The sequence below is a fragment of the Promicromonospora sp. NPDC050249 genome (genome assembly GCF_040656015.1).
In the GTDB taxonomy this organism is placed as follows: Bacteria; Actinomycetota; Actinomycetes; order Actinomycetales; family Cellulomonadaceae; genus Promicromonospora.
This window is the reverse complement of the sequence record NZ_JBFAKY010000034.1, coordinates 1-55873: the sequence shown is the minus strand read 5'-3', so window position 1 is coordinate 55873 and position 55873 is coordinate 1. Positions and strand designations below refer to the sequence as shown.

The following is a 55873-nucleotide window of genomic DNA, read 5'->3' as shown; positions in this document are numbered from 1 at the left end:
GAGAGTAGGACGCCGCCGGACAACCATTCCCAGGAGGGGGTGGAGCCAGCACGAGCCCGTCAGGGTGAGTGCGGGCTCCACCCCCTTCCTGCATTCCCGGAACAAACTGCGTACTCAAACTGCCGGCAGGGGCACAACGCCGGCCAGCAACGTCGCTGTCGGAGCTCTTGCCGGCCACTCGGCGGGCAAGATTGCCGGGGATACATCGACCGCGGCTATCGTGGCCATGTGAACGCAGACATCACCCGCACCGGCGCGGATTCCACCAGCAACCAGGCCGCCAGCACGAGTGAGTCGGCGTGGCGCAGGGGCCACTTCGTCTCGCTGCTGCGTTTCGCTGAGGCGTCGGTTCGTGACGACGGGGCAGCCTGTTGGCTCGATGATCGCGGGCGGCCCGACAGCTCACACCCTGTGGAGACGTGGATCACGTCGCGCATGGCGCACATCTTCGCGGTGGGGCACCTGCTCGGGGTCAGCGGTGCGGACGAGTATGCCGCGCGGGCGATCAGTGGTCTCCAGGACGTTCTGAGCGACGGGGAGTTCGGCGGATGGCTCGCAGCCCGGGGTGAGGGTGACGACGTTGTCGGCACGAAGCAGGCGTATGCGCACGCCTTCGTGGTGCTCGCCGCGTCGTCCGGCAAGATCGCGGGCATAGCGGGAGCGTCCGAGCTGCTGACCAAGGCCCTCGCCGTGCTGGACGCGCGGTTCTGGGAGCCCGAGCAGGAGCTGCACCTCGACGAGCGGTCGCGCGACTGGTCCGAGACCTCGGACTACCGTGGTGTGAACGCGAACATGCACGCCGTCGAGGCGCTGCTGGCAGCGCATGCCGCGACCGGAGACGGTTTGTGGCTGGACCGCGCGGCGGCCATCGGCGATCGTGTGGTGAGCTGGGCAGAGACGAACGACTGGCGGATCCCCGAGCACTTCGACGCAGCGTGGAACCCGCTCCTCGAGTACAACGCGGACCGGCCGCACGACCCGTTCAAGCCGTATGGAGCCACACCCGGTCACGGACTCGAGTGGTCGCGGTTGCTGCTGCAGATCGATGCCGAGTCGGACACGTCCGGTCGACGGACGGAAGCCGCCGTCGCGCTGTTCGAGCGAGCGGTTGCCGACGGCTGGGACCCCGCGGGGGGCGGCTTCGTCTACACGACCGACTGGACCGGCACGCCGGTAGAGGCGCGGCGCTTCCACTGGGTAGCGGCCGAGGCAGTGGCGACCGCGCAGGTGCTGGGGCGGGTCACCGGCGAGGCACGTTATGCCGAGCTCGAGGCCGGATGGTGGGCCTGGATCCGGGAGAACCTCGTCGACGCCGAGCACGGCTCCTGGCACCACGAGCTCGACACGGAGAACCGGCCGTCGGGCCGCACGTGGATCGGCAAGCCTGACGTCTATCACGCCGCGCAGGCCGTGATCCTGCCGGAGCTGCCGCTGACCGGCTCGTTCGCGGCCTCCGCACAGCGGGCGGGTCAGATCCTGGCCTGACCGCCTCGCCCGCGGCCGGGCGCGGATCATCCGGCCGGGTACAGGTCTACCTCGGTCGCCTTGACCGTGAACCAGACCGAGTCTCCCGGCGCGAGCGCGAGGTCGGCCGCCGCCTGAGGTGTGATGTCCGCGCTGAGGTTCCCGGCCCGGACCCGCACCAGATCACCGTGCGGTTCGACGGTGGTGACGGTGGCCGGCCAGGAGTTGCGGGGGGAGCCGGTCGCGCGGGCAGGGAAGACCGAGACGGCTGTCGGGCGGAACGCCGCGATCATCGGCGACCCGGCCGTGGGCAGCGCTCGGTCGGCGCCCCCGCCGTCGTCGTGGGGCAGGCCGTGCACCACGACGCCGGACGCCGCGCGGATCCCGCCGTCCTCGTCCGACCAGGTGCCCGCCACGATGTTCAGGCCCGCGATCCTGGCGGCGAACGCACTCCGCGGCCGGGAGAGCACCTCGCGGGTCGGACCATCCTCGACGACGCGGCCGCCGTCGAGCACGACCACCCGGTCGGCGAGCAGGAGCGCGTCCAGGACGTCGTGCGTGGCGATGACGACGGTCTGCTCGCTGAGGACCTCGCGGAGCAGGTGTCGCAGCGCGGGCGTGACGTCGACGTCGAGGGCGGCCATGGGCTCGTCGAGCAGGAGGAGCCGAGGTTCGGTCGCAAGCGCCCGGGCCACCGCGACCCGCTGGGCCTGTCCGCCGGAGATGGTGGACGGGCGCCGCTCACCCAGATCGGCCAGGCCGATCCGGTCCAGCCAGCGGTCGGCCTCCGCGCCGGCCGACAGCCGGGAAGCACCGCGGGCCCGGGGTCCGAAGGCGATGTTCTGCCGTACCGAGAGGTGCGGGAACAGCAGGGGATCCTGTGCCAGCAGGGCCACCTGCCGTGCGTGCGGGGGCACCCAGGCGCGGGTGCGGCCGGCCTCGACGTGGGTGAGCGTGCGGGCGTCAAGCGTGACCCGGCCGTCGTGCGGGCGCAGCAGCCCGGCGGCGACCGCCAGGAGAGTGGACTTGCCGGCGCCGTTGGGGCCGAGCAGGGCGACGGTCTCGCCGTCGGCGACCTCGAGGTCGAGCTGGACGTCACGGTCCGGGAGATGTGCGGAGAGGACAAGGCTCACAGGGCGCTCCGGCTGCGGCGGGTGAAGCCGATGACGAGCACGGCGACCGCCACGAGGACGAGGGACAGTGCGACCGCCGCGTCCGGGTCGGTCTCCCGCTGCAGGTAGATCTCCAGCGGCAGCGTCCGTGTGACGCCCTGCAGGCTGCCGGCGAACGTGATGGTCGCCCCGAACTCGCCCAGGCAACGGGCGAAGGAGAGCACCGTGCCGGACAGCAGGCCGGGCCATACCAGCGGCAGGGTCACCCGGAACAGCACGGTGGTGGGCCGGGCGCCCAGGGTCGCGGCGACGACGTCGTACCGGGTGCCCGCCGTACGCAGGGCGCCCTCCAGGCTGATCACGAGGAACGGCAGAGCCACGAAGGTCTGCGCCAGCACGACGGCCGTGGTGGAGAACGCGATCTGGATACCCGCCACCTCGAGGGACTCGCCGAGCAGTCCACGACGCCCGAAGGTGTACAGGAGCGCGATCCCGCCCACCACCGGCGGCAGGACGAGCGGCACCAGCACCAGCGAACGCAGCAGGTTGATCCCGAGGAAGCGCGCGCGGGCCAGCACCAGGGCCAGCGGTATCCCCACCACCAGGCACAGCAGCGTGCTCACGGCAGCGGTCCGCAGACTCAGGAGCAGCGCGGCCACTGACGACTCGCTGCTGATCAGGGTCCAGAAGTTCGGCCAGTCCACGCGGGCCGCCAGCGCCGCGAGGGGGAGCACCACCAGGAGCGCGCCCACCGCCGCGACCCCGGCGACCCACCGGGGGATCATGGCGCCGCGAAGCCGGCGTCGGACAGCACCTGTTGTCCGTCCGGGCTCAGCACGGCCTCGACGAACTCCTGGGCGAGCTCCGGCTGCGCGCTGCCCTGGAGAGCCGAGACGGGATACACGTTGACGACGTCGCTCGACCCGGGGAACTCGATGCCCTCGACCTGGTCGCCGGCGGCGCGCACGTCCGTGACGTAGACGAGGCCGGCGTCGGCCTCGCCGGTGATCACCTTGTTCAGGACGTCGGTGACGCTCTGCTCCTCGCTGACGGGGGAGAACGAGACGCCGCCCGCCTGCTCGACCCGCTCGGTCGCCGCGCCGCACGGCACCTCCGGCGCGCAGACGACCAGGTTCAGGTCCTCCGCGGCCAGGTCGGCGAGCGATGCGACCCCTGCCGGGTTGCCCGGCGGGACCGCGATCATCAGGGTGTTCGTCGCGAAGTCAGCAGGTGTCCCCGCCAGCAGGCCGGCCGCGGCGAGCTTGTCCATGTTCGCGGTGTCCGCCGACGCGAACACGTCCGCCGGGGCTCCCTGCTGGAGCTGGGCGACCAGGTCCGACGAGCCGGCGAAGGACAGCTCGACGGAGACCCCGTCGTGCGCCGCCTCGAAGTCCGCGGCGATCTGCTCGAACGCGCTGGTCAACGACGCTGCGGCGTAGACGGTGAGCGTCCGGTCGGACGGCGCGTCCCCGTCGTCGGGCCTGGATGGCCCGCTGCAGGCTGCCAGAGTGACCCCCGCCAGGATCCCTACGGCCAGCGCGCCCACCGTCAGCCGGCGCTGGTGTGTGTACCCGTTCATGCGGAACCTGGCCGATCCTCGGTCTCGATCACGACGTTCGTCGACTTGATGACGGCTACCGCCACCGATCCCGGCTCCAGGCCGAGGTCGCGCACGGCCTCGCTGCTCATCAGGGAGACGACGCGGAACGGCCCGCACTGCAGCTCGACCTGCGCCATGACCGTGTCGGCCTGGATGGCGGTGACCAGGCCGACGAAGCGGTTGCGGGCGGAGCTGCGCAAACCCGGCGGCAGGCCGGGTGGCGAGGCATGCTCACGCGCCACCATCGCTACCTCGTAGCCGTCGACGACCTTGCGCCCGGAGTCGTCCGTGCGGACGCCGAGCAGCCCTCGGTCGATCCAGCGGCGCACGGTGTCGTCACTGACGCCGAGGTACGCGGCGGCCTCTCGAATCCTCATGTGCGGCACGCTGTCGACGCTATCACCGAGCATGCGGGCCCATTCCAACCATTTCTCCTGGTCTGCGGAAGCGCTGCCGGTCGGCACACCATGGCGGGAGTACGGGAGAGAATGGGGGCATGAGGATCTCCGCACGAGCCGACTATGCCGTCCGGGCGGCCGCCGAGCTGGCGGCGGCCGACCACGACGGGCCCGTCCGCGCCGAGGCCCTGGCCCGTGCGCAGGACATTCCCCACCGCTTCCTGGAGGGCATCCTGAGCGACCTGCGTCGCGACGGACTCGTCACGAGCCACCGAGGGGCGGGCGGTGGGTACCGGCTGGCGCGTTCGGCCGACTCGATCACCGTCGCCGACGTGGTGCGGGCCGTGGACGGTCCGCTGGTCTTCGTCCGCGGCACCCGGCCGTCCGACCTGGAGTTCCAGGGTCCGGCCGCTCCGCTGCTCCACGTGTGGGTGGCGCTCCGCGCCAACGTCCGTGCCGTGCTGGAGGCGGTATCGCTCGCCGACCTGGTGGACGGCACGCTGCCGGACGACATCCGCGCCCTCACGCAGGGCGAGTCGGCCTGGGCCAACTCCTGAGGCAACTCCTGAGCCCGGTAGACGCCTGGATCCTGGCCGAATCCTGACGGATCGCAGACCTTTCACCCGGCCTGTCATGCGCACTTATCCGATGCGTGAGATGCTCGTTGTTTCCGACCGGGTTGGGTGGTTACTCTAGCGCGGGCCGCACTGGTGCTGCCTTCGCCGTATTTCCCCGGACCTGGAAGGTCACGACCATGAGAACCCTGATCCTGCTGGCGCTCGTCGGCCTCGGCGCGCAGCTGGTGGACGGCAGTCTGGGCATGGCCTACGGCGTGACCTCCACGACCCTGCTGCTCGCGATCGGCACCAACCCCGCCGCGGCGTCGGCCACCGTGCACCTCGCCGAGATCGGCACCACGCTCGCGTCCGGCGCCTCGCACTGGCGCTTCGGCAACGTGGACTGGAAGGTCGTCGCCCGCATCGGTATCCCGGGCGCCATCGGCGCGTTCGCCGGTGCCACGTTCCTGTCGTCGCTCTCCACCGAGATCGCCAAGCCGGTGATGTCGCTGCTCCTGCTGGGGCTGGGCATCTACGTGCTGCTCCGCTTCACGCTGCAGGGCCTGCCGGCGCGCTCCGACAAGCCGCTGCGCCGTCGCTTCCTCACCCCGCTCGGCCTGGTGGCCGGCTTCATGGACGCCACCGGTGGTGGTGGCTGGGGCCCCGTGGGCACCCCCGCGATCCTGGCGAGCGGCCGCATGGAACCCCGCAAGGTGATCGGCTCGATCGACACCAGCGAGTTCTTCGTGGCCATCGCGGCGAGCATCGGCTTCTTCGTCGGTCTCAGCGGCGAGGGCATCGACTTCACCTGGGTGCTGGCCCTGCTCATCGGTGGCCTGATCGCCGCGCCGATCGCCGCCTGGCTGGTGCGCCTCGTGCCGCCGCGCGTCCTCGGTTCGCTCGTGGGCGGCGTCATCATCCTCACCAACGCGCGCACGCTGCTCAACAGCGACTGGATCGCCGCGGGCCCCGTCCTGATGAACACCGTGTACGTGGTGATCTGGGTGACCTGGGCCGCCGCCGTCTTCTGGGCGGTGCGCGCTTACCGCCGCGACAAGGCCGCCGAGGCAGCCGAGACCGCCAAGCCCCACGAGCCGGAGGCCGATAGCGTGTCGGTATGACGTCCGACCGGGTAGCGGTGATCACCGTCTCCGACCGTTGTGCACGCGGCGAGGCGGAGGACCGGTCCGGCCCGACGGCGGTGTCGCTCCTGGAGCAGGCAGGGCTCACCGACGTGCACCAGCACCTGGTGCCCGACGGCGTCGAGTCGGTCCGGGACGCGCTGCGCGCCGTGCTCGACGACGGGGCCCGGCTCGTCATCACCACCGGCGGCACCGGGATCGCCCCGCGGGACCTCACGCCCGAGGGCACGCGCGAGGTGCTCGACCACGAGATCCCCGGGATCGCGGAGGCCGTCCGCCAGCAGGGCATCGCGGCGGGCGTGCCCACCGCCGCGCTGTCCAGAGGCCTGGCCGGGATCGCCGGCACCGCCGACGGGGACCGCGCGCTGGTGGTCAACCTGCCCGGCTCGTCCGGCGGGGTGCGCGACGGGCTCCAGGTGGTGCTCACGCTCTGGCCGCACGTCCGCTCGCAGCTGGTCGGCGGCGACCACTGACCCGAGCGGCGTCAGCCGCCCGCGCGGATCAGCCGCCCGCGAAGGGGGGCAGGACGTCCACCGCCGCGCCGTCCGGGATCTGGGCCTCGTCGGACGTCGTGCGGGCACCCGCCACCAGCAGGGCGCACTTCGGCAGGACCTCCGCCAGGCGCGGGTGCGCTGCCGTGAGGGCAGCGCGGAAGGCGGCCACCGACGTCGGTCCGTCGAGCTGTTCGGTAGTGACCCCGGCGGCCTCCCGGGCGCCGGCGAAATAGCGGACGGTGATCATTCCGGACGCACCCAGTCGCCCGACTTGCCGCCCGTCTTGCGCTCGAGGCGCACGTCCGCGAGCGAGACGGACTTGTCCAGGCCCTTGACCATGTCGACGACGGCGAGGCCCGCGACCGCGACAGCGGTGAGCGCCTCCATCTCCACCCCCGTGCGGTCGGCCGTGCGGACGATCGCCGTGATGATGACCCCGTCGTCGGTCACCTCGAGGTCCACCGCGGCGCCGTGCACGCCGATCACGTGCGCGAGCGGCAGCAGCTCCGGCGTCCTCTTCGCGGCCGCTATCCCGGCGATCCGGGCCACGGCCAGCACGTCCCCCTTGGGGACGGCGCCGTCGCGCAGCGCCCGCACGACGTCGGGACCGCAGCGGACGGTGCCCGTCGCGGTGGCGGAGCGGATCGTCGGCTGCTTGGCGGTGACATCGACCATGCGGGCCTGGCCGCGGTCGTCAAGGTGCGTGAAGCTCACGGGACCAGGGTGTCACGTCGCGCGGGTCGCGGGACCGGCCCGGGTGCTCGGCTGCGAGTGAAGTGGCCCCGGTGCACCGTGGAACGGTGCGGTCGAGACCAGGCTGGCGGAGCACCCGGTGAGAGGACGACCCCATGCGCAGCGACAGCTGGAACCCCTGCCCAGGTGAGGCCCCGTGATGAGGGCGGTCGTCACCGGCGGCGCCGGATTCGTCGGCAGCAGGCTGTGCGAGGCCCTCCTCGGCTCCGGGGCAGAGGTCGTCTGCTTCGACAACCTCCTGACGGGCGCACCCGGCAACCTCGGCGGCCTCCGTGGGCACCCGGCGTTCCAGTTCGAGCAGTGCGACGTCGCCGAAGGATTCGGCTCCCGCCCGGTCCGGGCAGCCCTGCGTCCCGGCGTCGACCTGGTCCTGCACCTCGCCTCGCCGGCGTCGCCCGTCGACTACCTCGAGCACCCCATCGAGACGCTCGACGCCGGCTCGCGCGGCACCCGCGCCGCCCTCGACCTGGCGGGCGAGCACGGCGCGCGCTTCGTGCTCGCCTCCACGTCGGAGGTGTACGGCGATCCACAGGTTCATCCCCAGACCGAGGAGTACTGGGGGAACGTGAGCAGCGTCGGACCGAGGAGCGTCTACGACGAGTCCAAGCGCTTCGGCGAGGCGCTCACGGCGGGGTACCGGCGCGCGCTCGGGACCGACACGGGGATCGTCCGGATCTTCAACACCTACGGACCCCGCATGCGCGCGCACGACGGGCGGGTGGTGCCCACCTTCGTCCGGCAGGCGCTCGCGGGCGAACCGCTCACGGTCGCGGGCGACGGCAGCCAGACGCGGTCGCTCTGCTACGTCGACGACCTGGTGGCCGGGCTCCTGGCGTTCGCGCGCAGCGGGCACCCCGGCCCGATGAACCTCGGCAACCCGCACGAGCTCACCGTCCGCCAGATCGCGGAGGACGTGATCACAGCGACCGGCTCCCGCTCGCCGGTCGAGTACGTCGAACGGCCGGTGGACGACCCGGGGATGCGCTGCCCCGACATCACCCTCGCGCGTACGGAGCTGGGCTGGGAACCGCAGGTCGACTGGATGGAAGGTCTGGCCCGGACGGTGTCATGGTTCCGTTCGCGGTCTCAGGGAGCGGCCTGAGCATCGACTCGCAGGCGGCGACCACCTCGTCGACCGCGATCCGGGCGAGTGCCGGGTCGAGCCGTCCCGCGTTCGGGTCGCGCCGTGGCGCTCCCCGCTCGTCGTGCCAGATGACGACGTGGCGGTGCAGGTCGAGCGTGGGCCCCCACAGCGCCGGCGGCGTCGGTCCGAACAGCGTGACGGACGGCGTGCCGTACGCGGTGGCGAGGTGCGCCGTGCCGGTGTCCCCGCTGACGACCAGCCGGGCGGTGGACACCAGCCCCGCCAGCGCGGGCAGGCCGAGCCGGCCCGAGGTGTCGCGCACCGCTGCGCCCGCATCGGCATCGAGCCGCACCCGGGCGCAGAGGTCCTGCTCTGCCTCGGAGCCGGTGAGGATCACGGAGTGGCCCCGCGCGGCGAGCGCTGCGACGACCCGTGCCCAGCGGGCGGCGGGCCAGCGGCGGGCCTCCGCGGCGGCGCCGGGGTGGACGACCACCTCGGCCCGGCCGCCGGGCGGGTCCGCCGGGCCGAGGCGTAGGTCCTCCGGCCCGCAGGGCCCGCCCACGCTCCGCACGAGCCGGCACCAGCGGAGCACCTCGTGCTCGTCGTCGTCCCAGTCGGGTCCGAGGTGGTCGGCGGCGGGGCTGTCGAACGCGATGAGGGCGTCCGGCCGCGTCGCCTGCAGCACGCGGTGGCTCCGCGGCCCGCTGCCGTGCAGGTTCACCGCGAGGCATCCTGGCGCGTCCTGGGCGCCGCCCGGGCCGGCCCAGGGCCACGGGAGGCGGGCCAGCTCCCGGGTGGGCAGGACGGCGTCGACGATCCTGTGGTCGGCGAGCAGCTGGCCGAGCGGCCGGGGTGCGGCGAGCACGATCCGGTGTCCCGGCCATGCTCGCCGCACCCCGCGGAGCGCTGCCACGCCGGTCAGCGTGTCGCCGAGCCCGAGCGCCCGCAGCACGAGGACGGTCACGCCGGGCTCCTGGTGAGCCCGACTGCCCGTCGGGTCACGGCCACGAGGCCTCTCCTGACGCCATGACCAGCATCTCCCTGATCTCGCTACCCTGCGGCTGGGTCAGCGCCGTCACGACGGCGGCGGCCGTGGCGGCAGGATCGTTGAGGTCCGCGTCCGGGCCCGGCTTGTACTGCTCGGCGCGGCCGTCGAAGAACGGCGTCCGCATCCCGCCGGGAATCAGGCACGTCACGCCGACCCGGCCCGCGTACTCGGCGGCGAGAGCCTGGGTGAACCCGCGGATCCCCCACTTCGACGCGCAGTACGCGGTCGCGTCGCCCGCGCCGCGCAGCGCGAGCGTCGAGGCCACTGTGACCACGGTGCCGCGCCGTTCCTCCAGGTAGGGGAGCACCGCCCGGACCACCGAGACGGTGCCGAACAGGTTGACGCGGACGACACGCTCCCAGTCCTCCGGATCGATGTCGAGGAGCGGGCCGCACGCGTCGATCCCGGCGGCGGTCACCACCGCGTCGGGTGGGCCCACCTGCTCCACCAGCGAGTCGACGGCGGCCTGTGCGGCGCCCGGGTCGCCGAGGTCGGCGGCGGCGAACGGCACGTCGGCGGCCGGCTCCGCCACGTCGAGCACGGCCGGTGTGCCGCCGGCGGCGGTCAGGACGTCGACGAGGGCCGCGCCGAGGCCGGACGAGCCACCGGTGACGAAGACCGTGCCGACGGACCTGGGCGTGAGCGGCGAGGCTGGGGCGGCGCCGGCGGACGGTGTCGCAGCGGCAGGGGTGGTGGTTCCGGTCATGATGACCTCCTCATGGTCGGTGGGATCGAGGCGGGCAGGGGTTCGACCGCCCGGACCTGGCTGACGAGCGCGGTCGTCGAGCGGCCAGGGAGGTACGGCAGGGTCACCACACGTCCCCCGTAGGAGCGGACGACGGCGGCCTCGGGCAGCTCGGACCACGTGTAGTCGCCGCCCTTGGCCCAGATGTCCGGACGGAGCGCGGCGACGGCGGCCGACGGCTCGTCGTCGTCCAGCACGACGGCCGCGTCGACGCTCGCGAGACCCTCCAGGACGCGGAGCCGGTCGGCCAGGGGCACCACCGGTCGTTCGGGTCCTTTGAGGCGGCGCACCGAACGGTCGGAGTTGACCAGCACCACCAGGTGCTCGCCCAGCTGACGCGCGGTGTCGAGCATGCTCACGTGGCCGGCGTGCAGCAGGTCGAAGCAACCGCTGGTCGCGACCAGCACACCGCCCGCCGCGCGCAGCCGGGCGCCCAGCTCCTCCAGCGACTCGGGGCCGCTCCGCTCGGCGGGCTGCCGGGCGGCCTCGCGGGCGCGCCGGAAACCGTCCGCGCCCCCTGACGCGACCCAGGCGCTCGCCGCGACCACACCCTCCCGGACGGCGGTGGTGGCCTCGTCCCCGCGGGCCATCCGGTCCGCCACCGTCGCGGCGAAGCGGTCACCGGCCCCACAGGGGTCCGGTCCGTGCGCCGGCCGGGTCGGCAGGTGCCGGATGACGCCCGGGCCGTCGCCGTCGGGCGGCCGGGTGGCGACGAAGGCGCCCCGGTCCCCGGCGGTGACACTGACCGCCCGCGCGTCCCAGGCCCGGCGCAGCACGTCCGCCACCGCCGGGAGCTCGGTGTCCTCGTCGGCGGGCGGCAGCGGGAGCTGCCGTGCCGCACGTTCGGCCTCCGCCGCGTTCGGCGTCACGAGCGCCGTGCCGGGCACGGGCTCGCCGCCGCGCGGGTGCGGGTCCCAGACGAGCGGCACGCGTGCGGCCGACTCGGCGAGCACCTCCCGCAGGAGCGGCTCAAGGGTCACGCCGCCGCCGTAGTCGGCGACGAGCACCGCGTCACAGCCCCCGATGGCGCTCCGCACCCGTTCGGCGGTCGCCTCGTTCACGCCGAGCGGCGTGCCCGGTCCGCCGTCGTCGACGCGGACCAGGCCCTGTCCCGAGCCGCGGACGCGCGTCTTGCGGCGGGTCGGTCCCTCGTGCCGGAGCGGAACGACCGTGACGTCGGCGAGCTGGCGGCGCAGCTCCTGGCCGTCCGCGTCGTCCGCGAGGGGTGCGACGAGCACGACATCGGCCCGCTGGGCGCACAGCAGGGCGGCGAGCCCCGCGCCACCCGGGCTCTGGCGGACCTCCGCCACATCGACGACCGGTACCGGAGCATCGGGCGCCAGCCGGGTGACCGAGCCGTCGACGTCCCGGTCGAGCAGGACGTCTCCGACGACGGCGACCCGCGGCCGGGCGGCCTCCCCGCCGGACGAGGAGCCGGACGAGGAGCCGGGCGGCCTGCGCGAGAGATCGCCGACGACGGCGCCGTCCCAGGTCATGCGCGTGCTCCGGCCGTACTCGACCGGGCTCTCTGCGGCGCCGGTCGGGGGGCCCGCACGCTGTTGCCGGCGATGTGGGCGTCGAGCACCGCGCACAGGGTGTGCGCGACGACGAGGTGGATCTCCTGCACCGCCGACGTGGACGCCGACGGGACGGTGAGTGCGTCGTCGCACAGTGCTGCGAGCGGGTTGGGCGCCTGGCCGGTGAGCGCCCAGGTGGTGAGCCCGAGCTCCCGGGCCCGCCGCGCCGCGACGAGCACGTTGGCGCTCGCCCCGGAGGTCGACAGGCACAGCAGGACATCGCCCGGCCTGCCGTGCGCCGCGACCTGCCTGGCGAACATCTCGTCCTGGCCGTAGTCGTTGACTATCGCGCTGAGGCTGGAGGTCTCGGCGTGCAGGGCGATCGCGGCGAGCGGTATCCGCTCGCCCTCGAACCGGCCGACGAGCTCGGCGGTCAGGTGCTGGGCCTCGGCGGCGCTGCCGCCGTTGCCCGCCACGAGGAGGCGATGGCCCGAGACCAGCCGCTCGGCGAGGTCCTTGCCCCATGCCTCGATCCGGTCGAAGCTGGCGCTGAGGTGGTCGAGGCCGACCGTCAGGTCGGCGCGATGCTGCCGGAGCCAGCTCCGGCCGCTGGAGGAGGGCTGGAGGGCGCTCGGTCGGACGGGCTCGGAACTCATCGGGTACCTCCTGCGGAAACCAGCGGAGCGTCCGTCGGAGGCCACTGCGGTAGGGGCAGGCGGGCGGACGAGGAACTGACGACCTCGGCATAGGCCTCGGCCGTCTGCCGGGCCACTGAGGCCCAGCCGTACCGGCGCTCGGCGCGGACCCGGGCGCCGGCGCCGAGCCGGAGCCGGAACCGGCGGTCCGAGAGGCGCAGCAGCGCGTCGGCCACTGCGGCGGGATCACGCGGCGGGACGAGGAGGCCCGTGCGCTCGTGCACCACCGTGTCGAGCATGCCGCCGACCGCGGAGGCGATCACGGGCAGCCCGCACGCGGCGGCCTCCAGCGGCACTATGCCGAAGGGCTCGTACCAGGGCGTGCAGGCCACGATGTCGACGTCACGGAGCAGCTTCGGGACGTCCTCGTGCGACACCGCGCCGAGGAACCGCACCCGGTCACCGACGCCCAGCTGCTCGGCCCGGGCCCGCAGGCGGCGTACCTCGGGGTCGCGGTCGAGCTCGCCGAGAAGCGGTCCGCCGGCGACCAGGAGCTCCATCGGGGGAGCCTGGTCGCCGAGCCGGGCGAGCGCCTCGGCGACGGTCGCGACCCCCTTGCGCTCCACGAGCCGGCCCAGGGACAGCACACGCAGGGGCCGGTCCTCGTCCTCCTGGTGCGTCCGGGCGGTGCCCGGCGTGAACACGCCCAGGTCGACGCCGCACGGCACCACGCGGACCCGGTCGTCCGCCGCGCCCAGCTGCCCCAGCTCACGCACCTCGTCCTGACAGGTGGCGATCACCAGGTCCACGTCCGCGCACAGGGTCCGCTCCAGCGGGATGCGCGCGGTGGGACTGGTGTCCGCGGCGCCCTGGTACCGGCGCTTGACCGAGCCCAGCGCATGGAAGGTCTGGACCACCGGTACGACGGGCCGGTCGTCGTCCGCCCGGCGGGTCGCGCGCAGCGCGGCCAGGCCCGACATCCAGAAGTGCGCGTGCAGCACGTCCGGTCGCACCTCGGGGTCGGTGAAGCGGGCCGCGAGGTCGTCGCCGAACTGGTCCATCCAGCGCAGCAGGTCGTCCTTCGGCAGCCGTTCGGGCGGGCCGGCGGAGATGTGCACGACGTCGACGCCGTCGGTGAGGGGAACCCGTTCCGGGAGCGCCGGGTCGTCGCGCCGCGTGTAGACGTCGACGGTGTGCCCGTCCGCGGCGAGGCGCTGCGCCAGCGCCGCGACGTGGACGTTCTGCCCACCGGCATCGGCCTCTCCGAGCACGGCGAGCGGGCTGGCGTGCTCCGAGATCATGCCGATCTTCATGGCGACACCTCCTGTGTCAGCAGGCTGGTCCAGCGGTCGAGGAACAGGTCGAGCGGATAGTGGGCGAGCACGTGCTCCCGGGCGGCCTTGCCGTACGCGGCGGCCTCCTCCGGGTCGGCGAGCCAGCGCCGGGCGACTGCCGCGAGCTCGTCCGGGTCCGCGCTGAGCACGCCGGCCTCGGGCGGGACCGCCGCGTACGCCGCGGTGACTGGCAGGGCGAGCACGGGCAGGCCGAGGGCCATGGCCTCCAGCAGGGCGAGCCCGAGGCTCGTCCACCGGTACGGGTGCAGGTAGGCGCGTGCCCCTGCGAGCCGGTCGTGCAGCTCCGCCTGCGGCAGGTCGTACAGGCGGTCGGCGGCTCCAGCGGCCGTCGGGCCGAGGGGTGAGAGGTGCTCCGCCAGGAGCGACGTGCCCATCCCGTACACCTCGGCAGGGACCTGGCGGGCGACCTCCAGCAGCACGTCCGTGCCCGCGGCCCGCCACCGGCGCACCGGCTCGTTCACGACCGCCGCGACGGTCTCGCGCTCACCGGTGTACCGGTGGCCCGGGTCGGGGATGCCGTGCTCGATCACGGCGGTGCGTGCCGGGCCGGTGTCCCACATGAGGGCGTTGAACCGGGTCACGTGCACTATCGGGACGAGCCCGCCGGCCGCGACGTCGACGTCGGCCAGGGGGTGCCGCGTGGCGGCGGCGGGCCCACCGGGGGCGTCGTGCTCCAGGTACACGGTGGGCACGTCCCGCCCGGCCCGGCGTCCGGTCCACTCCCGCAGGAGGCGGGCCTCGTGCGGCCGCTGGAGCACCACGGCGTCCACGCCGTCCTCGTCGAAGGCCCGGCGCAGCGCGGCGGGGTCCAGCTCGCGTACCGAGGCCGGCCAGTCCCACGTCCGCGCGCGTCCGCGTCCGTCGGCGGGCCGGCCGGGCAGCACCGGCACCAGGTACTCGTGCTCGCCCTGGACGAAGGCGGTGGTCCACGACCCGTGCACGTGCCACAGCAGGATCCTCATGAGGGCCACCCCTCCGCGCGGCTCCCGCCGGCGGCCGCCCGCGCGCGGGGCGGCGGGTACGTGAGGCGCGCGACGGCGTCGGACACCTGCTCCGGCGTGACCGACGTGAGGCACAGATGGCCCGCCACGGGGCACGCGCGGGCCCGCGTGCCGCGGCACGCGGCACCCTGGTCCCCGAGGAGCAGCCGGGGGACCCCGTACGGCGCCCACCGGTCGGCGGGGACCACCGGTGCGAACAGGCTGACCACCGGCGTACCGACGGCTGCCGCCAGGTGCGCCGGGCCGGTGTTCCCGACGACCGCGCACGCCGCCGACTCCAGGACGGCGGCGAGCTCGGCCAGGCTGGTCCGCCCGCCCAGGTCGGTCGCGTGGTCGCCGGCCACGTACGCGGTGAGGTCCCGCTCCGCCTCGGCGCCCGTCACGAGCACCTCCCAGCCGTCGTGCGCGAGGCGTTCGGCGATGGCCCGGGCGTCCTCCGGCAGCGGCGCCCGGGCGGGTACCGACGCTCCAGGGTGCAGGACCACCGACCGCGGTTGCCAGGCGCCCCCGGCACCGAGAGCGCGCTCGGCCGGAGGCGGCACGGCGGGGAGCGGACGGCGGACGGCGAGCAGCCCGTCGTCCTCCACCGGCAGCACGGCTCCGGCCTGTTCCGCGAGGTCGAGGGCCGCCTCCACCTCGTGCAGCCCCGGCGGGCGCTTGTGCCGTACGTCGAGCAGAGAGCCCGGGTAGTCCTCGCTCACCGCGACGATCCGGGGTACGCCGGCGAGGCGGGCCAGCAGGGCCATCGGGAGCGGCGACTGGTGGAACGACGTGAAGATCACCGCGAGCTGGTAGCGGCGCGCGACGAGACCGGCCACGAGATCGAGCACCGCCTCGGCCGAGACCGGGGGCGGCTCCGCGCCGGACCACGGTGCGTCGAACCGCAATATCTCGGTGACGCCGGGCAGCAGCTCGGCGGCCTGCCGCCCGGAGCTGGAGACCAGGAGGTCCACCTGGTCGTAGGTAGCGGCCAGCGCGCGCACGGCGGGGCCGGTCAGGAGCACGTCCCCGTCGCTGTCGAGCCGGATCGCGAGCACCCGGACAGGGCGTTCCACGGAGGTCATAACAACATCACCACCTCGTCGAGAGTCGCGGCAACGACGGGAGCAGCGGACAGCTCCTCGCGCCTGGTCACCTCGGTCGGCACGAGGACGCCGCGTGCACCGGCAGCCACGGCGGCGCCCACGTCCGAGCCGATGTCCCCGACCACCACGCACTCCGCCGGGAGTACACCGACCGCCGCGGCCCCGCGGAGCACGAGGCCCGGCTCGGGCTTGCGGCACGTGCAGTCCTCCTCCGGCCGGTGCGGGCAGCGCTGCCACGTGTCGAACGGGCCCAGCAGCCGGCGGACCCGCTCGTCCACTGCATCCACCTGCGCGCTCGTGAGCAGCCCCCGCCCGATCGCCGACTGGTTGGACACCACGCCGACCCGCATGCCGCCGGCCCGTAGCCCGTCCAGCACGCGCCGCGCGCCGGGCATCGGTTCGACGGCGTCGGGGTCACCGTTGTAGGGCACGTCGCGGACGAGCGTGCCGTCCCTGTCGAACAGCACCGCACGGACGGGCGGTGGCCAGGCCGGCACGCGCCCGTCGAGCCCGCGCCGCCACCGCCACGCCCCGCGCACGCGGTGTGCGACGGCGGCGAACGGGATCAGCGCACTCGTCAGGACCATGCGGCGCAGCTCCTGGCCGAAGCCGTCGTCGCCGGGCCGCGGCCCGGGCCGGAGCCGCTGCGCGGCGAACCTCGCGGTGAGCGCCGCCCAGGCCGAACCGGCGAGGGCCGCGGTGGTCCGCGCCGCGCGCGGGTCGCGGGTGCCGGGGAGGGCGGCGGCCACGCAGCCGCCGAGCAGCGTCAGCCCCGCCGCCACCGTCGCCGCGTGCCACGGCAGGCGCCCTTGCCCGGCCCCGGTACGCCGGCGCCAGTCGCGGCCGTGCAGCGTGCGCAGCAGTGCGTCGTCGGCGTTGCCGGCCTGGGCCCGCACGCTCGTCAGGCCCTCGGCGGGCCGGACGGGGTGCTCGACGAACCGGACGCCCCGGACGAGGTCCCAGCCTGCCTCGCGGACCCGCAGGGCGAGGTCGGCGTCCTCGCGGTATGCGCGCGGGAAGCGCTCGTCGAAGCCGCTCACCGCCTCCAGGGCGGCCCGGCGGTAGGCCATGTCGGCGGTCGCCCAGGCAGCCGTCTCCAACCCGGCGGTGTTGCGTTCGAGGTCGGTCGGGGGCCGGTGGCCCGGGAGCGGCACCACTATCCGGCCCTGCACGCCCGCGACGTCGGGAGCGGCGGTCGCGAGATCCTGCTCCAGGGTCGCCGCCCAGCGCTCCGGGACCACCACGTCGTCGTCCAGGAAGGCGACCCACTCCGTGCGGCCGCTGCGCCAGCCCGTGTTGCGGGCGGCGGCCGGGCCGCGACCGCCGGTGCGGAGCACGCGCACGCCGGAGACCGGGTCGGGCCCGAGGTCGAGGGGCGGGTTCGCGCCCTCGGCCGGGAACGGCCGGTCGTCGACGACCACCACGTCGAGCGGCGGTGGCCCGCCGGCGCAGGCGACGCGCACCGAATCGAGCAGCGCGGCCAGCTGCGGGCGGCCGATCGTCGGGACGACTATCGAGTACGAAGGTGTCACGCGGCACCCCCGGACGGCCGGCCGCCGGTGAACAGGTCAGCGCGCCGGACGAGGTGGGGGCCGAGCACCAGGACGTCGACGGGCGCGGAGCCGAAGAGCTCCAGCGCGTCCCGTGGGCTGTCCACCATCGGGCGGCCGGCGGTGTTGAGGCTGGTGTTCACCACCACGGGCAGCCCGGTCCGCGCCCGGAACGCGCGGAGCATCGACTGGAGGCGCGGCTGCGAGTCGTCCACCGTCTGGATCCGGGCGGTGCCGTCCACGTGGACGGTCGCCGGGATGCGGTCGCGCCAGGCGGGGGCGACGTCGTGGACGAACAGCATGTAGGGGCTGGGGATCGGGCCGCCGGAGAAGATGTCTGCGGCGTCCTCCAGGAGCACCATCGGTGCGACCGGCCGGAACTGCTCGCGTCCCTTGACGATGTTGAGCCGTTCGGTGTTGGCCCGCGTACCCGGGTGCGCCAGCAGCGAGCGCTGGCCGAGGGCACGCGGCCCGAACTCGGAGCGGCCGTCGAACCAGGCCACCATCCCGTCGTCGGCGAGCACGCCGGCGACCTGCTCCGGCAGGTCCGCGGGGGTCGTGAACGGCACGCGCGCCGTGCGCAGCGCGTCGGCCAGCTCGTCGTCGGACCAGCCGCGGCCGAGTGCCACCGACGTCATGGGCACCATCGGGACGCCGGCCTCCGCCGTCAGCTGCAGGGCCGCGCCGAGGGCCGTGCCCGAGTCACCTGCCGCGGGCTGGACCCACACGTGCTCGAAGGGGGTCTCGCGCCACAGCCGCGAGTTGGCCACGCAGTTCAGGGCGGTGCCGCCCGCCAGCGTCAGCGCGGTGTCGCCGGTCCGCTCCTGCAGGGCCGTGGCGAGCTCGACGAGCAGCTCCTCCAGCCGCGCCTGGACCGACGCCGCGAGGTCCGCCTGGTCGGGCGGCAGGCCGCCCGCGCCGCTGGGTTCCTGGATGGTGCCCGGCGTGGCCGGCGCCGCCCATCGTGACCAGTCGGGAGCCTCGGCCACGAACCCGCCGTCGGGCGTGGTCCGGAGCAGCTCCCGCAGCTCGGGCAGGAACCGCGGCCGGCCGTACGACGCGAGCGCCATCACCTTGTACTCGTCGCTGGACCGCAGGAAGCCGAGGTGCTCGGTGAGGGACTCGTAGACGAGGCCGAGGGAGTGCGGCAGCTCCTGGCTCGCGAGCACCTCGAGCTGTCCGTCGGCGTACCGGCCCGCGAGGTAGGAGGAGCGTTCGCCGCGACCGTCCAGCGACATGACGCTGCAGGTGCGGAACGGGGATGCGAGGGCCCCCGAAGCGGCGTGCGACACCTCGTGCGGCACGAAGCGCACGGCGGCGGGGTTGAGCCCGGGCAGCGCGGTGGCGATGAACTGCGGCGCTCGTTCGGCGTACCGCTGCCGCAGCCAGTCCCACGGGTCGGGCAGGCCCATCTCGTTGGACGGTTTGGCGAGGGCAGGGTCGAACGAGTAGGCGACGGCATCCAGGTCCTCCGGCCGCAGGCCACCGACGTCGAGGCACCACCGCATCGCCTGCTCCGGCAGCTCCCAGGCCGCGAACGGGACAGGTCGCTTGCCGTGCTTGCGTCGGCTGAACCGTTCCTCCTCGGCTGCTGCGAGGACGTGACCGTCGACGACGAGCGCCGCCGACGGGTCATGGAAGAGGGCGTTGACACCGAGGACTCGCACAGTGACCTCCACGGATGGTCGTCACCGGGCTTCTTCCGGTTCTCCTACGTTCGAGGCGCCTAGAAGCACTCGCATCTTGAACCGCTTCTCGACGGAACCGGGGTCCCGCAGCCGCCCGCATCCGCGCAGGTCGGCGGTTTCTGCGCGGTTCAGCGCCGCGACAGGTCCTCGGTGGCGGGACCTTCGATCAGCGTGCCGTCGGGCTCGAACCGCGAGCCGTGCGCGGGGCAGTCCCAGGACTGCTCCTGCTCGTTCCAGCGCACGACGGCGCCCGCGTGCGGGCAGACCCGGGACACGCACGGGGCACCCGGCCGCTGTCCGGTGGGACGGGTCGCGGCGCGGGCCCAGCCCGTGGTCTGCACGGCGAAGGTGGCGGCGGTGCTCGCTCTCGGCGTGGGCCTACGGGCCCACGGCTCGAAGGTCCGTCCCCACTCGACGGGGTCGCCGAGGATGCGGCCGGCGAGCGCCAGCCCGGCCGCCGCACCGTTGGTGAGCCCCCACTTGGCGTAGCCGGTGGCCACGAGCACGCGGTCGTCCCCTGGCACCACCGGCCCGACCAGCGGCAGGCCGGTGTCGCTGGTGTAGTCCTGGGCCGCCCACGTGTGCCGTGGCTGGTCCACGGGGAGGTGGACCCGGGTCCACTCCTCCAGCGCGGCCAGCCGCCGGGCCGGGTCCCGCTCCCTGCCGACGGTGTAGCCCTCGCCGCCCACCATGAGCAGCCCGCCGGCCGTGCGGAGCGATCGCACGGGTGACCCGGCGGTGATCGACATGGTTTCCCCGAACCCGGGCGGCAGCGCGGCCGGGTCGGTGATCTCCCAGGTGGTGAGCAGGCTGCGCCCCGCCTCCAGCCGGAGGAACAGCCCGCCCAGCCGCCCGGGCGGTGTGCCGGTGGCCAGCACCACCCGGTCGGCGAGGATGGCGCCGCGGCTGGTGCGCAGCGCGACACCGGACCTGCGCCGGCGCACCTGGTGGACCCGGACGCCGTCGTGCACCGGCACGCCGCGGGCGCGCAGGCGGGCGCGCAGTGCCGAGAGCATCCGTAGCGGGTCCACCTGTGCCTGGCCCGGCAGGCGTACCGCGCCGTAGGACCGCGCGGGGTACGGCGGGTCCTCCTCCCACTGTGCGGTGAGTCCCTGGCGGGCGCAGGTCGCGAGTACCGCGTCGACGTCGGCCACCTGGTCGGGGGTCGCCGCCACCGTCAGGTCGTCCCGGTTCTCGACGGGGACGCCGAGGTCCTCGAGGGTGCGGCGCAGCCACCCCAAACCGGCGAAGTTGGCCGTGAGGTAGTCGCGCACCACCTCGTCGCCGTGCCGGGCGATCCGGGCGAGCCGGGTGCCCTGCAGCACCGAGAGCTTGCCCGTCGAGCGGGCGGTGGTGGTCGCTCGTGCGCCGCGGGCATCGAGCACCACGACGGAGGCGCCGCCGTCGGCGAGCAGCTGGGCGGTGACGACACCGGTGAGGCCGGCGCCGACCACCACGACATCGGTGCGGAGCGGGCCGGGGGCCATGACCCCCGGTGAACCGCTGCCGGTGGCTTCCAGGTCCGTCGTCGCGTCGTAGGGGGTCTCGCTCACGATGCACCTCCGCTGGTCGATCCGTGCTGCTCGATCAGTGCTGGTCGTCCCTGTGCCGACCCTCGGGCCGGCCCGTACCAGGCTGGCACGAGGGCCTGGCACTCGCAGTGCCTCGCTTCTAGAATCGAGGTGGCGGAGTCATGAAGCGGCTCCTGGTCCGCTTCGGATCCGGGAGGTTCAAGATGCCCCCTTCCCTGCAGCCCAGGCTCAGCATCGTGGACGGCGCCGGCGGCGACACGGCTGAGCAGTCACCGAGCTTCTCGGTGGGTGACCTGGCGCATGCTCTTGGTCTGGGGACCAACCTTCTTGTCGGCAGCTACCGCGTCGACATCATGTCTGGCACCTGGTGGTGGTCCGACGAGGTGTACACGATGCACGGGTGGAGACGGCACGAGGTTCAGCCGGGCCTCGAGGCGCTCCGGTCCCGCAAGCACCCCGACGATCGCGCCCGTGTGGTGCGGGCCGCAGCCGAGGCCCTGCGGACGGGCCGCCCGTTCGCGTGCGCGCACCGGATCGTGGACCGCAGGGGCCGCACACGCTCGGTGGTCGTCATCGGCCAAGGCCGACGCAGCGGCCCCGGCCGGTCGCCGGAGCTGGTCGGCTACGTCATCGACGTCACGCCGGTCCAGAAGGAGGCGCTGGCGCGTAAGTCCGAGGCGGTCGTGACCAGGGCCTTCGTCAGCCAGGCGGTGATCGAGCAGGCCAAGGGCGTCATCATGGCGGTACGTGGGGTGAGCGAGGAGACCGCGGGTCACCTGCTGCACGAAGCCGCCGGGCGGGTGGACATCCCGCTGCGCCTGGCCGCAGACCAGGTGATGGCCAGGCTGGGGACCGATCGCGAGGGGGCGGATCGCGAGCGGAAGGGCATCACGCAGGAAGCCCTCACACGCGCACTGGACGGCGTCGAGCCGGTGGGGCGGCCACGCGGGCACGACCCCCTGCTCACCCGGCGGCCGCGCAAGGCGTCGGCGGGCAAGTCCGCCTGACCCTGTGATCGGATGCCCGGCCCGGTGATCCTGGCCGGGCATCCGGTGGGTCAGCGCGCGGCGCGGCGGGCGGCGAGCCGCAGCGCCGCCGTCGACGCGCCCTTCGCCGCCATACGCTTCGCGAACACCGCGGTGCCCGCTGCGACCGCCGCGAACACGGTGGCCTGCACCAGGTCCAGCTCCGGGTCGTCCGCCTTGCTGGGCGCGTCGTTGCCGGTCACGCCCTTCCAGATCATGCTGACCGCCTTCTGCGCGACCCAGCCGGCTGCGAGCGTCAGGGCAAGAGTGCCGACCTTCTCGGCGAGTGTCTGTTCCGTCTCGATCTTGGCCATCTCTACACCGTAGCGTCCGACCAGCCAGTAGGCTGGCCGGACACGACAGGGGAGCGCCACACGGCGCTGAGAGTGCGGAACACCGCAGACCCTTGAACCTGATCCGGGTCAGACCGGCGGAGGAAGTCGAGGCACGATGTTGCGTCTTTCCGGTGCTCACGCGGGCACCATCCACGCTGTTCCGGCCGCCGGAGCGCTCTCCGTGGCACTCCTGCTCGCCGGGTGCGGCGGTTCCGGGACCGGTGGCTCCGACGGGGGCGACCCGGCGGCGTCCGGCACCGTGACCCTCGTGACCCACGACTCCTGGGCGCTCGACGAGAAGGTGGTCGAGCGGTTCGAGGAGGAGTCCGGTCTGACAGTCGAGGTCAGCGCGGCGGGCGACGCCGGGACCCTGGTGAACCAGCTGGTGCTGACCAAGGACGCACCGCTCGGCGACGCCGTCTTCGGCATCGACAACACCTTCGCCTCCCGCGCGCTCGAGGCGGGGGTGGTCGAGGAGTACACCCCGGCGGACCTGCCCGACGGCGTCGAGCAGCTGGGCGGCGCGCTCACCCCGGTCGACCAGGGCGACGTCTGCGTGAACGCGGACGCGGCCTGGTTCGAGAAGTCGGACCTGGAGGTGCCGAGGACGCTCGAGGACCTGGCCGACCCGCAGTACCGGGACCTGCTCGTGGTGAGCAACCCCGCGACGTCGTCTCCCGGGCTCGCCTTCCTGCTGGCGACCGTCGGGGCGTTCGGCGAGGACGGGTTCGAGGACTACTGGTCGTCCCTGGTCGACAACGGCGTCAAGGTCGCCGACTCGTGGGAGGACGCCTACTACGTGGACTTCTCGGGCGCCGGCGAGGGCGGCGAGCGCCCGCTCGTCCTGTCGTACGCGACGTCGCCGGCCTTCACCGTCAGCGAGGACGGCTCGGAGTCGACCACCAGCGCGCTGCTCGACACGTGCTTCCGGCAGGTCGAGTACGCGGGAGTGCTTGCCGGGTCGGACAACCCGGAGGGCGCTCAGGCGTTCGTCGACTTCCTGCTCGGCGAGGACGCCCAGGCCGCGCTGCCCGAGTCGATGTACATGTACCCGGCCGACCCGGCTACCGAGCTGCCCGCCGACTGGGAGAAGTTCGCACCCCAGGCCGAGGCGCCGTTCGAGGTGGATCCCGCCGAGGTGAGCGAGCATCGCGACGAGTGGATAGAGCGGTGGACAGAGACCGTAGTGGGCTGAGTCGACCGGGCCTGCGGCCCGCGCCGCTGCTCTGGGGGACGGCGGTCGCCGTCCCCCTCGGGTTCCTCGCCGTCTTCTTCGCCTGGCCCGTGGCCGCGCTGGTGGTCCGCGGATTCGTGCCCGACGGCGCGCTCGACCTCACCGGGTTCGCCGAGGTGCTGTCCAGCCCGCGCACGTGGCGGCTCGTGTGGCTCACGCTCACCCAGGCAGTGCTCGGCACCGCCTTCTCGGTGCTGCTCGGCCTGCCGCTCGCGTACCTGCTCTACCGCCGGTCGTTCCCGGGCCGGGTCCTGGTGCGCGGGCTCGTGACGGTGCCGTTCGTGCTGCCCGCCGTCGTCGTCGGCGTCGCGTTCCGCACCCTGTTCGCGCCCGGCGGCGCGCTCGGCTTCCTCGGCCTGGAGGAGTCGCTGGCCGGGATAGTCGTCGCCCTCGTCTTCTTCAACGTGTCGGTGGTCGTGCGGACCGTCGGCGGGCTGTGGGAACGGCTCGACCCCCGGACCGAGCAGGCCGCCGCGTCGCTCGGGGCGGGGCCCGTGCGGGTCTTCCGCACGGTGACGCTTCCCTCGCTGGCACCCGCTGTCGCGTCCGCGGCCTCGGTGGTGTTCCTGTTCTGCGCCACCGCGTTCGGCGTCGTGCTGGTCCTCGGCGGCGTGCGGTACGGCACCATCGAGACCGAGATCTGGACGCGCACCACCCAGTTCCTGGACCTGCGGACGGCGTCGGTGCTCTCGATCCTGCAGCTCGTGGTCATCTCGGGCGCCCTTGCGGTCTCCGCCCGGGCCCGCCGGCGCCGCGAGGCGGCGCTGCGCCTCGTGTCCGCGCACGGCTCCGCCAGGCGGCTGTCCTGGCGGTCGCCCAAGGACCTGACGATGGCGCTGGTGGGAGCGGCGATCGTCGGCGGGCTCATGGTGCTGCCGCTGGCCGGCCTGGTGACCCGCAGCTTTCGCGAGCCCGACGGCTCCTGGGGGCCCGGGAACTATGTGGCACTCGGGACCACCGGCGAGCGCAACGCGCTGGTCGTGACCGTGTGGGAGGCCACAGCGACCTCGCTGCGGACCGCGCTGGCCGCGACGGTGATCTCCCTGGTGGTCGGCGGGCTGGCGGCGCTCGTGGTGTCCCGGCGGCCACGGTCGGTCGGCGCACGCCGCGCCGTCGGGGCGCTGGACGGGCTGTTCATGCTCCCGCTCGGGGTGTCCGCCGTGACCGTCGGATTCGGCTTCCTCATCACCATGGACCAGCCGGTGCTCGGCGTGGACCTGCGGACCTCCGGGCTGCTCGTCCCCGTGGCGCAGGCCGTCGTCGCCGTGCCGCTCGTCGTGCGCACCGTGCTGCCGGTGCTCCGTGCCATCGACCCCCGGTTGCGTGAGGTGGCGGCGGTGCTCGGTTCCGGCCCCGGCCGCGTCCTGCGGACCGTTGACCTGCCGATCGCCCTGCGCTCGGTCGGCCTGGCCACCGGGTTCGCCTTCGCGGTGTCGCTCGGCGAGTTCGGCGCGACGTCGTTCCTCGCCCGGCCCGACGGCGCCACCCTGCCCGTCGTGATCTACCGCCTCATCGGGCGGCCCGGCGCCGAGAACTACGGGATGGCGCTCGCGGCGTCGGTGGTGCTCGCCGTGCTCACCGCGACCGTGATGATGGTGGCCGAGCGGTTGCGTGACGAGCGCGCCGGAGGGGAGTTCTGATGGCTGGGCTGGAGATCCGGGACGTCACCGTGCGGTACGGGGTCTCGACAGGCTCGACCCGCGGTCGGGGCCCGGCCGGGGTGACCGCGGTGGACGGGGTGTCGCTGATCGTCGCGCCCGGCGAGGTGGTCGCGCTGCTCGGCCCGAGCGGGTGCGGCAAGTCGTCGCTGCTGCGCGCCGTGGCCGGGCTGGAGCCGCTGGCCGGCGGCAGCGTCCGGTACGACGGCGAGGACCTCGCCGGGGTGCCGGTCCACAAGCGCCGGTTCGGGCTCATGTTCCAGGAGGGCCAGCTCTTCCCGCACCGGGACGTACGGCGGAACGTCGCCTACGGGCTGGAGACCCAGGGCCTGACCCGGGCGGAGCGGGACGAGCGGGTGTCCACACTGCTCGACCTCGTGGGGCTCGCCGGCTACGAGCAGCGGGCAGTGCCCACGCTGTCCGGTGGCGAGCAGCAGCGGGTGGCCCTCGCGCGGGCGCTGGCCCCGCGGCCCCGCCTGCTCCTGCTGGACGAGCCGCTCTCCGCGCTCGACCGGCAGCTCAGGGAGCGGCTCGCGGGCGAGGTGCGGGCGGCGCTCGTCGAGACCGGAACGACGGCGGTGTTCGTCACGCACGACCACGCCGAGGCGGCTGCCGTCGCCGACCGGATCGGCGTGATGGACCGGGGCCTGCTGCTGCAGGTTGCCGCCCCGGGGGAGCTGCGGGCCGCACCGGCGTCGGACCGCGTGGCGGAGTTCCTGGGCCTGCGCGCCTGAGCCGTTCCGCCGTCCTACCCCGGTCACGTCCTACCCGGGTCACCGGCGAGGTGCACCCGCCTGTGGGCCATACGACGCGGTACCACAGGCTGATGCCGCCGTGCCCGGACTTCGAGAGGCTGCGCCCAGGCACGACGGACGTGCCGTGAAGCGGAGGAATCTCATGACCGAGAACTCAGCAACCAGCAGCTCGTGGCCCGCCTGGGCGGTGCCGCTCGCCGCGGCGGTGGTCGCTGTGGCGGTGTGGCTGATCGGAGCGGCGTCCGGCGTGAACCTCGAGGCGCGGCTCGGCACGGACGTGCAGGCCGTCTCGGTGGTGGCGGCGGCGGTCGCCGCGCTCGCGGCCGGCCTTGCCGGCTGGGGCGTGCGAGTGCTGATCGGGCGCCTGGTGCGCGGTGGCGGCGAGGCCGTGTGGTTCGTGCTGTGCGGCGTCGTCCTGCTGGCGTCCATGGTGGGTGCGCTCGCCGGAACCACGCCCGGGGCGGTCGCGATCCTGGTGAGCATGCACGTGGCGGTGGGCGCAGTCATCGCGCTGGGCCTACGCACTGTCAGGCGAGGCGTGACGTCGGGATCAGCTCTCGCCTGAATTCGGGGCGTTGCGGGTGAATGTTCTCTAACCTCTCAGATGAACCCAGGTATTCGGACCTGGGCCCAGGGAGGACGCCTCGATGAGACTTCGCACGAGACTCAGCAGGACCGCGCCCGCGGTCGCCGCAGCGGCCACGCTCATGCTTGCCGGGAGCGGCGTGCCCGCCGCGGTCGCGGGCCCGGCCGTCGCCGGCACGACGGCCGCGGCGGGCGACCCTGTCACCCACGACGAGAACGAGCGCGTGCCCGAGGGTGCGGCCTGGACCCAGGCGTACTTCCCGTCGGCGGACGGCGCCGACCTGCACGCCGACATCCTGCGGCCCGCCCACCTGGGCCCGAACGTGCGGACGCCGGTCATCCTGTCGATCGGGCCGTACTTCGCGCACGCCGGGCAGACCGGGAGCGAGGGCTGGGACGTGGTGGGTCCGTCCGCGCGGTTCCGGGACTTCGTCGACGGCGCCGACCTCATGGCGAACGAGTACACCTTCGTCATGGTGGACATCCGCGGCTACGGCGGCAGCACCGGCTGCCTCGACTGGGTGGGTCCGGGGGAGCAGGCGGACATCGCCGCGGCGATCGAGTGGTCGGCGAACCGGCGGTGGTCCACGGGCGACGTCGGCATGTACGGCAAGTCGTACGACGCCGTCACCGGGCTGGTCGGCAACAACCTGGACCTCGAGCCGCTCAAGGCGGTGGTGGCCCAGGAGCCGCTGTGGAACATGTACAACTACCTGTGGAGCAACAAGGTCGCCCGGCCCAACCTGACGGGCACCCCCGAGGCGTACAACTCCATCGCCACCATGAAGCCCATGAAGGGCGACAGCAAGCGGTACGCGAAGAACGCCCGCTACGAGGAACGGCACCCGGAGTGCCTGGCGAACAACCTGTCGGACCCGAACGAGCCGGACGTCGAGTCGGAGTACTGGGACGCCCGCAACCTCGCCGAGGACGCCGCGGGCACTGACACACCGCTGTTCGTGACGCAGGGCTTCATCGAGCCGAACACCAAGCCGGAGGACATGGAGCTCTTCCTCGACAACCACACGGGCGTCGAGCGCGGCTGGCTCGGCCCGTGGGACCACGTGCGAGGAAACGACGTCTCCGACGGGCGCCTCGCCATGGGGCGCGAGGGCTTCTTCGACGAGGTCATGCGGTTCTACGACGAGTTCCTCAAGGGCGTCGAGCCGGGCGTCGAGGACCCGGCGTACGCGATCCAGGACAGCACCGGTGCCTGGCGTGCGCAGGACACGTGGCCCGAGGCCGACCACTCGACCCAGGTGCGGCTGAGCAAGGGCTCCTACGTGGACGACGGCGGGCCACGGCCTGCTCGGTCGGCGGGGCAGGCGGGGCCGACGGCGGACCAGGTCGACGGATGGGACATGGAGAACGCGCCGACTCTCGTGCCATCGCTCGCCCCCTCGCTCGCGCCGGCGAGCCGCGCCGCGGAGGCCGTCAAGTCGTCCTACTGGACGTGGTCGGCGCCCGTCGAGTCGGCGGTGCGGATCACCGGCACGCCGTCGATCACGCTGAACGCGAGTGCGGTCGGGGAGGTGATGGTGCGGCTGTGGGACGTCGCGCCCGACGGAAGGGCGACCATGTTCGACGAGAACGCGGCGCTGATCGAGCGCCGGGGGCGGCTGTCGTTCGACCTGAAGTCGACCGACTGGACCCTCGCGGAAGGGCACCAGCTCGGCGTGCAGATCGGGACGATCAACTACAACTCCTGGAACTGGGTGCCCGAACCGTCCGGCAACACCGTGCGGGTGAGCGGTGCGCGGCTCTCGCTCGACCTGCAGGACCCGGCCGGCGATGTCGCCACCCAGGGGGAGGAGGCGCCCTACCTGGAGCGCTATGTCGCCGTGAACTCGAAGACGCTGTCCGGTGTGGGGAGGGGCAGCTTCCACCTCGGCGTCTCGCACTCCTGAGCTGATCGGCACTCCAGCCTGACGCCGCCCGGGCCGGGCGCCACCTCGTCGTGGCGCCCGGCCCGCGCCGTGCCGGCGTCAGACCTCCGAGCTCGCCTCCACCACGTCGTAGTGCTTGCGTCCCCACTCACCGAGGGGGAGCAGGGCGCCCACCAGCTCTGCCCCCGCGGGGGTCGGCTCGTAGCGGATCTGTACGGGCATCGTCGGCACGACCTCGCGTGCGATGAACCCCTGCCGCTCCAGCTCGCGCAGACGCTGGGTCAGGAGCCGGTCCGAGATGCCGCGGACGTACCGGCGGTACTCGACGAAGCGCCGCGCCCCCGCGACACCCGCGTAGAGGATGGCCCCTGACCAGCGCCTGCCGGCGAGCTCGAGGGTGCGCTGGAAGACGACGCACGTCTCCTCGTTGGCCATGTTCGGTGCGGCAAGGGCGGTCGCTTCGGAAGTCACTTACTCATAGTGAGTTGCTAACCCGCTCCTTGGCAAGCCTCGGTGAGTGCCGGACGATGCGTGAGGCGTCCGGATGGGCGCCTGCTCTCGCCGGGTGCGCCCGGTCATCGTCCTCGGAGGACCCGTGTTCGTTGCGTCTGTCGTCGTCTCTGCCCTGCTCGCCCTGGTCACCGCGTTCAGCGGCTACGGCAAGCTGACGGGCAACCCGCAGGTGGTCGAGCCGCTCACCACCAAGCTCGGTGTGCCCGAGAAGCTCGTCCCGGTGCTCGGCACCCTGCTCGTCGCCGGCGCCGTCGGCACCGCCGTCGGGATCTGGTGGGCACCGATCGGCATCGCTGCCACCGGGTGCTTCGTCCTGTACTTCCTGGGCGCGGTCATCACGCACCTCCGCGCGAAGGACTGGCCGGGGGTCGGCCCGACGGGCGCCCTGATGCTGCTCTCGGGGGCGGCTCTCGTGCTGCGCCTGCTCTCGCTCTGACCCGAGCGGCGGCTACCGTGCGGGCATGACTTCTCCCGCTCCCGCCACCCTGATCGCCGACCTCCGGACGCTGGTCGAGTGCGAGTCCCCGTCGTCGGACCCGGACGCGCTGGCCCGGTCCGCCGATCTGGTTGCCCGACTGGGGACCGAGCGGCTGGGTGTCGAGCCCGAGCGGCTCGGCATCCACCTGCGGTGGCGGCTCGGCGGCCCCACGCGCGTGCTGGTGCTGGCGCACCACGACACGGTGTGGCCGATCGGCACCCTGCGGACGCACCCGTTCGGGATCTCCGACGGTGTGCTGCGCGGCCCCGGCAGCTTCGACATGAAGACCGGCCTGGCCATGGCGCTGCACGTGCTGGCGTCCCTCGACGACCGGACCGGGGTCACCCTCCTGGTGACCGGCGACGAGGAGATCGGCTCGCCGTCGTCCCGGACGCTCATCGAGGACGAGGCCCGCGGGGCGGACGCCGCCCTCGTGCTGGAGGCCTCGGCCGACGGCGGCGCGCTCAAGCTCGAGCGCAAGGGCACCTCCATCTACCGCGTGCTGGTGAAGGGCAGGGCCGCGCACGCGGGCCTGGAACCCGAGAAGGGCGTCAACGCATCGGTCGAGCTGGCGCACCAGGTGCTGGCGGTCGCCGCGCTCGGTGACCCGGCGCTCGGCACCACTGTGACGCCCACGGTCGCCACCTCCGGCACCACCGGTAACACGGTCCCGGCCGAGGCATCGTTCGCGGTGGACGTCCGCGCCCGGACGGTCACCGAGCAGCAGCGGGTCGACTCGGCGGTCCGCGCCCTGACTCCGGTGCTGCCCGACGCCGCGCTCGAGATCGAGGGCGGCATCAACCGGCCGCCGCTGGAGGGTGCGCTGTCGGCCGCGCTCTTCGCCCGTGCGTCGCGGATCGCCGCGGAGGCCGGACTGCCGCCGCTGACCGGCGTGGCCGTCGGCGGGGCGTCGGACGGCAACTTCACCGCCGGCGTCGGCACGCCGACGCTGGACGGCCTCGGCGCGGTGGGCGGCGGCGCGCACGCCGACGACGAGCACGTCCTGACGGACCGGATCCCCGACCGCACAACCTTGCTCCGCGCCCTGATCGTGGACCTGCTCCCCACCCGGTGAGGGTCAGAGGCGGCCCGGGGGGCCGAAGCCCGTGGTACCCCACGTGGGTGCTGGGGGGCGGGGCTGGCGGGCCAGGAATGCGGCCCGGGCCTGCTGCATGACCCACACCAGGTACTGCCGCTGCTGCTCCAGCCCGTGCGGGTCGAGATCCCGCTGCGCACCGGCGCGCTGGTGCAGCAGGGCGAGCTCGGTCGCGGCCTGCTGGTAGTCGGTCATCGCGCGCTCGGCGGGGCGGCCGCCCGCGGCCCGGGCCCAGGCCCGGGCCGCCCGGCGGCCGGGCAGCGTCGACAGCATCCGCAGGTCGTCGTGCGTGACGATGCCGACAGGGCCGTACAGCGGCAGGTAGTGGCCGATGAGCTGGACGATCCGGCGGCGGTCCCGCGCCAGGATCACGATCAGGCCGATCAGCACCGCGAAGCCGACCAGGTAGGCGAAGGCCAGGCCGCCGATCCCGAACTTCGTGGAACCGTTCCACAGGCTGTGCAGGGCGATGGCGCCAAGGAGCCCGTACAGCGGAGCCCGCCGGCGCAGCTTCCCGGGGCCTGCCAGCGCGGCGACCGCCACGCCGATGCCGGTCATCGCGGTGCACAGCGGGTGCAGCAGCGGCGACACGATGGCCCGCAGCACGAACACGTAGCCGAGCTGGTCCACCTCGACGGCGTCGATGAAGTACTGGATGTTCTCCGTCGCCGCGAAGCCGAGGCCCACCATCGCGGCGTAGATGACGCCGTCGGTCGGGCCGTTCAGCTCCTGCCGCCGCCACCAGAGCATGCCGAACAGGACCGCGCCCTTCAGCAGCTCCTCGACCACCGGTGCACCGAACGTCGCGACGATGTACCAGCCCTCCTCCTCGCCGGTGAGCTCGGTCTCGGTGAGCAGCGACAGCCCGAGCGTGTTCAGGATGCTCGCGAACAGCGCGGCGACCCCCGCACCCCACAGGAACGCGAAGATCAGGGCGTTCGGGGGCTCCGGCTCCAGCCGGTCCAGCGCGAGCACGAGCGGCAGCCAGACGGCGACGGGCAGCACCGCGAGCGACAGCCCCACGACGAACGACGCGCCGCCCGTGATCGCGTCGAACGCGAGGATGACGATGAGGCACACCGACGCGAAGACGATCCCCAGGATCACTCCGATCGGGGCACGCCCGGGGGCGCGACCCGTGAGGATCGCACTGGGATCGATAGCCATGCCAGGGACCCTACCGACTCGGTGGCGGACACGGCGGGCGACAGACCGCCCCTGGGCCCGGCTACGCTGGCGCCGTGCCCCAACGTGTCGCTCTCGAGCTCGCTGTCCAGGATCCGGCCGGGGCGGTGATCGCTGCCGGCGTCGGCGCCCGGCGCGTCGAGCTCTGCTCCGCGCTCGGCGCCACCGGCGGCATCACGCCGAGCGCCGCGCTCGTCGAGGCGGTGGTCGACGCCGCTGCGGTGGTCCCGTCGTCCGACAGCTCCCCGATCCTCGAGGTGCACGTCCTGGTGCGCCCCCGCCCGGGCGGCTTCGTGTACTCGGCCGCCGAGATCGACCTGATGCTGCGGGACGTCACCCTGGCGACCGACCAGGGCGCCGACGGCGTGGTGGTGGGCGCACTGACGCCGTCCGGCACGGTGGACGTCCGGCGGATGCGCGACCTGGTCGCCGCGGCTGAGGACGCCGAGGTGACGTTCCACCGCGCGCTCGACGTGATCGCGGACCCGATCGCGGCGCTCGACACGCTGGCCGAGCTGGGCGTCGCGCGGGTGCTGACCTCCGGCGGCGCGGCCCGCGCGGGCGAGGGGCTGGACCGGCTGGCCGCCCTGGTCGAGCACAGCGCCGAGCTGGGCATCGAGATCATGGCGGGGGGCGGCGTCACGGCGTCGGACATCCCGGCGCTGCTGCGCATCGGCGTGGACGCGGTGCACCTCTCCGCGAAGCGCACGGTGGTCGACGCCGCGGGCCCGGGCGGCGGGGACGACGCAGGCTACGAGGTGACGGATCAGACACTCGCCGAGGCTGCGGCGGAGGCACTCCGCACTACGGTTGTCTCATGACCTCAGAGCCGGCCCGTGGGCCTGTCGACGCCACCACCACCAACGCCTGGGGCTCGCTCACCGAGCTCTCCAAGAACCTCCGGCCCGACCTGCGTGGCTGGTTCGCCGCGGACCCGGACCGCGCCGAACGCCTGAGCCACCAGGCCGCTGACCTGCACGTCGACCTGTCGAAGAACCTGGTGACGGACGACGTGCTCGCCTCGCTCCTCGCTCTTGCGGACGAGGTGCGGCTCACCGAACGCCGCGACGCGATGTTCGCCGGCGAGCACATCAACGTCACCGAGGACCGCGCGGTGCTGCACACGGCACTGCGCCGCCCGTCGGACGAGCCGCTGACCGTTGACGGCCAGGACGTCACCGCCGACGTGGCCGACGAGCTGGCCAAGGTGTACGCGTTCGCCGAGAAGGTCCGCTCCGGGGAGTGGACAGGCGTCACGGGCGAGCCCGTCCGGACGATCGTGAACATCGGCATCGGCGGCTCCGACCTCGGCCCCGTCATGGCGTACGAGGCCCTTGAGCCCTACGTCCAGGACGGCCTGGAGGTCCGGTTCGTCTCGAACATCGACCCCACCGACGTCGCGCAGAAGACCGCCGACCTCGACCCGACGACCACGCTGTTCATCGTCGCCTCCAAGACGTTCGGCACGCTGGAGACCCTCACCAACGCGCGCCTCGCACGTGACTGGCTGTGGCGCTCGCTGGTCGCGGCCGGCGCCATCGAGGACTCCGAGGACGGCCGCTCCGACGCCGTCGCGAAGCACTTCGTGGCCGTGTCCACCGCGCTGGACAAGGTCGCGGCGTTCGGGATCGACCCCGAGAACGCGTTCGGGTTCTGGGACTGGGTCGGCGGGCGCTACTCCGTCGACTCGGCGATCGGCACGTCGCTCGCCGTCGCGATCGGGCCGGACGCCTTCGCCGAGTTCCTGGGCGGCTTCCACGCGATGGACGAGCACTTCCGGACCACGCCGCTCGAGCACAACGTGCCCGTCCTGATGGGGCTGCTCAACGTCTGGTACGTGAACTTCCGCGACGCGCACACGCACGCCGTGCTCCCGTACGCGCAGCAGCTGCACCGGTTCCCGGCGTACCTGCAGCAGCTCACCATGGAGTCCAACGGCAAGTCCGTGCGCTGGGACGGCACGCCCGTCACGTCCGACACCGGCGAGGTCTTCTGGGGCGAGCCGGGTACCAACGGGCAGCACGCGTTCTACCAGCTCATCCACCAGGGCACACGCACCATCCCGGCGGACTTCATCGCCGTCGCCAACCCCGCCTACCCGCTGGCGGACGCCGTCGGGGACGGCGGCGCGGTCGAGGCAGGCGCCGACGTGCACGGCCTGTTCCTCGCGAACTTCTTCGCGCAGACCAAGGCGCTCGCGTTCGGCAAGACGGCCGACGAGGTGCGCGCAGAGGGCGTCGCAGAGGACCTGGTCTCGGCCAAGGTGTTCAGCGGCAACCGGCCGACGACGTCGATCCTCGCCCCCGCGCTGACCCCGTCCGTGCTGGGCCAGCTCGTCGCGCTGTACGAGCACATCACATTCGTGCAGGGCGTCGTGTGGGGCATCGACTCGTTCGACCAGTGGGGCGTCGAGCTCGGCAAGAAGCTCGCGCTGGAGATCGCCCCGGCGGTCGCGGGCGACGAGGCGGCCCTTGCGGCGCAGGACCCGTCCACGGCGGCCCTCATCACGAAGTACCGAGAGCTCCGCGCCTGACGATGCAGGCAGGGCCCGCGGGGAACCAGGGCCGGGGAACGGGCGATCGGCAGGGCGACAGGTGTCGTGCTGCCGATCGCCCGCGACCGGCTCCGGGTCCAGCTGGCGCCGAACCGCAAGCTGGGCGTCTGCCCCGACGTCGAACCGCAAGCTGCGCGTCCTTTGGCGGTCCGAGGCGCGCCGAACCGCAAGCTGCGTGGCTGCCCCGACGTCGAACCGCAAGCTGCGCGTCCTTCGGCGGTCTGAGGCGCGTCGAACCGCAACCTACGCGTCCACCTCGGCGCCGAACCGAACGTTGTACGTCGATCCGGGCAGTAATCGACGCGTGACCTGCGGTTCGGCGCTGTCGACGACGAGGAACTTGCGGTTCGGCGTCGAGGTGGTGCCGCTGAGGACCAGTAGCTTGCGGTTGGCCGGCTGCGACCACCTCGCCACGCCCGCCGTACCCGCCGGCCCGCCGGCTACCGCCCGCCGTACCCGTCGGCCACGCCGTAACCACCTCGCCACCGCACGCCGTACCCGCCGGCGGCCGAGGACCGATCCGCGTCGCTGCCGGGTTAGAGGATTCTCATCCGAATCGGAGGGCTTCGCGGGGTACCGGCTGCGAGGATGAGCGGGTGAACACGCACCTCGACCTGCTGACCGGTGACGCCGCTGCGGGGCTCCTCGATGCGGCCGTGGCCACGGCCGGTGGTGAGCTCGTGGACTGGCGGGTGCGCCAGGTGGACCATCGCCCCGGCTCGACGACCACCGTCGCCTACCGGGCGACGGTGCGCTGGGACGGCGTCGAGCGGTCCGAGACGCTCGGCGCGAGCGTCGGCCGCTCCCGCGACGGCCGCCAGCCGGGCGTGGTCACGCTGTCCGACGGCGACGCGACGGTCGCCGTGTGGCGCTTCCCCGGCGACCCGGCCCTGCCCGCCCTGCCCCGCGCCTTCAACACGGCCGCCGTCGAGGAGCTCCTGGCCGGCCTCGGCGTCAGCCCGGAGGCCCGCGCGAACCCCGTGCTCAAGGTCCGGGCCTACCGCCCGACTCGGCGCGCGGTGATCGAGGCCACGGCCGCGTCGTCCAGGGTGTTCCTCAAGGTGCTCCGCCCCCGCAAGGTCGCCGACCTGCACCGGCGGCACGAGCTCCTGTCGCGGGCCGGCCTGCCGGTCCCGCGCCCCCTCGGCTGGTCGGACGACGGGCTCCTCGTCCTGTCCCCGCTGCACGGCACCGAGATGCGCGCCGCCGTGCGGGACGGCGGGCGCATCCCGTCCCCGCTCGAGGTGCTCGACCTGCTCGACCGCCTGCCCGCGGAGGTGCGCGACCTGCCGCGCCGCCCCGCGTGGAGCGACTCGGCCGAGCACTACGCGGGCGTCATCGGGGCGGCGCTGCCCGCGGAGGCAGGCAGGGCCGCCGACCTGGCCGGCGCCGTCCGGACGCGTCTCGCGGAGCGCGGGACCGGTGCGGACCCCACGCACGGCGACCTCTACGAGGCCCAGATCATGCTCACCGGCGGCCGGATCACCGGCCTGCTCGACGTCGACTCGGCGGGCCCCGGCCACCGCGCCGACGACCTCGCCTGCCTCGTCGCACACCTGGACGTGCTGTCCCTCGTGCACGGGAAGGATCCCGCACAGGTCACGCAGGCGGGCCGGATGCGCAAGCTCGCCGCGGACTACGCCTCCGGGTTCGTGGCGGCCCCTGGCGGCAGGGGAGCGGACCGGAGCGACCTCGCCGCGCGTGTCGCCGGGGTGCTGCTCTCGCTGGCCACCGGGCCGCACCGCGTGCAGGAGCGCGGGTGGCAGGCGGCGACGTCGCGCCGCCTGGACGTCGTGGCCGGGTGGCTCGACGGCTCCAGGCTCGCGTCGTCCGGCGTGGGCCGCGCATGAGCCTGCGCCGGCCGACGGTACGGGCCAAGGTCGTGACGACGGTGGTGGCAGTGACCGCCATCGGGCTGCTCGCGACAGGCCTGCTGACGCACGCCATCCAGACCCAGCAGATCATGGAGGGCATCTCCGAGGACTTCGACCAGGAGATCGGGGAGCTGCAGCAGCTCGCGGAAAACGGCGTGGACCCGGAGACGGGCGAGAAGTTCCACGGGGCGGGCCGGCTCATGAGCGTCGCCATGGAGCGGAACGTCCCGGGCAACTACGAGATGTTCGTCAGCTACCTCGACGGCGAGCACCAGCAGACCAACCCGCCGACGAGGGGACGGGTGGTCGCGGACAGCGCGGTGGTCCAGGACGTCGTCGACGGCCTCACCCCGCAGTCGGAGCGCACGCTCCAGCGCGAGATCGACACGGAGATCGGCCGGGTGTGGTTCGTCGTCGTCCCGGTGACGGTGCCCGACCGCCAGGAGGTCGGCGCCTACGTCATGGCCTCCGCGCTGGACGACGCGCTCGAGGCCGAGACCGCCGTGATGCGCACCTACGCGATCGTCTGCTGCGTGGCGCTCGTGCTGCTGGGACTGTTCGCCTGGCTGGTGGTCAGCCGCCTGCTGCGCCCGCTGCGGCAGCTGAGCGCCACCGCCACCCGGGTCACCGAGACCGATCTGTCCCAGCGGGTTCCCGTGGCCACGGAGGACGACCTCGGCGAGCTCGCGGGCGCGTTCAACACGATGCTCGACCGGCTGTCCACGGCCATCGAGACGCAGCGCCAGTTCCTGGACGACGCCGGACACGAGCTCCGCACCCCGCTGACCGTCCTGCGCGGCCACCTGGAGGTGCTCGACCCGGACGACCCGGCGGACGTGCGCGAGACGCGGGACCTCCTGCTCGACGAGACGTCCCGGATGGGCCAGATCGTCGAGGAGCTGGTCCTGCTCGCCAAGGCGGAGCGGGCCGACTTCGTGTCCACCGCCTCCGTCGACCTGGGCCGTTTCACCGACGACGTGCACGACAAGGCCCGCGCGCTGGGGGCACGCCGCTGGGTGGTGGACGCCCGGGCCGACGCCGAGGTGGTCGCGGACATGCACCGGCTCACCCAGGCGGTGCTGCAGCTCGCGGACAACGCGGTGAAGTTCACCGGCCCGGACGACGAGGTGGGCATCGGCACGCAGGTGTTCGACGGACCCGCGGGCCGTCAGGTACGGCTCTGGGTGCGCGACACCGGGCCTGGCGTGCCGCCAGAGGAGGCGGACCGCATCTTCGACAGGTTCGCGCGGGGCAGCACGACGGGCGGTGCGTCCGGTTCGGGCCTCGGGCTCGCCATCGTGCGGGCCATCGCACAGGGGCACGGCGGGGACGTGGTCGTCGAACGGTCCGACGGCGGCGGGGCGCGCTTCGTGATGACCTGGCCGGCCGACGGCGCGGCGCCGTCGGGCACGTCGGGCGCACAGGCAGGGAGCAGGAGCGCGGCGATCGAGGAGGAGGCACGTTGAACCAGATCCTGATCGCGGAGGACGAGGAGCGCATCGCGCAGTTCGTGCGCAAGGGGCTCAAGGCGCACGGGTTCCAGCCCACCGTGGTGTCCGACGGCGCGTCGGCGCTGGCCCACGCGATGTCCGGCGGCTACGACCTCATGGTCCTGGACATCGGGCTGCCCGTGCTCGACGGCTTCACGGTGCTGCAGCGCCTGCGTGACGTCGGCTCCACGCTGCCGGTGGTGATCCTGACCGCCCGGGACTCGCTCTCCGACCGGGTGGCGGGCCTGGAGGGCGGGGCGGACGACTACATGTCCAAGCCGTTCGGGTTCGACGAGCTGCTCGCCCGGATCAAGCTGCGACTGCGGCGGACGACGGGGGAGGCGGCGGCGTCCGAACGGCTGGAGCACGGCGACGTCGGGCTCGACCTGCGCACGCGCACCGCCACCGTGGCGGGGCGCGAGGTGGAGCTCTCGGCACGGGAGTTCGCACTCGCCGAGGTGTTCCTCCAGCATCCGGGCCAGGTCATGTCCCGTGAGCAGCTGCTGTCGCGGGTCTGGGGCTACGACTTCGACCCGGGGTCCAACGTGGTCGACGTCTACGTGCGCTACCTGCGCAAGAAGCTGGGAGCTGACCGGATCGAGACGGTGCGCGGGGCGGGCTACCGGTTCAAGGGCTGACGCCGGGCCGCCTTCCCGGACATGAGAGGCGTCTCATGCAGGTCTCCTCGTCGCCTCATCCTGGCGACGCAGACTATCTATCAGGAGGCACCCGAACCGGGCGCCGCGAGACCGGAGGTCACAGAGATGAACCCGTCGACCATGAAGAAGCGCTGGGCCATCGTCGGAGCAGCCGCCGTGATCGGCGTCGCCGGCGCGACGACGGCAGCGGCGCTGAACGACCCGGCCCCTCGTGCCGAGTCCTCCGCGGCCGTCGCCCTGGACAGCGCACCGCAGCCCGACAGCGGCGCCGGCACCACGACGGCTGACCCCTCGCCCGAGTCGGCGGACTCGCCGAACGAGTCGGCACGCGACACCGCGGGCTCCGCGCAGTCGGCGGACTCGCCCGGTGACGCGAACTACGACCCCTCGCCGGAGTCGGCGGACTCGCCGAACGAGTCGGCGCACGACACCGCGGGCTCCGCGCAGTCGGCGGACTCGCCGAACGACGCGAACTACGTCGACGACCAGGACGACAACACCCCGAACGACAACACCCCGAACGACGCGGACGACGACGCGGACGACCGGGACGACAACTGACACCAGCGCGGCGAACCCCGCGACCGGTAAGGGGCCAGGTGCCGGCAGCTCGACTGCCGACACCTGGCCCTTTAGCGTGGAATAAGCACTAAGTCGTAACCCGTCCCGCCTACACTGCGCGCGTGACCCGTACCAACCAACGGCCGCGGATCGCGATCTGCGGTATGGCCATCGAGTCCAGTACGTTCTCCCCGCACCGCTCGGGCTGGGAGGCGTTCACCCTGCTGCGTGGCAACGAGCTCGTCCGGCGGTACCCGTTCCTGCGGGACGGCGCGCCGCTGCGCCGGGAGGCCGAATGGGTGGGGGTGCTGCGGGCCGGGGCGCTCCCGGGCGGCGCGGTCCTCACCGACGTCTACGAGACGGTGCGCGCCGAGATCGGCCTGGCGCTGGAGGCACAGGGACCGTTCGACGGGGTGCTGCTCGACGTCCACGGCGCCATGGCGGTGCTCGGCTACACGGATGCGGAGGCGGACCTCGCCCGGACGGTGCGTGCAGCGGTCGGGCCGGACTGCCTGGTCTCCGCCTCGACGGACCTGCACGGCAACGTGTCGCGGGAGCTCGCCGCGACGGTCGACCTGATCGCCTGCCATCGCATGACGCCGCACGAGGACGACGACGAGGCGCGTGAGCGTGCGGCCACGAACCTGCTGCGCCGGATCGACGGGGCGGGCCGGCCGCGGAAGGCCTGGGTGCAGGTCCCGGTGCTGCTGCCGGGGGAGTGGACGAGCACCCGGGTCGAGCCGGCGCGGGGCATCTACGAGGACGTCGCACGGGTCGGCGCGCTCGAGGGTGTCCTCGACGCCTCCGTCTGGGTCGGGTACGCCTGGGCGGACGAGCCGCGCTGCCGGGCCGCCGTCGTCGTCATGGGGGACGACGACGTAGTCATCGCGCGCGAGGCGGAGCGGCTGGCCCGGAGGTACTGGGACGCCCGCGGCGAGTTCGAGCTCGTCGCACCGGCCGGCACCTACGAGGAGTGCATCAAGGCCGTGCTGGCGAGCGACGCGCGACCCTTCGTCCTGTCGGACTCGGGCGACAACCCCATGGCCGGCGGAGCCGGCGACGTCACCTGGACCCTCGCCCGGCTCCTGGCGGAGCCTGCCTTCGCGAACCCGCCGGAGGTGGGCGGCCGGAGCGCCATCTACGCGTCCCTGCCCGACCCCGAGGCCGCCCGCGCGGTGGCCGACGCCGGGGTGGGCGCCGTCGTCGAGGTGACGGCCGGCGCCCGGGTCGACGCCGGGCCGGCCGGGCCGGTGACGCTGCGCGGCGTCGTCGAGCACGTCCACGAGGGCGACCCGGTGGCGGGCATCGTCTGCGTGGTGGCGGCCGGCGGGCTCAAGGTGATCCTCACCGAACGGCGCAGGCCGTTTCACCTGGAGTCCGACTTCACGGCGATCGGCCTCGACCCGCGCGGGACCGACGTCGTCGTCGTGAAGATCGGCAACCTGGAGACCGAGCTGTACGACATGGCCGACGACTGGATGCTCATGCTCACCCCGGGCGGGGTGGACCAGGACCTGCTGCGCCTGCGGCACACCAACCTGGGCGGCCCGGTCCACCCGTTCGCCCCGCCGGAGGCATTCGGGGACGGCCCGAACCTCACTCCGGAGCTGCTCTGACTACACGGGGCCCTGGAACTCCGCGCAGCCGCCCGCCGGGACGAAGCCCAGCGCGATGTTGATGGCGAGCATGTGCGGGTTCTCCTCGTTGTTCCAGGTGTAGATGCGCCGGGCGCCGGGGCGCAGCCGCGCGTGCTCCCGCAGGTTCACGGCCTTGACGAGCATCCCGAGCCGGTGTCCCCTGTGCGTGCCCAGCACGACCGTGGCCTGCTGGTTGGTGTGGTCGGGCTTCTCGTCGTTCCACTGCAGCATGGTCATCGCGACGAGCTCGCCCGTTGCCACGTGCTCGGCGGCGGTCACCACGTACTGGTCGCCCTTGGCTGCCATCGCCGCCTCCTCGCCCCGGATGCGCTCGAGGTCCCAGACGTCGGACTCGAGGTCGAGGCCGCCGCGCGGCTCGTCGTCGGCCAGGGCCTGCTGGAGAGCTGCGTACTGCTCTATCCACTCCTCGGGGATCGGCGCCGTCCAGGTGTGGACGCGGTAGGCGTCTCCCGCTGCGGCGCGGGACTCGGCCTCGAACCGCGCAACCGTCTCGGGTGCTACCGGCAGGTCGATCCGGGACCGGCGCTCCACCAGCTCAAGGCCCAGCCCCAGCTTCTGGGCGAGGCGGACACCCGGCAGGTCGGCGGAGACCTGGCCGGAGCCGGACGCGGGGACCAGCGACTCGCCCGTGCTCTCCCCGGGCCCGAAGTCGACGGGGGCAAGGACCGACGTCCGGCCCTCCGCGCGTGCGGTCCCGCGCATCCAGTCGGCCAGGGCGGTACCGATCCCCTGCCGCCGGTACTCCGGGTGCACCACGACGAAGCCGACGGCCAGCTCGGGGTTCGACCGGACGAAGAGGCTCAGGAGCGCGCTGCCCACCACCCGCGGCCCATCGGGTGCGTCCACCACGGCCACCTGGCGCAGCCTGCGCCGGTAGTCCTGGTTGTTCATCGTCACCAGGATCCCGAGCGGCGTCTGGGCTTCGTCGGCAGTGCCGAGGTCGGCCGCGCCCACGGCGGCATCCAGCTCGGCGATGCTCCGGTACGCCCACGCCTCCGGGTCCTCGAGCGAGGACGGGTGGGGCGGGGTCATCAGCCGCCACGTCGACGTCGACGGGGCGGGTACGGCGGAGGTTGAGGTCATGTGCCCAGGGTGCTCCCGGCGACATCGGAGCGCACGGCTTTTTGCGCCGGGTAGCGTGACCGCATGCCGAAGAAGCCGCAGGCCCGCACCGCAGTCGCCGCCGCAGCTGCACCAGCGGCGATCGTCAGGAAGCTCACGCTCGAGCAGAAGGCGCGGCTCCTGTCCGGGGCGTCGTTCTGGACCACCGCCGAGGCTCCCGGAGTCCCGTCGGCCTTCTTCGCGGACGGCCCGCACGGCGTGCGCAGGCTCGCCCCCGACGTCGGCGACATCGAGGGCGCCGTCCCCGCCACGTGCTTTCCGCCGGCGGTCGCGCTGGGCAGCACGTTCGACGTCGGCCTGGTCCGGCGCGTGGGGGAGGCGGTGGCGGCCGAGGCGAAGGAGCGGGGCATCGACGTCGTGCTCGGGCCCGGCATCAACATCAAGCGCAGCCCGCTGTGCGGGCGCAACTTCGAGTACGTGTCCGAGGACCCCCTGCTCGCGGGCGAGATCGGCGCGGCCCTCGTCACCGGCGTCCAGGCGGGCGGCGTCGCCACGAGCCTCAAGCACTTCGCCGCGAACAACCAGGAGACGGAACGCATGCGCGTCTCCGCCGACATGGACGAGCGCACCCTCCGCGAGATCTACCTGCGCGGTTTCCAGCGCGTGGTCACCAAGGCCCGGCCCGCGACGCTCATGTCGTCGTACAACCGCATCAACGGCACCCACACCGGCGAGGACCGCCGCATCACCACCGACATCCTGCGCGGGGAGTGGGGGTTCGAGGGCCTCGTCATGTCCGACTGGGGCGCCGTCCACGACCGCGTCGCCGGTGTCCGAGCAGGTCTGGACCTGGAGATGCCCGCCGCAGGAGAGGGGCGGGTCAAGGAGCTCGTCGCGGCGGTGAGGTCCGGTGTCCTCGACCTGGACGACGTCGACCGCTCGGCCACCCGGGTCGTCGCGCTGGCGCTCGCGGCGCAGGCCGCACGCGAGGAGACGGCGGACGGCGGCCCGTCCCCGCTCGCCGAGCGTGGTCACGACCCCGAGGCCTGGCACGACGCCGCGCACCACGCCCTGGCCCGGGAGGCGGCGAGCCGTGCGGTGGTGCTGCTCAAGAACGACGGCGGCCTGCTGCCGATAGCGCCGCAGACGCGCGTCGCGGTGATCGGCGAGCTCGCCCGCACGCCGCGCTACCAGGGTTCGGGATCGTCGCAGATCGTCCCGACCCGGCTCGACGACGCCCTCACCGCGATCCAGGACGCGGCGCCCGAGGTCGTCTTCGCTCCGGGTTACGGGCTCGGTCCGGCCGAGGGCTCGGCAGGCTCGACCAGCGGCGCGACCCGCCGGGGTGCGGTCGGAAGGCTGTGGAGGAGGTCTGCCGCTGCCGCCGACGCCGCCGAGGCGCTGGCCGCCGACGCGGTGGCCGTGGCTCGCGACGCGGGTGTGGTGCTGTTCTTCGCGGGCCTGCCGCAGTCCGCCGAGGCGGAGGGCCGCGACCGCCTGGACATCGAGCTGCCCGCCGCACAGCTCGAGCTGCTCGACCGGGTGCTCGAGGTCAACCCGCGCGTCGTCGTGGTGCTGTCCAACGGTTCGGTGGTGCGGCTGTCCGGGTTCGCGGACCGGGTGCCCGCGCTGGTCGAGGGCTGGCTGCTGGGGCAGGCGGGCGGCGGGGCCCTGGCCGACGTGCTGTACGGACGCGTCAACCCGTCCGGCCGGCTGGCCGAGACCGTCCCGCTGCGCATCGAGGACACCCCGGCCTGGACGAGCTTTCCGGGCACGGGCCTGCGCGTCACCTACGGCGAGGGCATCTACGTGGGCTACCGCTGGTACGACGCGCGTGACCTGGACGTGCAGTTCCCGTTCGGGCACGGGCTCTCGTACACGACGTTCGGATACTCGGGACCGGGGGTCTCGACCGACGACGCCGGGCTCACCGTGCGCGTGACCGTCACCAACACCGGCGGCGTCGCGGGTCGCGAGGTGGTGCAGTGCTACGTGTCCCTGCCCGGCTCGCCGGTCCCACGTGCCCCGCGTTCGCTGGCCGCCTTCGCCGTGGTCGATCTCGCACCGGGGGAGTCGCGCGAGGTGGAGCTCTCGGTGGCCCGGGACGACCTCGCGTACTGGGACGTCCAGGCCGACCGGTGGCGCGTCGAGGGCGGTACCTACCGGGTGGAGGTGGGCGCATCGAGCCGCGACCTCCGCGCCACCGCCGACGTCGAGGTGCCGTCGGACGGCGTCGTCCCGTCGCTCACCGCCGCCTCCTCGCTGGGTGAGGCGATGGCCCACCCCGTCATCGGCCCGACGGTCACGGGGATGCTGCAGGGGGCGGGCCTGTCGGACGACGTCATGATCATGACCAGCGCGATGCCCCTGGACCGCCTGCCCTATCAGCCGGGCTCAGGCGTCACGCACAAGCAGGTGCGGCAGTTGCTGGACGTCGCGAACGGCACTGGCGGCGTGGTCACGCGAGCGACCGGCCGCCTGCTCACCCTGGTCGGTCGCTTCCGCAGGCACCGTTGAGTGCTGGCTGTTCGCGGCTCTCAGGCCCGCGACGCCGCAGATACCCAGCGCTCAGCGAGGGTCAGAGGCGCTTCTGGAGGGCGGCCTCCGCGCCCGAGGGGCGGAAGCCCAGGGCCACGTTGATGCCCAGCATGTGCGCGTTCTCTTCCGCGTTGAAGGTGTGGACCCGCTCCGTCTGCGGGTAGCGTGCCGCAAGCTCGCGCAGGTTGACCGCCTTGACGAGCATCCCGAGCCGGTGCCCGCGGTGGGTCTTCAGCGCGATCGTCTCCTCCTGGAACACGAACGCCGGCTTGGCGTCCTGCAGCAGGAACGACGTACCCGCAACGACCTCGCCCGACGGGACGTGCTCCACCAGGGTGGTCAGCAGGCGCTGTCCGCTGGCGGCGCGCTCCTCGAGGTACACGCCGACGCGCTCGGCGTCCCACGTCTCCTCGCCGAAGTCGAGCTCGCCCTGCGGCACGTCCGTCGACATCCGCGTCATGAGCTGGGCATACCCCGCGCGCCACTCCTCGGGGATGCCCTCCCACGTGTGGGTCCGGTAGTCGTCGCCCGCCTTGGCGCGCGCCTCCGCCTCGAACGTCGCCAGGCTGTCAGGGTCCACCGGCAGGTCGAGCCGTGACATGCGCTCCACCTGCTCGATCGTGTACCCGCGGCGGAGCGCGAACCGCACGCCGGGGACATCGGCGGGTATTCGCCCGACGCCGGTGGCCGGCACCACCGCTTCCTCGTCGGCGGCCGCCTCGCGCGGCGCCGCCGCCCAGACGAAGAACGTGGTCCGCCCCGCATCGGCGGCCGCCTCCTCGACCCGTGCCGCGAGGGCCGTGCCGATGCCCTGCCGTCGGTGGTCCGGGTGGACCCCCACATGGACGTCGGCGGTGTGCGTGTTGTCCTTGAGCGTCATCGCCACGAACCCGAAGCCGACCACGTCGTCGGCGGTAGGCGCTCCGCCGTCGGGGCGGTCCAGAACCGCGACGAACCGCTGCTTGCGCGCGTACTCCTGATGCAGCATGCCGCTGACGGTCTGCTGCGCCGAGCGGGCGAGGTCGTCGTACCCGCGGCTCGCGATCTCCGTGGCCCGCTCGACCGCGGCGATCCCGTGGTACGCCCAGGCGTCGGGGTGGTCGACGGACGGTACGGGCGCCACCTCGAGGACATGCCACGGCGTCTGTGCCGGCGTGCGGCCGGTGGGGGAGGTCATTCCACCAGGGTGCCCCGGCCCGCCGCCGTCGGCGAGGTTATTTCGACGCGGGCGGGGGAGCCGTGCTCGCGCGCTCGACCAGCCGCGTGGGCAGGCGGGTGTGCTTGCCCGCCGTGGTGCCCGACTCGAGCATCGCGATGACCATGCGGAGCGCCTCGGCGCCCATCTCGTGCAGGGACTGCGCGATGGTCGTCAGCGGCGGGTTCGACGCGGCGGCCTCGGGGATGTTGTCGAAACCGATGACCGACAGGTCCTCGGGCACGCGCAGCCCCAGCTCCTGGGCGACCTGGATGACGTGGATCGCCGACAGGTCGTTGGCGGCGAAGACGGCGGTCGGCCGGTCAGGGCGTTCGAGCAGGTCGTGCGTGGGGCGGTCGGAGCGGTCCGGGCGGTAGCCGCCCTCGAGCACCAGGCTCGGGTCCGGCTTGAGGCCCGCCCCCTCCATCGCCTCGAAGAAGCCGAGCTCGCGCAGGCGGGCCGACTCCAGGTCGGAACGCCCGCCCAGGTAGCCGATGCGCGTGTGGCCGAGCGAGATGAGGTGCTCGGTGGCGGTGCGGGCGCCGCCCAGGTTGTCGGAGTCCACGGTGGCCGGGCCTGTGGGTCCGGTGTGCGGGTCGATGGCGACGATGGGCACGCCCTCGTGCACCGGCAGGGCAAGGGTGGGCGTCACGATCACCACGCCGTCGATCAGGGTTCCGGCCAGGCGGGACAGCGAGCGGCGCTCCCAGCCCACGTGGTCCGAGTGTCCGGCGTCGCCGCAGTAGGCGAGCAGCTCGTAGCCCGTCCCGTCCATCGCGGCGGAGATGCCCTTGAGCAGCTCCGTGCTGAACGGTTCGAACTCGGCCACCAGCACGCCGATGACGTTGGTCTGGCGGCGGCGCAGGCTGCGCGCCACGAGGGACGACTCGTACCCGAGGTCGGCGACAACGCCGAGCACCCGCTCGGCGGTGGCCGCTGCGACGCCGTACCGGCCGTTGACGACCTTGGAGACCGTGGCGACCGATACGCCCGCGACGCGCGCGACGTCGGTGATGGTGGCGCGGCCGGTCGCACGCTCCTGGGTGGCGAAGGGGTCCGGGGTCACCGAACCGCTCGTCACGCTGTCACCCGGTCCGGCAGTGGACCCGGGTGAGCCTGTCCCACTGTGCACGGAAGCGAGAGTACCCCGGGCCGCGAGGTGTGTCTGGTTTACCGATCCGTTTCGAAATCGATATCGAAACCGTTTGACGAAAGGGCCGCCCGGCTGCCAGTCTCCTGACTGACGGACCTGTCGTCCGTCACCGGCAGGCTCCTGCCGACCGTCGATGACGACTACAAGGGGTTCCACAATGATGAGGAAGACGCGGGCTGCGGGCACTCTTGCCCTGGGCGCCACGGTTGCCCTGCTGGCCGCAGGCTGTTCCGGCGGCAGCGACGGAGGGTCGGGTGACGGTGACGTCTCGATGACCTTCTGGCACAACTCCACCACCGGGCCGGGCAAGGCCTACTGGGAAGACACGGTCGCCGCCTTCGAGGCGGCCAACCCCGGGGTGACGATCGACGTCCAGTCCATCCAGAACGAGGACATGGACGGCAAGCTGCAGACCGCCCTGAACTCCGGCGACGCGCCGGACATCTTCATGGCGCGCGGTGGCGGCAAGCTGGCCGACGTCGTCGAGGCCGGGCAGATCATGGATCTCACCGACACGATCGACGAGGCGACGAAGACCAACGTCGGCGCAGGCTTCGACGCCTTCACCGTGGACGGCAAGGTCTACGGCATGCCGACGGCGGTCCTCCCGGGCGGCATCTTCTACAGCCAGGACCTCTTCGACGAAGCAGGGATCACCGAGACGCCCGCGACCGTCGACGAGCTGAACGACGCGGTGGCCGACCTCAAGGCCGCCGACATCGCACCGATCGCGCTCGGCGCCAAGGACGCGTGGCCCGCCGCGCACTGGTTCTACTTCTTCGCGCTGCGCGAGTGCTCGCAGGAGACCCTCGAGGCCGCCGCCGAGTCGCGCAGCTTCGACGACGAGTGCTGGCTGGCGGCAGGCGAGGACCTGCAGGCCCTCAGCGAGACCGAGCCGTTCCAGGACGGCTACCTCACCGCGACGGCCCAGCAGGGCGCCGGCTCCTCCGCCGGTCTGATCGCGAACCACAAGGCCGCGATGGAGCTCATGGGGGCGTGGAACCCCGGCGTGATCGCCGGCCTGACCCCCGACGAGAAGCCGCTGAAGGACCTCGGCTGGTTCCCGTTCCCCGCCACGGAGAGCGGCGAGGGTGACCCCGCCGCGTTCATGGGCGGCGTCGACGGTTACTCCTGCTTCGTCGAGGCTCCCCCGGAGTGCGCGGACTTCCTGAACTTCTTCATGCAGAAGGAGCACCAGGAGGCCTACGCGGAGGCCTTCGTGACGCTGCCCGCCAGCAAGGAGGCGCAGGGCGTCGTGACCGACCCGGCGCTGCAGTCCGTCCTCGCGGCCTACAACGAGGCCCCGTACGTCTCGGTCTGGCTCGACACGCTCTACGGCCAGAACGTCGGCAACGCGCTCAACGCCGGCGTCGTGGAGATGCTGGCCGGCGACGGTACCCCGCAGAGCATCGTCGACGCCGTGAACGCCGCGGCCGCAATGGAGTAACGAGCCACATGACTCACTCCCTGGGCGAGAACTCAGCAACCCGGACGGCCTCGCCTGAGGGACCCACGGTGGCCGGGGGCGGCGTTCCGACGTCGTCCCCGGCCCGTAGGCCGCGGCGAGGCAGGAGGACCGACTGGCGCAAGACGCTCGAGATCACCCTGCTCTCGGGCCCTGCCATCGTCGTGTTCCTGGCGTTCGTCATCTTCCCCGTCTTCCTGGCGGCCTACTACGGGTTCTTCAGCTGGAAGGGGTACGGGCCGCCGACGGAGTTCGTCGGGCTCGACAACTACCTGATCATCTTCAGGGACTCCGCCTTCCACGAGGCGCTCCTGCACAACGGCTACATCGTCGTGCTGTCCCTGATCCTGCAGGGCCCGGCCGCCGTCGCGCTCGCGCTCCTGCTGAACCAGAAGATCCGCGGGCGCTCGATCATCCGTGTCCTCATCTTCGTGCCGTACGTGATCTCCGAGGTCATCGTGGGCACGGGCTGGAGCCTGATGCTCCAGACCTCCGGTGCGGTCAACGACATGCTCGAGAAGGTGGGCCTCGGCTTCCTCGCCGTCGACTGGCTGTCCGATCCCGACATCGCCCTCTGGTCGCTGATGCTGATCATCAGCTGGAAGTACATCGGCTTCGCCGTGATCCTGTTCCTCGCCGGCCTGCAGAGCATCCCCGAGGAGCTTTCAGAGGCGGCGGCGATCGACGGCGCCTCGTACTGGCAGATCCAGCGGACCATCACGCTGCCGCTGCTCGGCCCGACGCTCCGCATCTGGGCGTTCCTGTCGATCATCGGCTCGCTGCAGCTGTTCGACCTCGTCTACATCATCTGGGGCCAGTACATCTCCGCGACCGCCGGCACCTCGACGATGGCGACCTACATGGTCCTGAACGGGCGCCTGGCCGGGAACTTCGGCTACGGCAACGCCGTCGCCGTCGTGCTGTTCCTGATCTCGCTCGTCATCGCGCTGGTCTACCAGCGCTACGTGCTGCGCCGGGACACCGAGGGCGCGCTCACGGAAGGGAAGAAGTGATGGCGACGCTCCTCGAAGCTCCCACGAAGGCCCCGCAGAAGCTCCGCCGGCTGCCGAAGGTCGCGTGGGGCAGCCCGATGACCTATGTCATCGCCTTCCTCTTCGTCGGCATCTGCATAGGCCCGGTGCTCTTCATCATCGTCGGCGGGTTCCGGACGAACGCGCAGATCACCGTCGACCCGTCGGGCCTGCCCAACCCGTGGGTGATCGACAACTACATCAGCGTGCTGGTGAGCGAGGTGTTCTGGCGTCAGGTGGCCAACTCCGCGGTCGCGGGCATCCTCACCACGGTCGGCGTGGTGGCGCTCGGGCTCATGGTGAGCTTCGTGCTGGCGCGGTACGACTTCAAGCTCAACGGGGCCATGTACTCGCTGTTCGCGGCCGGGCTCATGTTCCCCATGACGGTCGCGATCACCCCGCTGTACATCCTGATCCGCGACCTGGGCCTGATGAACACCATCGGCGGCATCGTCCTGCCGCAGATCGCGTTCGCGCTGCCCACCACGATCATCATCCTGGTGCCGTTCCTGCGGGCCATCCCGAAGGAGATCGAGGAGGCAGCCTCGATCGACGGCGCGAGCCGTATCGGGTTCTTCTTCCGGATGGTCGTGCCGCTGTCGCTGCCGGGCGTCGTCACGGTCGGCATCCTGGCGTTCGTCGCGTCCTGGAACTCGTACATGCTGCCGCTGTTCATCCTGAACGACGAGCTGTCGTACACGCTGCCGCTGGGTGTCCAGGCGTTCGCGTCCCAGTACTCGGTCGACACCGCACGGGTGCTCGCGTTCACGTCGCTCTCGATGATCCCCGCGCTGATCTTCTTCTCGCTGTTCGAGCGGCGCATCGTCGGTGGCCTCACCGGAGCCGTCAAGGGCTGACCCCGGGCGCGGCCGGGCCGCGTCCTCCGCTGGGTCGTCCCAGAGGGTCGTACAAGCATGTCAAGAAAGGATTCTTATGACGGAGCTGCCGGTGGCGCTTCGGGCGATGCCCGAGGTGTCGGAGCGGGTGCGCGAGCTGCACGCACAGATGACACTCGAGGAGAAGCTGGCCCAGCTGGTCGGTTACTGGCTGGACCAGGGCGGCAACGTCGTGGCACCGATGCAGGGCGAGATGGCCGCCGGCCAGGGCTCCAGCTCGCTCCAGGAGACCACGAAGAACGGCCTGGGCCACTACACCCGCGTGTACGGCACGCGACCGGTGGACCCGGTGGAGCGGGCGGCGTGGCTCTGGGCCGAGCAGCGGAGGCTCAAGCGTGAGACCCGTCTCGGGATCCCCGCGCTGGTGCACGAGGAGTGCCTCACGGGCCTGGCGGCCTGGCAGGCGGCCACCTTCCCGACGCCGCTCGCGTGGGGCGCGTCGTTCGACCCGGAGCTCGTGGCCGAGATGGGCCGGCTCATCGGGGACTCGATGCGTGAGCTGGGCATCCACCAGGGGCTGGCGCCGGTGCTCGACGTCGTCCGTGACCCCCGCTGGGGGCGGGTCGACGAGTGCATCGGCGAGGACCCGTACCTCGTCGGGACGGTCGGTACCTCCTACGTGCGCGGGCTGCAGGGGGGGGGCGTGCACGCCACGCTCAAGCACTTCGTGGCGTACTCCGGGTCCAAGGCCGGGCGCAACCACGCCCCGGTGAGCGCAGGCCCGCGCGAGATCGCCGACGTCTTCCTCCCGCCCTTCGAGATGGCGGTGCTCGACGGCGGGGTGCGTTCCGTGATGGCGTCCTACAACGATGTCGACGGCGTACCCATGCACTCGTCGGGCGAGTACCTCACGGATCTGCTCCGCGAGCACTGGGGGTTCGACGGCGTCGTGGTCGCCGACTACTTCGGTGTCGCGTTCCTGACGGTCATGCACGCGATCGCCGCCGACCGGGGTGCGGCCGCGGCGGCCGCGCTGGAGGCGGGTGTCGACGTCGAGCTGCCGTCCGGTGACGCGTACCTCGAGCCGCTCGCCGCGCTCGTCACGGACGGGACGGTGCCGGTCGAGATCGTGGACCGGGCGGTGCTGCGCGCACTGAAGCAGAAGGAGGAGCTGGGTCTCCTCGACCCTGACGTGTACGAGGACGCCCCGCCCGCCGTCGTCGACCTGGACTCGCCGGCGCACCGCGACGTGGCCAGGCGGCTCGCCGAGGAGTCGGTCGTGCTGCTCTCGAACGACGGCGTGCTGCCGCTCGGCTCGTGGCACGACAAGCCTGCCCGCGTGGCGGTGATCGGGCCGAACGCGGCCCGCCCCGAGGCGCTCATGGGCTGCTACTCGTTCGCGAACCACGTGCTCGCGCACTTCCCCGGCGTCCCGACAGGGTTCGAGATCCCGTCGGTGGCCGAGGCGCTGGCCGTCGAGTTCGACCGTGCGGGCCTGCCCGCGCCCGAGTTGACGTTCGCCCAGGGCTGCGAGGTCGAGGGCGACGACACGTCCGGGTTCGCGGAGGCCGTTGCCGCCGCCGAGGCGGCCGACGTCGCCGTGGTCGTCGTGGGCGACCAGGCCGGACTGTTCGGCCGGGGCACCGTGGGCGAGGGCAACGACAGCGAGTCGCTGGAGCTGCCCGGCGTGCAGCGCGAGCTCGTCGAGGCGGTGCTCGCAGCGGGCAAGCCCGTCGTGATGGTGCTGATCACCGGCCGTCCGTACGCGGTGGGCTGGGCGCTCGACGGTGCTCAGGGCTCCGGCGAGGCCGGTGCCAGGAAGCCAGGGGCGGTGCTCCAGGCGTTCTTCCCCGGGGAAGAGGGCGGCAGCGCGCTCGCCGGCGTCATCTCGGGCCGGGTGAACCCCTCGGGTCGCCTGCCCGTGTCGCTCCCGCGGTCCAGCGGTGCCCAGCCCTACTCGTACCTGCACCCGATCCTCGGCGGGGCGTCCGAGGTGACGTCCACCGACTCGACGCCGCCGCGCTCCTTCGGGTTCGGCCTGTCGTACACGACGTTCGCGCGTGAGCTGGTCTCCGTGGACCGGGTGGTGGCAGCTGGCGGCACGTTCGGCGCCGTCGTGACGGTCACGAACACCGGTGGGGTGGCGGGTTCCGACGTCGTGCAGCTGTACGGGCGCGACGTGCTGGGCTCCGTCGCGCGGCCGACGGCGCAGCTGCTCGGCTACCACCGCGTCACGCTCGAGCCGGGGGAGTCCACGACCGTCACGTTCGACGTGCCGACCACCCGCCTCGCGTTCACCGACCGGAGCATGACGCGGGTCGTCGAACCGGGCGACGTCGAGGTGTGGGTGGGCGCGCATGCGGCCGACAGCGTTGTCAGGGTGGTGGCAGAGGGCATCGCCGACCTGGACGAGCCGAACGACCTGCCGGACGACGCCCCGACCCCGGACGGCGAGGTGACGCCGCCGACGACCCGCAAGCTGGTCACGATCACCGGCGAGCTCCACGAGGTGACCCCCTCCGATCCCCGCTGGGTCCGAGCCACGACCTGACCGCCTCGTCGAGTGCTGGGTGTTTGCGGGTCGCGGGCCCGGAAGCGCACAAATGCCCAGCACTCAACGGGTGGGGCGGTGGGAGGATGGGCCGATGCGCATCGACGTGTGGTTATGGGCGGTGCGGCTGACCAAGAGCCGGTCGGTCGCCGCCGACCTGTGCCGTAGCGGCCGGGTCCGGATCAACGGCAAGGTCGCGAAGGCGTCGGCCTCTGTGGCGACCGGTGACCGCGTCACCTGGCGGGACCCCCTCAGGGACCGCGACGTCGAGGTCGTGGAGCTGCTGCCCAAGCGAGTGGGCGCACCCATAGCGGCCAAGGCATACCTGGACCACAGCCCCGCCCTGCCGACGCGGGTCGAGCGCGAGGCCGTCGGGCTGCGCGACCGCGGGGCCGGACGCCCCACCAAGCGCGAGCGCCGCGAGATCGACAGGCTGCGCGGCCGCGGCGGTCTCTGACCTCTGAATATCACCCGGGTGAGTTCCGCGTATTTCCAGGCATTTGTCTGAACTCCGGCGATATGTTCACGGCACATCCCCTGCCCTGTGCAGGTCCAGTGCGCCCTGGGATCCCGGGCGCCCCAGCCTGGAGAACCCATGCTCCCTCGCATTCGACGTCGTTCCATGGTGCTGGCCTCGGCCACCGCCCTGGCACTTCTGGCAGTACCCGGCGCGGCGGTCGCCGCCCCCGATCCTCACCGTGACTCGCCGTCAGGCGTTCTGCCGGGCAACCCCGGCGCTCAGGCGGTTCCCGGTGCGGTCGCCCCGGAGGACAAGATCACTCCCGCCGCCACCAGGGCCTTCCAGGCCCGTGGCACCACCGACTTCTGGCTGCGGTTCGCCGACGACGCCGACCTGACGGCCGCCAAGTCGATCACCAGCTGGTCCGAGCGTGGTGAGTACGTGTACGACACCCTCGTCGCGACCGCCGACGCCGCGCAGGGGCAGGCGATCGCGGAGCTGGAGAAGTCCGGCGCCGCGTACACGTCCTACTGGGCGACCAACGCGATCCTCGTCGAGGACGGCTCGCTCGACCAGGCGATGGACCTCGCTGCCGACGTGGAGGTGCTGGAGGTCCGTCCGACGACGCGCTACGCGGCGCCGGAGCCCGTCGACGCGACGGCCGCGCCCGAGGAGGACATCGACGCGGCAGCGGTGACCCCGGCCTGGGGCATCACCGCGATCAACGCGAACGACCTCTGGAGCGCCGGCTACACCGGCGAGGGCATGGTGGTGGCCAACATCGACACCGGTGTCGACGGCAGCCACAGCGCTCTGGCCGGCAAGTACCGCGGTCACGGCGCGAGCGACCCGGACGCCTACAACTACTTCTCGGTGGACGGCCGGCAGGACCCGCACGACTTCGACGGGCATGGCACGCACACCATGGGCACCATGGTCGGCGGCACGGTCACGAACAACGGCGTGCAGCGCGCCGTCGGCGTGGCCCCTGGCGCGCAGTGGATCGCCGCTGCCGGCGGTGGCGGCGGCTGGACCGACGAGGACCTGATCTCGTCGGGCGAGTGGATCCTGGCCCCGTTCGACCAGGGCTCGGCCGACCCGGTCCCGAACCCGGGGCTGCGCCCCCACGTCGTGAACAACTCGTGGGGCGCCGACTTCTCGACGGACCCGTTCATGGAGGACGTGATCACCGCCTGGGAGCACGCGGGCATCTTCTCCACCTTTGCCAACGGCAACGCGGGCGAGTACGGCTGTGACTCGTCCGGCAGCCCGGGCTCGCGCACGGTCAACTACTCGGTGGGATCGTTCACGCGGAGCGGGACGATCTCCGACTTCTCGTCGCGTGGCCCCGGCCAGAGCGGCAACGTCAAGCCGGACATCGCGGCGCCGGGTTCCTACATCCTGTCGACCCTTCCGTCCAACCGGTCGGACTACTACGACGGCACGTCGATGGCCGCACCGCACGTCGCGGGTGCCGTGGCGCTGCTGTGGGACGCGGTCCCCGAGCTGGTGGGCAACGTCCAGGCGACCCGCGTGATCCTCGACGGTTCCGCGCACGACGTGAACGACACGTCCTGCGGTGGCACCACTGACGACAACAACGTGTGGGGCGAGGGCAAGCTCGACGTCCTTGCGGCCTTCGAGCAGGCCCAGGCGGCCGCGTTCGAGACGACCACCGTGCCGACCGTCTCCGGCGCCGAGTACAAGGTGGGCGTCCCGCTGACCGCAACGGTCGAGGCCTGGAGCCCGGCCGCGACGTTCACCTACCAGTGGCGCCGCGACGGCAGGATGATCGCGGGCGCCACGAAGTCGACGTACACCCCGCTGGGTGACGACGCGGGCGCCGAGCTGTCGGTCACCGTCCTCGGCTCCGCCGCCGGCTACCTCCCCACCGCGGTGACCAGCGAGCCCACACCGGTGGTGCAGCCGACCGCCATCCAGGCGACCGACCCCACCATCAGCGGCACGGTCCGCGTGGGCAGCACGCTGCGCGCGCTGTCGGGCACGTGGACGTCGGGTACCCAGTTCAAGTACCAGTGGAAGGCGAACGGTGCGTCGATCTCCGGCGCCACCGCGTTCACCTACACGCCCAAGGCGACGGACCGCGGCAAGCAGCTCACCGTCACCATCACAGGCACCCGTCCCGGGTACATCACCGCGAGCCGCACGAGCGGTGCCAAGACCGTTGCCTACGGCGTCTACTCGCAGGCGACACCGCGGATCGACGGCGCACCGGCCCCGGGGTACACGGTGACGGCAGTGGTTCCGCCGGCGACGCCGTCGGCGTCGACCACCACGTACCAGTGGCGCGTGAACGGCACGAGCATCAGCGGCGCGACCGCCAGCTCCTACCGCATCCCGTCGTCGTGGAACGGGCACAAGATCTCGGTGTCGGTGACCCGCAAGGGGACCGGCTTCACGACCAAGACCGTCACCTCGGCCCAGCAGACGGTGGGCACCAAGTTCTCCGGCATGCCGACCCCGACCGTGTCCGGCACGGCGCGGGTGGGGTCGACGGTCCGGGCGGTCCCGGGTACGTGGCGGCCCGCCGCCACGGTCAGCTACCAGTGGTACTCGGACGGCGTGCCGATCTCCGGCGCGACGAGCTCGTCGTACACGATCCACGGCTCGCACTACGGCAAGAAGCTCGCCGTCGTCGTGACGGCCCGCAGGACCGGCTACGCGACGACGGCCAAGAGCAGCGGCTCGGTCGCGACGGTCTACCGGCCCGCCACCACGATCCCCGCCGACGAGTGGTGGGTCGTCGGTGCCAACGGCATCCCGGCGGCCACCTATGTCGCCCAGGCCGGGACGGAGTACCCCTGCCTCTGGGAGCGGTACGGCCCCTCGGACGAGTCGTGGGGCTTCGACGCCGGCTACCGGCAGCGCATCGCCACCGTGAAGTCCGGGGACGGCTCGTTCGCGTCGCTGGACTGCGGCACGTGGGTCAGGTACTACCCCGGCATGGTCAAGCCGAGTGCGACCACGTTCAAGGACGGCGTGTACATGCTGGGCGACCAGCTGGAGCGCGGCACCTACGTGACGCCGGGGCCGAGCAAGGGCTACTCCTGCTTCTACTCCTTCATCAAGGAGTTCACCGGCAAGGAGGACCTGTCCAACCTGGTGGGCCACGGCGAGCTGACCGGGCCGAAGACGATCACCATGCCCTCGACGGCGGTCGGCTTCGAGACCGGCGGCTGCAACTGGTACCGCGTGAGCTGATCCCTCACCTGCGATAGGCGTCAGGCGTGCAGGTCACCCGGGTGACCTGCACGC

Annotated in this window: 50 protein-coding genes and 1 riboswitch; of the genes, 27 read left to right on the top strand and 23 right to left on the bottom strand. The window is 72.9% G+C overall.

Annotation, left to right across the window (positions count from 1 at the left end; genetic code table 11):
* The first annotated feature begins 228 nt into the window (after positions 1 to 228).
* Positions 229 to 1485, top strand: a complete 1257-nt coding sequence (locus AB0I32_RS22420) for an AGE family epimerase/isomerase (protein WP_357510070.1) — start codon at positions 229 to 231, stop codon at positions 1483 to 1485.
* A 26-nt stretch (positions 1486 to 1511) separates the two neighbouring features.
* On the opposite strand, the gene AB0I32_RS22415 is transcribed toward AB0I32_RS22420, so the two are convergent.
* Genes AB0I32_RS22415 through AB0I32_RS22400 form a run of 4 tightly spaced genes read right to left on the bottom strand, consistent with a single transcriptional unit; the run spans position 1512 to position 4562 of the window.
* Positions 1512 to 2597, bottom strand: coding sequence for an ABC transporter ATP-binding protein (locus AB0I32_RS22415; RefSeq protein WP_357510068.1), 1086 nt, complete (start codon positions 2595 to 2597; stop codon positions 1512 to 1514).
* On the bottom strand, positions 2594 to 3361 hold the full coding sequence (locus AB0I32_RS22410; protein WP_357510066.1) for an ABC transporter permease: 768 nt from the start codon (positions 3359 to 3361) through the stop codon (positions 2594 to 2596). The genes AB0I32_RS22415 and AB0I32_RS22410 overlap by 4 nt, the downstream gene beginning before the upstream one ends.
* Positions 3358 to 4155 carry a molybdate ABC transporter substrate-binding protein gene (gene modA, locus AB0I32_RS22405; protein ID WP_357510064.1) on the bottom strand — a complete coding sequence of 266 codons (798 nt, stop codon included), beginning with the start codon at positions 4153 to 4155 and terminating at the stop codon, positions 3358 to 3360. The genes AB0I32_RS22410 and modA overlap by 4 nt, the downstream gene beginning before the upstream one ends.
* Complete coding sequence (locus tag AB0I32_RS22400) at positions 4152 to 4562, bottom strand: TOBE domain-containing protein (RefSeq protein WP_357451482.1); 411 nt, start codon at positions 4560 to 4562, stop codon at positions 4152 to 4154. The genes modA and AB0I32_RS22400 overlap by 4 nt, the downstream gene beginning before the upstream one ends.
* A gap of 110 nt (positions 4563 to 4672) precedes the next feature.
* Between AB0I32_RS22400 and AB0I32_RS22395 the strand changes: the two genes are divergently transcribed.
* The 3 genes from AB0I32_RS22395 to AB0I32_RS22385 all read left to right on the top strand — a co-directional run bounded on the left by AB0I32_RS22395 (position 4673) and on the right by AB0I32_RS22385 (position 6746).
* Positions 4673 to 5131, top strand: coding sequence for an Rrf2 family transcriptional regulator (locus AB0I32_RS22395; protein WP_357510062.1), 459 nt, complete (start codon positions 4673 to 4675; stop codon positions 5129 to 5131).
* Between the two features lie 197 nt (positions 5132 to 5328).
* Positions 5329 to 6252: a sulfite exporter TauE/SafE family protein gene (locus tag AB0I32_RS22390; RefSeq protein WP_357510060.1), complete on the top strand. Its 924-nt coding sequence runs from the start codon at positions 5329 to 5331 to the stop codon at positions 6250 to 6252.
* Positions 6249 to 6746 (top strand): MogA/MoaB family molybdenum cofactor biosynthesis protein, encoded by a 498-nt coding sequence (locus AB0I32_RS22385; protein ID WP_357451474.1) that lies wholly within the window; start codon positions 6249 to 6251, stop codon positions 6744 to 6746. The genes AB0I32_RS22390 and AB0I32_RS22385 overlap by 4 nt, the downstream gene beginning before the upstream one ends.
* A 28-nt stretch (positions 6747 to 6774) precedes the next feature.
* Here the strand turns inward: AB0I32_RS22385 and AB0I32_RS22380 are convergent, their stop codons facing one another.
* Both AB0I32_RS22380 and moaC read right to left on the bottom strand, forming a co-directional pair.
* Positions 6775 to 7014 (bottom strand): MoaD/ThiS family protein, encoded by a 240-nt coding sequence (locus AB0I32_RS22380; protein ID WP_357510058.1) that lies wholly within the window; start codon positions 7012 to 7014, stop codon positions 6775 to 6777.
* On the bottom strand, positions 7011 to 7481 hold the full coding sequence (moaC, locus tag AB0I32_RS22375) for a cyclic pyranopterin monophosphate synthase MoaC (protein WP_357510056.1): 471 nt from the start codon (positions 7479 to 7481) through the stop codon (positions 7011 to 7013). The genes AB0I32_RS22380 and moaC overlap by 4 nt, the downstream gene beginning before the upstream one ends.
* Positions 7482 to 7659: 178 nt before the next feature.
* On the opposite strand from moaC, the gene AB0I32_RS22370 reads away from it, so the two are divergent.
* Entirely contained in the window at positions 7660 to 8622 is a 963-nt protein-coding gene (locus tag AB0I32_RS22370; protein ID WP_357510072.1) for an NAD-dependent epimerase/dehydratase family protein, read from the top strand.
* Here the strand turns inward: AB0I32_RS22370 and AB0I32_RS22365 are convergent.
* From AB0I32_RS22365 to AB0I32_RS22320, 10 genes are all read right to left on the bottom strand, one after another.
* Positions 8516 to 9568 carry a glycosyltransferase family 9 protein gene (locus AB0I32_RS22365; protein WP_357510054.1) on the bottom strand — a complete coding sequence of 351 codons (1053 nt, stop codon included), beginning with the start codon at positions 9566 to 9568 and terminating at the stop codon, positions 8516 to 8518. The genes AB0I32_RS22370 and AB0I32_RS22365 overlap by 107 nt on opposite strands.
* A gap of 34 nt (positions 9569 to 9602) precedes the next feature.
* Positions 9603 to 10358: an SDR family NAD(P)-dependent oxidoreductase gene (locus tag AB0I32_RS22360; RefSeq protein ID WP_357510052.1), complete on the bottom strand. Its 756-nt coding sequence runs from the start codon at positions 10356 to 10358 to the stop codon at positions 9603 to 9605.
* Positions 10355 to 11893 (bottom strand): PfkB family carbohydrate kinase, encoded by a 1539-nt coding sequence (locus tag AB0I32_RS22355; RefSeq protein WP_357510050.1) that lies wholly within the window; start codon positions 11891 to 11893, stop codon positions 10355 to 10357. Before AB0I32_RS22355 ends, AB0I32_RS22360 begins: the two co-directional genes overlap by 4 nt.
* On the bottom strand, positions 11890 to 12570 hold the full coding sequence (locus tag AB0I32_RS22350; protein ID WP_357510048.1) for an SIS domain-containing protein: 681 nt from the start codon (positions 12568 to 12570) through the stop codon (positions 11890 to 11892). The genes AB0I32_RS22355 and AB0I32_RS22350 overlap by 4 nt, the downstream gene beginning before the upstream one ends.
* The gene (locus tag AB0I32_RS22345) at positions 12567 to 13862 is read right to left on the bottom strand and encodes a glycosyltransferase (RefSeq protein WP_357510046.1); all 1296 of its coding nucleotides are present in this window, start codon (positions 13860 to 13862) and stop codon (positions 12567 to 12569) included. Before AB0I32_RS22345 ends, AB0I32_RS22350 begins: the two co-directional genes overlap by 4 nt.
* Complete coding sequence (locus AB0I32_RS22340; protein ID WP_357510044.1) at positions 13859 to 14866, bottom strand: glycosyltransferase family 4 protein; 1008 nt, start codon at positions 14864 to 14866, stop codon at positions 13859 to 13861. The genes AB0I32_RS22345 and AB0I32_RS22340 overlap by 4 nt, the downstream gene beginning before the upstream one ends.
* Positions 14863 to 15969 carry a glycosyltransferase family 9 protein gene (locus AB0I32_RS22335; RefSeq protein WP_357510043.1) on the bottom strand — a complete coding sequence of 369 codons (1107 nt, stop codon included), beginning with the start codon at positions 15967 to 15969 and terminating at the stop codon, positions 14863 to 14865. The genes AB0I32_RS22340 and AB0I32_RS22335 overlap by 4 nt, the downstream gene beginning before the upstream one ends.
* Positions 15966 to 17522 carry an HAD-IIIA family hydrolase gene (locus AB0I32_RS22330; protein WP_357510041.1) on the bottom strand — a complete coding sequence of 519 codons (1557 nt, stop codon included), beginning with the start codon at positions 17520 to 17522 and terminating at the stop codon, positions 15966 to 15968. The genes AB0I32_RS22335 and AB0I32_RS22330 overlap by 4 nt, the downstream gene beginning before the upstream one ends.
* Positions 17519 to 19207 carry a carbamoyltransferase C-terminal domain-containing protein gene (locus AB0I32_RS22325; RefSeq protein WP_357510039.1) on the bottom strand — a complete coding sequence of 563 codons (1689 nt, stop codon included), beginning with the start codon at positions 19205 to 19207 and terminating at the stop codon, positions 17519 to 17521. The genes AB0I32_RS22330 and AB0I32_RS22325 overlap by 4 nt, the downstream gene beginning before the upstream one ends.
* Before the next feature lie 149 nt (positions 19208 to 19356).
* Positions 19357 to 20781, bottom strand: a complete 1425-nt coding sequence (locus AB0I32_RS22320; protein ID WP_357510037.1) for an FAD-dependent oxidoreductase — start codon at positions 20779 to 20781, stop codon at positions 19357 to 19359.
* 182 nt (positions 20782 to 20963) lie between these two features.
* On the opposite strand from AB0I32_RS22320, the gene AB0I32_RS22315 reads away from it, so the two are divergent.
* Positions 20964 to 21767, top strand: a complete 804-nt coding sequence (locus AB0I32_RS22315; protein ID WP_357510035.1) for a PAS and ANTAR domain-containing protein — start codon at positions 20964 to 20966, stop codon at positions 21765 to 21767.
* 50 nt (positions 21768 to 21817) lie between these two features.
* Here AB0I32_RS22315 and AB0I32_RS22310 read toward each other — a convergent pair whose 3' ends face one another.
* Complete coding sequence (locus AB0I32_RS22310; protein ID WP_116677200.1) at positions 21818 to 22099, bottom strand: DUF4235 domain-containing protein; 282 nt, start codon at positions 22097 to 22099, stop codon at positions 21818 to 21820.
* 37 nt (positions 22100 to 22136) lie between these two features.
* Positions 22137 to 22241: riboswitch (TPP riboswitch) on the top strand.
* Here AB0I32_RS22310 and AB0I32_RS22305 point away from each other — a divergent pair.
* From AB0I32_RS22305 to AB0I32_RS22285, 5 genes are all read left to right on the top strand, one after another.
* Positions 22236 to 23315 carry a thiamine ABC transporter substrate-binding protein gene (locus tag AB0I32_RS22305; protein ID WP_357510033.1) on the top strand — a complete coding sequence of 360 codons (1080 nt, stop codon included), beginning with the start codon at positions 22236 to 22238 and terminating at the stop codon, positions 23313 to 23315. (Overlaps the previous riboswitch by 6 nt.)
* A complete protein-coding gene (locus tag AB0I32_RS22300; protein ID WP_357510031.1) occupies positions 23291 to 24994 on the top strand; it encodes an iron ABC transporter permease in 1704 nt (567 codons plus the stop codon). Before AB0I32_RS22305 ends, AB0I32_RS22300 begins: the two co-directional genes overlap by 25 nt.
* Entirely contained in the window at positions 24994 to 25746 is a 753-nt protein-coding gene (locus AB0I32_RS22295; RefSeq protein WP_357510029.1) for an ABC transporter ATP-binding protein, read from the top strand. Before AB0I32_RS22300 ends, AB0I32_RS22295 begins: the two co-directional genes overlap by 1 nt.
* A gap of 163 nt (positions 25747 to 25909) precedes the next feature.
* Positions 25910 to 26332, top strand: a complete 423-nt coding sequence (locus tag AB0I32_RS22290; protein ID WP_357510027.1) for a DUF6069 family protein — start codon at positions 25910 to 25912, stop codon at positions 26330 to 26332.
* A gap of 82 nt (positions 26333 to 26414) precedes the next feature.
* Positions 26415 to 28259, top strand: a complete 1845-nt coding sequence (locus AB0I32_RS22285) for a CocE/NonD family hydrolase (protein WP_357510025.1) — start codon at positions 26415 to 26417, stop codon at positions 28257 to 28259.
* A gap of 78 nt (positions 28260 to 28337) precedes the next feature.
* Here the strand turns inward: AB0I32_RS22285 and AB0I32_RS22280 are convergent, their stop codons facing one another.
* Positions 28338 to 28709, bottom strand: a complete 372-nt coding sequence (locus AB0I32_RS22280) for a helix-turn-helix domain-containing protein (RefSeq protein ID WP_357510023.1) — start codon at positions 28707 to 28709, stop codon at positions 28338 to 28340.
* Positions 28710 to 28833: 124 nt separating this feature from the next.
* Between AB0I32_RS22280 and AB0I32_RS22275 the strand changes: the two genes are divergently transcribed.
* Both AB0I32_RS22275 and AB0I32_RS22270 read left to right on the top strand, forming a co-directional pair.
* Positions 28834 to 29187 (top strand): DoxX family protein, encoded by a 354-nt coding sequence (locus AB0I32_RS22275; protein WP_357510021.1) that lies wholly within the window; start codon positions 28834 to 28836, stop codon positions 29185 to 29187.
* 25 nt (positions 29188 to 29212) lie between these two features.
* Positions 29213 to 30304 (top strand): M20 family metallopeptidase, encoded by a 1092-nt coding sequence (locus tag AB0I32_RS22270; protein WP_357510019.1) that lies wholly within the window; start codon positions 29213 to 29215, stop codon positions 30302 to 30304.
* Positions 30305 to 30307: 3 nt separating this feature from the next.
* Here the strand turns inward: AB0I32_RS22270 and AB0I32_RS22265 are convergent, their stop codons facing one another.
* A complete protein-coding gene (locus tag AB0I32_RS22265; RefSeq protein ID WP_357510017.1) occupies positions 30308 to 31492 on the bottom strand; it encodes a PrsW family intramembrane metalloprotease in 1185 nt (394 codons plus the stop codon).
* A 74-nt stretch (positions 31493 to 31566) separates the two neighbouring features.
* Here AB0I32_RS22265 and AB0I32_RS22260 point away from each other — a divergent pair, with 74 nt between their 5' ends.
* Complete coding sequence (locus AB0I32_RS22260; protein WP_357510015.1) at positions 31567 to 32331, top strand: copper homeostasis protein CutC; 765 nt, start codon at positions 31567 to 31569, stop codon at positions 32329 to 32331.
* Positions 32328 to 34043 (top strand): glucose-6-phosphate isomerase, encoded by a 1716-nt coding sequence (gene pgi / locus AB0I32_RS22255; RefSeq protein ID WP_357510013.1) that lies wholly within the window; start codon positions 32328 to 32330, stop codon positions 34041 to 34043. Before AB0I32_RS22260 ends, pgi begins: the two co-directional genes overlap by 4 nt.
* A gap of 264 nt (positions 34044 to 34307) precedes the next feature.
* On the opposite strand, the gene AB0I32_RS22250 is transcribed toward pgi, so the two are convergent.
* On the bottom strand, positions 34308 to 34478 hold the full coding sequence (locus AB0I32_RS22250; protein WP_357510011.1) for a hypothetical protein: 171 nt from the start codon (positions 34476 to 34478) through the stop codon (positions 34308 to 34310).
* A 182-nt stretch (positions 34479 to 34660) separates the two neighbouring features.
* On the opposite strand from AB0I32_RS22250, the gene AB0I32_RS22245 reads away from it, so the two are divergent.
* The 5 genes from AB0I32_RS22245 to AB0I32_RS22225 all read left to right on the top strand — a co-directional run bounded on the left by AB0I32_RS22245 (position 34661) and on the right by AB0I32_RS22225 (position 40264).
* Positions 34661 to 35914: a phosphotransferase gene (locus tag AB0I32_RS22245; protein ID WP_357510009.1), complete on the top strand. Its 1254-nt coding sequence runs from the start codon at positions 34661 to 34663 to the stop codon at positions 35912 to 35914.
* On the top strand, positions 35911 to 37404 hold the full coding sequence (locus tag AB0I32_RS22240; RefSeq protein ID WP_357510007.1) for a HAMP domain-containing sensor histidine kinase: 1494 nt from the start codon (positions 35911 to 35913) through the stop codon (positions 37402 to 37404). The genes AB0I32_RS22245 and AB0I32_RS22240 overlap by 4 nt, the downstream gene beginning before the upstream one ends.
* Positions 37401 to 38066 (top strand): response regulator transcription factor, encoded by a 666-nt coding sequence (locus AB0I32_RS22235; RefSeq protein WP_357510005.1) that lies wholly within the window; start codon positions 37401 to 37403, stop codon positions 38064 to 38066. Before AB0I32_RS22240 ends, AB0I32_RS22235 begins: the two co-directional genes overlap by 4 nt.
* A 126-nt stretch (positions 38067 to 38192) precedes the next feature.
* Positions 38193 to 38648 carry a hypothetical protein gene (locus AB0I32_RS22230; protein ID WP_357510002.1) on the top strand — a complete coding sequence of 152 codons (456 nt, stop codon included), beginning with the start codon at positions 38193 to 38195 and terminating at the stop codon, positions 38646 to 38648.
* 122 nt (positions 38649 to 38770) lie between these two features.
* A complete protein-coding gene (locus tag AB0I32_RS22225) occupies positions 38771 to 40264 on the top strand; it encodes a M81 family metallopeptidase (RefSeq protein WP_357510000.1) in 1494 nt (497 codons plus the stop codon).
* Here AB0I32_RS22225 and AB0I32_RS22220 read toward each other — a convergent pair whose 3' ends face one another.
* Entirely contained in the window at positions 40265 to 41389 is a 1125-nt protein-coding gene (locus AB0I32_RS22220) for a GNAT family N-acetyltransferase (protein ID WP_357509998.1), read from the bottom strand.
* Between the two features lie 63 nt (positions 41390 to 41452).
* On the opposite strand from AB0I32_RS22220, the gene AB0I32_RS22215 reads away from it, so the two are divergent.
* The gene (locus tag AB0I32_RS22215) at positions 41453 to 43885 is read left to right on the top strand and encodes a glycoside hydrolase family 3 C-terminal domain-containing protein (RefSeq protein ID WP_357509996.1); all 2433 of its coding nucleotides are present in this window, start codon (positions 41453 to 41455) and stop codon (positions 43883 to 43885) included.
* 61 nt (positions 43886 to 43946) lie between these two features.
* On the opposite strand, the gene AB0I32_RS22210 is transcribed toward AB0I32_RS22215, so the two are convergent.
* Positions 43947 to 45083, bottom strand: coding sequence for a GNAT family N-acetyltransferase (locus tag AB0I32_RS22210; RefSeq protein ID WP_357509994.1), 1137 nt, complete (start codon positions 45081 to 45083; stop codon positions 43947 to 43949).
* Between the two features lie 37 nt (positions 45084 to 45120).
* Complete coding sequence (locus AB0I32_RS22205; protein ID WP_357509992.1) at positions 45121 to 46167, bottom strand: LacI family DNA-binding transcriptional regulator; 1047 nt, start codon at positions 46165 to 46167, stop codon at positions 45121 to 45123.
* 244 nt (positions 46168 to 46411) lie between these two features.
* Between AB0I32_RS22205 and AB0I32_RS22200 the strand changes: the two genes are divergently transcribed.
* The 6 genes from AB0I32_RS22200 to AB0I32_RS22175 all read left to right on the top strand — a co-directional run bounded on the left by AB0I32_RS22200 (position 46412) and on the right by AB0I32_RS22175 (position 55819).
* Positions 46412 to 47701: an extracellular solute-binding protein gene (locus AB0I32_RS22200; protein ID WP_357509990.1), complete on the top strand. Its 1290-nt coding sequence runs from the start codon at positions 46412 to 46414 to the stop codon at positions 47699 to 47701.
* A gap of 8 nt (positions 47702 to 47709) precedes the next feature.
* On the top strand, positions 47710 to 48732 hold the full coding sequence (locus tag AB0I32_RS22195) for a sugar ABC transporter permease (RefSeq protein ID WP_357509988.1): 1023 nt from the start codon (positions 47710 to 47712) through the stop codon (positions 48730 to 48732).
* Entirely contained in the window at positions 48732 to 49607 is an 876-nt protein-coding gene (locus tag AB0I32_RS22190; protein WP_357509986.1) for a carbohydrate ABC transporter permease, read from the top strand. Before AB0I32_RS22195 ends, AB0I32_RS22190 begins: the two co-directional genes overlap by 1 nt.
* Before the next feature lie 76 nt (positions 49608 to 49683).
* Entirely contained in the window at positions 49684 to 52137 is a 2454-nt protein-coding gene (locus AB0I32_RS22185; protein WP_357509984.1) for a glycoside hydrolase family 3 N-terminal domain-containing protein, read from the top strand.
* 94 nt (positions 52138 to 52231) lie between these two features.
* Positions 52232 to 52594 carry an RNA-binding S4 domain-containing protein gene (locus AB0I32_RS22180; protein WP_357509982.1) on the top strand — a complete coding sequence of 121 codons (363 nt, stop codon included), beginning with the start codon at positions 52232 to 52234 and terminating at the stop codon, positions 52592 to 52594.
* A gap of 138 nt (positions 52595 to 52732) precedes the next feature.
* Positions 52733 to 55819 carry a S8 family serine peptidase gene (locus AB0I32_RS22175; protein WP_357509980.1) on the top strand — a complete coding sequence of 1029 codons (3087 nt, stop codon included), beginning with the start codon at positions 52733 to 52735 and terminating at the stop codon, positions 55817 to 55819.
* The last annotated feature ends 54 nt before the right edge of the window (positions 55820 to 55873 follow it).

Bases quoted from the DNA above. Each gene is read 5' to 3' on its own strand.
- AB0I32_RS22410 (WP_357510066.1), bottom strand. From the start codon at position 3,361: ATGATCCCCCGGTGGGTCGCCGGGGTCGCGGCGGTGGGCGCGCTCCTG.
- modA (WP_357510064.1), bottom strand. From the start codon at position 4,155: ATGAACGGGTACACACACCAGCGCCGGCTGACGGTGGGCGCGCTGGCC.
- AB0I32_RS22395 (WP_357510062.1), top strand. From the start codon at position 4,673: ATGAGGATCTCCGCACGAGCCGACTATGCCGTCCGGGCGGCCGCCGAG.
- AB0I32_RS22390 (WP_357510060.1), top strand. From the start codon at position 5,329: ATGAGAACCCTGATCCTGCTGGCGCTCGTCGGCCTCGGCGCGCAGCTG.
- AB0I32_RS22385 (WP_357451474.1), top strand. From the start codon at position 6,249: ATGACGTCCGACCGGGTAGCGGTGATCACCGTCTCCGACCGTTGTGCA.
- AB0I32_RS22380 (WP_357510058.1), bottom strand. From the start codon at position 7,014: ATGATCACCGTCCGCTATTTCGCCGGCGCCCGGGAGGCCGCCGGGGTC.
- AB0I32_RS22370 (WP_357510072.1), top strand. From the start codon at position 7,660: ATGAGGGCGGTCGTCACCGGCGGCGCCGGATTCGTCGGCAGCAGGCTG.
- AB0I32_RS22360 (WP_357510052.1), bottom strand. From the start codon at position 10,358: ATGACCGGAACCACCACCCCTGCCGCTGCGACACCGTCCGCCGGCGCC.
- AB0I32_RS22355 (WP_357510050.1), bottom strand. From the start codon at position 11,893: ATGACCTGGGACGGCGCCGTCGTCGGCGATCTCTCGCGCAGGCCGCCC.
- AB0I32_RS22350 (WP_357510048.1), bottom strand. From the start codon at position 12,570: ATGAGTTCCGAGCCCGTCCGACCGAGCGCCCTCCAGCCCTCCTCCAGC.
- AB0I32_RS22345 (WP_357510046.1), bottom strand. From the start codon at position 13,862: ATGAAGATCGGCATGATCTCGGAGCACGCCAGCCCGCTCGCCGTGCTC.
- AB0I32_RS22340 (WP_357510044.1), bottom strand. From the start codon at position 14,866: ATGAGGATCCTGCTGTGGCACGTGCACGGGTCGTGGACCACCGCCTTC.
- AB0I32_RS22335 (WP_357510043.1), bottom strand. From the start codon at position 15,969: ATGACCTCCGTGGAACGCCCTGTCCGGGTGCTCGCGATCCGGCTCGAC.
- AB0I32_RS22315 (WP_357510035.1), top strand. From the start codon at position 20,964: ATGCCCCCTTCCCTGCAGCCCAGGCTCAGCATCGTGGACGGCGCCGGC.
- AB0I32_RS22310 (WP_116677200.1), bottom strand. From the start codon at position 22,099: ATGGCCAAGATCGAGACGGAACAGACACTCGCCGAGAAGGTCGGCACT.
- AB0I32_RS22305 (WP_357510033.1), top strand. From the start codon at position 22,236: ATGTTGCGTCTTTCCGGTGCTCACGCGGGCACCATCCACGCTGTTCCG.
- AB0I32_RS22295 (WP_357510029.1), top strand. From the start codon at position 24,994: ATGGCTGGGCTGGAGATCCGGGACGTCACCGTGCGGTACGGGGTCTCG.
- AB0I32_RS22290 (WP_357510027.1), top strand. From the start codon at position 25,910: ATGACCGAGAACTCAGCAACCAGCAGCTCGTGGCCCGCCTGGGCGGTG.
- AB0I32_RS22285 (WP_357510025.1), top strand. From the start codon at position 26,415: ATGAGACTTCGCACGAGACTCAGCAGGACCGCGCCCGCGGTCGCCGCA.
- AB0I32_RS22270 (WP_357510019.1), top strand. From the start codon at position 29,213: ATGACTTCTCCCGCTCCCGCCACCCTGATCGCCGACCTCCGGACGCTG.
- AB0I32_RS22265 (WP_357510017.1), bottom strand. From the start codon at position 31,492: ATGGCTATCGATCCCAGTGCGATCCTCACGGGTCGCGCCCCCGGGCGT.
- pgi (WP_357510013.1), top strand. From the start codon at position 32,328: ATGACCTCAGAGCCGGCCCGTGGGCCTGTCGACGCCACCACCACCAAC.
- AB0I32_RS22240 (WP_357510007.1), top strand. From the start codon at position 35,911: ATGAGCCTGCGCCGGCCGACGGTACGGGCCAAGGTCGTGACGACGGTG.
- AB0I32_RS22230 (WP_357510002.1), top strand. From the start codon at position 38,193: ATGAACCCGTCGACCATGAAGAAGCGCTGGGCCATCGTCGGAGCAGCC.
- AB0I32_RS22220 (WP_357509998.1), bottom strand. From the start codon at position 41,389: ATGACCTCAACCTCCGCCGTACCCGCCCCGTCGACGTCGACGTGGCGG.
- AB0I32_RS22215 (WP_357509996.1), top strand. From the start codon at position 41,453: ATGCCGAAGAAGCCGCAGGCCCGCACCGCAGTCGCCGCCGCAGCTGCA.
- AB0I32_RS22210 (WP_357509994.1), bottom strand. From the start codon at position 45,083: ATGACCTCCCCCACCGGCCGCACGCCGGCACAGACGCCGTGGCATGTC.
- AB0I32_RS22200 (WP_357509990.1), top strand. From the start codon at position 46,412: ATGATGAGGAAGACGCGGGCTGCGGGCACTCTTGCCCTGGGCGCCACG.
- AB0I32_RS22195 (WP_357509988.1), top strand. From the start codon at position 47,710: ATGACTCACTCCCTGGGCGAGAACTCAGCAACCCGGACGGCCTCGCCT.
- AB0I32_RS22190 (WP_357509986.1), top strand. From the start codon at position 48,732: ATGGCGACGCTCCTCGAAGCTCCCACGAAGGCCCCGCAGAAGCTCCGC.
- AB0I32_RS22185 (WP_357509984.1), top strand. From the start codon at position 49,684: ATGACGGAGCTGCCGGTGGCGCTTCGGGCGATGCCCGAGGTGTCGGAG.
- AB0I32_RS22180 (WP_357509982.1), top strand. From the start codon at position 52,232: ATGCGCATCGACGTGTGGTTATGGGCGGTGCGGCTGACCAAGAGCCGG.
- AB0I32_RS22175 (WP_357509980.1), top strand. From the start codon at position 52,733: ATGCTCCCTCGCATTCGACGTCGTTCCATGGTGCTGGCCTCGGCCACC.